Here is a 40,984-nt window from a genome sequence, read left to right as displayed (position 1 = left end):
AGAAGCTGCGCTTCGCCATCCGCGAAGGCGGCCGCACCGTCGGTGCAGGCGTCGTCGCCTCCATCATCGAGTGATCGAAGCCATCCCGAGGGGCGCTCGGCTTGCCGGCGCGCCCCTTTTTCGTGGACCTCTTGATTGAGTTCCATTGGCGAGCCCAAACGTGGCCACCCTCTGGGAGCCTGAAGAAAAATGAACGGCCAGAACATCCGGATCCGCCTCAAGGCGTTCGACCATCGCATCCTGGACGCCTCGACGCGCGAAATCGTCAATACGGCGAAGCGCACGGGCGCCCAGGTCCGCGGCCCGATTCCGCTGCCGACGCGGATCGAGAGGTTCACGGTCAACCGCTCGCCTCACGTGGATAAGAAGTCTCGTGAACAGTTCGAGATGCGCACGCATAAGCGCCTTCTCGATATCGTCGACCCGACGCCCCAGACGGTGGACGCGCTGATGAAGCTCGACCTCGCCGCCGGCGTCGACGTCGAGATCAAGCTCTGATTTGGGAAGGCGAGGGGACACGGCCATGCGGTCAGGCGTCATCGCCCAGAAGGTCGGAATGACCCGCATCTTTACCGATGCTGGTGAGCACATTCCGGTCACTGTGCTGAAAGTCGATAATTGCCAGGTGGTTGCCCACCGTACGCTGGACAAGAACGGCTATGTCGCCGTTCAGCTCGGCGTCGGTTCGGCGAAGCCGCAGAACACCACCCGCGCGATGCGGGGCCACTTCGCGGTCGCGAAGGTGGAGCCCAAGCGCAAGCTCGCGGAATTCCGCGTTGAGGAAGAAGGTCTGATCCCGGTCGGCGCCGAGCTGACGGTCGATCACTTCGTCGTCGGCCAGTTCGTCGACGTGACCGGCACCTCGACCGGTAAGGGCTTCGCCGGTGGTATGAAGCGTCACAACTTCGGCGGTCTGCGTGCCACCCACGGCGTGTCGATCTCCCACCGTTCGATCGGTTCTACCGGTGGTCGTCAGGACCCCGGCAAGACCTTCAAGAACAAGAAGATGCCCGGTCACATGGGCGTCGAGACCGTCACCACCCAGAATCTCAAGGTCGTGCTCACCGATGTCGAGCGTGGCCTGATCGCGGTCGAGGGTGCGGTGCCGGGCCACAAGGGCGGCTGGATCCTGGTCGCCGATGCCGTGAAGAAGAAGCTGCCGGCCGACGCGCCGAAGCCGGGCAAGTTCCGGATTCCGGGCGAGGCTGCCGCCGAGGCTCCGGTGGAAGCCACTGCCGAGGAGGGCGTGTGATGGAACTCGCCGTCAAGACTCTTGAAGGGACCGACGCCGGTTCCGTGACCCTGTCGGACGAGATCTTCGGTCTCGAGCCGCGCCAGGATATTCTGCACCGCTGCGTGGTGTGGCAGCTGTCGCGCCGCCAGGCCGGCACGCACCAGACACTGTCGCGCGCGGACGTCAACCGCACCAAGCGGAAGATGTACAAGCAGAAGGGCACCGGCGGCGCGCGTCACGGCGCGGCTTCCGCTCCGCAGTTCCGCGGCGGCGCCAAGGCGTTCGGCCCGGTCCAGCGCAGCCACGCCTCGGAGCTTCCCAAGAAGGTCCGCGCGCTCGCGCTGAAGCATGCGCTGTCGAGCAAGGCGAAGGATCAGAGCATCATCGTCCTCGACGATGCGACGCTGGCCGAGCCGAAGACCAAGCTGTTGAAGGACCGGCTCGCTGGCCTCGGCATCTCGAACGCGCTGGTCATCTCCGGTGCCGAGGTCGACCTCAATTTCGGTCTCGCCTCGCGCAACATCGGCCATTTCGACGTGCTGCCCGTCCAGGGCATCAATGTCTACGACATCCTTCGCCGTCAGACCCTGGTGCTGACCAAGGCGGCTGTCGATGCGCTGGAGGCGCGCTTCAAATGAGTCTCGAACCGCGCCACTACGACGTGATCGTGTCTCCGGTCATCACCGAGAAGGCCACGAATGCGTCCGAGCAGAACAAGGTCGTCTTCAAGGTTGCTCTGACGGCTACCAAGCCGCAGATCAAGGAGGCGGTCGAGAAGCTCTTCGACGTCAAGGTGAAGAGCGTCAACACGCTGGTCCGCAAGGGGAAGACGAAGGTCTTCAAGGGCCGCAAGGGCGTGCAGAACGACGTGAAGAAGGCGGTCGTGACCCTCGTCGAGGGCCACACCATCGACATCACGTCCGGTCTGTGAGCCGTAGCTTAAAGGGAACAGAGACATGGCGCTCAAGACCTTCAAGCCGGTGACGCCGGGCCTTCGCCAGCTCGTGATCGTCGACCGGTCCGGCCTGTACAAGGGCAAGCCGGTTAAGTCCCTCACCGAGGGCAAGAGCTCGGCCGGCGGCCGCAATAACCTCGGCCGCATCACGGTGCGGTTCCGTGGCGGCGGCCACAAGCAGACCTATCGCGTGGTGGACTTCAAGCGCACCAAGCGCGACGTCCCCGCCGTCGTGGAGCGGATCGAGTACGATCCGAACCGCACCGCCTTCATCGCCCTCCTGAAGTACGAGGACGGTGAACTTGCCTATATCCTGGCTCCGCAGCGCCTCGCGGTCGGCGACTCCGTTGTCGCCGGCAAGAACGTGGACGTGAAGCCGGGCAATGCGGCGCCGCTGGGCAACCTGCCCGTCGGCACGATCGTGCACAATGTGGAGCTGAAGATCGGCAAGGGCGGTCAGATCGCCCGTTCGGCCGGCTCCTATGCGCAGATCGTGGGTCGCGACCAGGGCTACGTCATCGTTCGCCTGAACTCGGGCGAGCAGCGTCTGGTCCATGGCGAGTGCTTCGGTACGGTGGGCGCGGTCTCGAACCCCGACCACATGAACACGAACCTCGGCAAGGCCGGCCGCAAGCGCTGGCTGGGCCGTCGCCCGCATAACCGCGGCGTCACCATGAACCCGGTCGACCATCCCCATGGCGGCGGCGAAGGCCGTACCTCGGGCGGTCGTCATCCGGTCACCCCGTGGGGCTTCCCCACGAAGGGCAAGAAGACCCGGAAGAACAAGCAGACCGGCAAGTTCATCGTGTCCAGCCGGCACGCACGCAAGAAGTGAGCGAGGGAAGCTAGAGAATGGCTCGTTCGATCTGGAAAGGTCCGTTCGTCGACGGCTACCTCCTCAAGAAGGCGGAAGCTGCTCGCGGCTCCGGGCGTCACGACGTGGTCAAGATCTGGAGCCGTCGCTCCACGATCCTGCCCCAGTTCGTGGGCATCACGTTCGGTGTCTATAACGGCAACAAGCATGTCCCGGTCTCGGTGAACGAGGACATGGTCGGCCACAAGTTCGGCGAGTTCGCCCCGACCCGTACCTATTACGGGCACGCGGCGGACAAGAAGGCCAAGCGGAAGTAAGGGCAAGAATCATGGGTAAGGCAGCTCGTCCGCGCACGCTCGCGGATACGGAGGCCAAGGCGGTTGCGCGGAATCTCCGCATCAGCCCCCAGAAGCTCAACCTCGTCGCCGGCCTCATCCGGGGCAAGAAGGTGGCGACGGCACTTGCGGATCTGGAGTTCTCGCGCAAGCGGATCGCCGGAGACGTGAAGAAGTGTCTTGAGTCGGCCATCGCCAATGCCGAGAACAATCATGACCTCGATGTCGACGATCTCGTCGTCGCCGAGGCCCATGTCGGCAAGGGCATCGTCATGAAGCGCTTCGCAGCGCGCGCCCGTGGTCGGGCGAGCCGCATCGAGAAGCCGTTCTCGCACATCACCATCGTGGTGCGTGAAGTCGGGGAGAAGGCCTGATGGGTCAGAAGGTCAATCCGGTCGGGCTGCGTCTCGGCATCAATCGCACCTGGGATTCGCGCTGGTTCGCGAGCAAGGGCGAGTACGGCCAGCTGCTGCACGAAGACATCAAGATCCGCGAGAAGCTGCAGAAGCTGCTGAAGCAGGCTGCTGTCTCGAAGATCGTCATCGAGCGTCCGCACAAGAAGTGCCGCGTCACCATCTACTCGGCCCGCCCGGGCGTGGTGATCGGCAAGAAGGGCGCGGACATCGAGAAGCTGCGAAAGGTCGTCGCCGAGATGACCAACTCGGAGGTGTTCATCAACATCGTCGAGATCCGCAAGCCCGAGATCGACGCCCGCCTGGTCGCCGAATCGATTGCGCAGCAGCTCGAGCGTCGCGTCGCTTTCCGCCGCGCGATGAAGCGTGCGGTGCAGTCCGCGATGCGTCTCGGCGCCGAAGGGATCCGCATCAACTGCGCTGGCCGCCTTGGCGGAGCAGAAATTGCGCGTCTCGAGTGGTATCGTGAGGGCCGTGTGCCACTTCACACCTTGCGCGCGGACGTAGATTACGGTACTGCGACCGCCTTCACGACCTACGGCACCTGCGGTGTGAAGGTCTGGATCTTCAAGGGCGAAATCCTCGAGCACGACCCGATGGCGCAGGACAAGCGTCATTCGGACAGCGAGCCGTCGGGTGGTCGTTCCTCGCGCCGCGACGCGGCGTGAGTCCACGCATAAAGGAATAAGAGGCGCGACATGCTGCAACCGAAGCGCACGAAGTTCCGCAAGCAGTTCAAGGGCCGGATCCACGGCACCGCGAAAGGCGGGACTGACCTCAATTTCGGCCAGTTCGGGCTCAAGGCACTTGAGCCCGAGCGGGTGACCGCTCGTCAGATCGAGGCTGCGCGTCGCGCCCTCACCCGTCACATGAAGCGTGCGGGCCGGGTGTGGATCCGCGTGTTCCCGGACGTGCCGGTGTCGAAGAAGCCGACCGAAGTCCGCATGGGCAAGGGCAAGGGCGCTCCCGAATTCTGGGCCGCCAAGGTCAAGCCTGGTCGTATCATGTTCGAGATCGACGGTGTCAATCAGGAGCTGGCCAAGGAGGCGCTTACCCTCGCCGCCGCCAAGCTGCCGATCAAGACCCGTTTCGTCGAACGCATCGCCGAGTGAGGAGGCAGACATGACGAAGGCTTCCGATATTCGGACGAAGACGGCCGACGAGCTCTCGGACGAGCTTCTGGCGCTGAAGAAGGAGCAGTTCAACCTGCGCTTCCAGCGTGCCACCGGCCAGCTCGAGAACACCGCCCGTGTCCGCCAGGTCCGTCGCGACATCGCGCGGCTGAAGACGGTCCAGGCGCAGAAGGTCGCTTCCGCGGCCAAGACGAAGTGAGGAGATAACGATGCCGAAGCGTTTGCTGCAGGGCGTCGTGGTGAGCGACAAGCAGGACAAGACCGTCGTGGTTCGTGTCGAGCGTCGTTTCACGCATCCGCTGCTCAAGAAGACCGTTCGCCGTTCCAAGAAGTACCACGCCCACGACGAGGCGAACTCCTGGAAGGAAGGCGACACGGTGTGGATCGAGGAAAGCCGTCCTCTGTCCAAGCTTAAGCACTGGATCGTGGTCCAGGGCGAGAAGCGGGTCGAGGTCTGAGGCTCTTCGGAGCCTCCGGTCTTATTGGGCTCCCGGAAACGGGGTTGAGGGTGCGCCGGTTCGCCGGTTGCGCGCAAGTTAAAGAGAAAAAGGTGCATCATGATCCAGATGCAGACCAATCTCGACGTCGCGGACAATTCCGGCGCGCGTCGCGTCATGTGCATCAAGGTGCTTGGCGGGTCGAAGCGTAAATACGCCCATGTCGGCGACATCATCGTGGTGTCGGTGAAAGAGGCTATTCCGCGCGGCCGCGTGAAGAAGGGCGATGTGATGAAGGCCGTGGTCGTTCGTACGGCCAAGGACATCCGTCGCGTGGACGGCACGGTGATCCGCTTCGACCGCAATGCGGCCGTGCTGATCAACAACAACAAGGAGCCGGTCGGCACCCGTATCTTCGGGCCCGTGCCGCGCGAGTTGCGTGCCAAGAACCACATGAAGATCATTTCGCTGGCGCCGGAGGTGCTGTGATGGCCGCGAAGATTAAGAAGGGCGACAAGGTCGTCGTTCTCGCTGGCCGCGACAAGGGTCGCACCGGCGAGGTGTTCGAAGTGCTTCCGAAGGACAACACCGCGCGCGTGCGTGGCGTGAACATCGTGAAGCGCCACCAGCGGCAGAGCGCGAACCAGGAAGGCGGGATCATCTCCAAGGAGGCCCCGATCAACCTGTCGAACATCGCGATCGCCGATCCGAAGGACGGCAAGCCGACCCGCGTCGGTTTCCAGGTGCAGGCTGACGGCACGAAGGTGCGCGTCGCCAAGCGCTCGGGGGAGAAGATCGATGGCTGAGGCGACTTACATTCCGCGCCTGCGTTCGCATTACGAGGACGTGGTGCGCAAGGCGATGATCGAGCAGTTCGGGTACAAGAACCCGATGGAAGTGCCGGTCATCGAGAAGATCGTGATCAACATGGGTGTCGGCGAAGCCACTGCCGATACCAAGAAGGTCCAGACCGCCGCCGGGGACCTCGCGCAGATCGCCGGCCAGAAGCCGGTCGTGACCCGCGCCCGCAAGGCGATCTCGAACTTCAAGCTGCGCGAGAACCAGCCGGTCGGCGCGAAGGTTACCCTTCGCAAGACCCGCATGTACGAGTTCGTGGACCGGCTCGTGAATATCGCTCTCCCGCGTGTTCGCGACTTCCGCGGCCTGAACCCGAAGAGCTTCGACGGCCGCGGCAATTATGCCCTCGGCATCAAGGAGCACATCGTGTTCCCCGAGATCAACTACGACAAGGTTGATCAGATGTGGGGCATGGACATCATCGTCTGCACGACGGCGAAGACGGACGAAGAGGCGCGCGCGCTTCTGAAGGCCTTCAACTTCCCGTTCCGTCAGTAAGCATCCCCTTCCGGCCGTGGGGCGGGAGCCCCAAACGCGGAGACTAGGAGCAAAACCTATGGCGAAGAAGAGCTCGGTCGAAAAGAACGAGCACCGCCGGCAGCTCGCGAAGAGCTATTCCGGTAAGCGTGCCCGTCTCAAGGCCCTCGTGATGAACAAGGAAGTGCCGATTGAGGAGCGTTTCGCCGCTACCCTCAAGCTGGCGGAGCTTCCGCGCAACTCGGCGAAGGATCGCGTTCGCAACCGTTGCGAAGTGACCGGCCGTCCGCGTGCGTTCTATCGCAAGCTGAAGATGTCGCGTATCGCGCTGCGTGAGCTGGGTTCCCAGGGCCTCGTCCCGGGCCTGGTGAAGTCGAGCTGGTGAGGGAGGGATAGTCATGTCCACGACCGATCCGATCGGCGATCTCATCACCCGCATCCGCAATGCGCAGATGCGTCGCAAGGAAAAGATCTCGACCCCCGGCTCGCGCCTGCGCGCCTCGGTCCTCGAGGTGCTCGCTGCCGAAGGCTTCATCCGGGGCTATTCCGCCTCGGAGCCGGTCAATGGCCGCACCGAGTTCGAGATCGAACTGAAGTACTATGACGGCGAGCCGGTGATCCGCGAGATCTCCCGCGTCTCCAAGCCGGGCCGCCGCGTTTACTCGTCGGTCAAGACCCTTCCCCGCGTCGCCAACGGTCTCGGCGTCGCTGTCGTCTCCACGCCCCAGGGCGTGATGGCGGACCACGAAGCCCGCGAGAAGAACGTGGGCGGCGAGGTCCTCTTCACGGTCTTCTGATCGGGAGGGAGAGAGAGCACATGTCCAAGATCGGCAAAGCCACCATCACCGTACCGGCCGGCGTTACAGCCGCCATTGACGGCCAGACCGTGAAGGTCAAGGGCCCGAAGGGCGCGCTGGAGGTCAATCTCGTCGAGGAAGTCGGCGCGAAGCTGGAAAACAACGTGATCTCGTTCGCCCCGCGCGGCGAGACCAACCGTCACAACGCGATGTGGGGCCTGTCCCGCACGCTGGTGGCGAACCTTGTCGAAGGCGTGACCAAGGGCTTCGAGAAGAAGCTCGAGATCAGCGGCGTCGGCTACAAGGCGGCGGTGCAGGGCAAGAACCTGAACCTCTCGCTCGGTTACAGCCACGACGTGATCTATGCGATCCCGGAAGGGATCCAGATCGTCACGCCGAAGCCGACCGAGATCGTCGTCTCTGGCATCGACCGCCAGAAGGTTGGCCAGGTCGCCGCCGAGATCCGCGAGTTCCGCGGTCCCGAGCCCTATAAGGGCAAGGGCGTGAAGTACGCCGGCGAATTCATCTTCCGCAAGGAAGGCAAGAAGAAGTAACGGAACCGAACCATGGCAAACCATCAGGACGCTACCGAGCGCCGTAAGGCGCGTGTCCGTCGTGCTCTCCGCGCGGCGGCGAACGGGCGGCCGCGCCTTTCGGTGCATCGCTCGTCCAAGCACATCTACGCGCAGGTCATCGACGACGAGCGCGGCGTCACTCTCGCCGCTGCCTCGACGCTCGAGAAGGACGTGCGCTCCAGCCTGAAGACCGGCGCGGATGTCGCGGCGGCTCAGGCCGTCGGCAAGCTCGTGGCTGAGCGTGCCGTCGCTGCCGGCGTGAAGGAAGTCGTGTTCGATCGCGGCGCCTTCATTTATCACGGCCGCGTCAAGGCGCTCGCCGATGCCGCTCGCGAGAGCGGCCTCAACTTCTGATCACGAGCGGGTCGACCGCGTAAAGACGAGGATATGATCATGGCTCGTGAACGTGAGCGTGACCGCGAGGATCGCGACAATACGTTCGTGGACAAGCTGGTCCACATCAACCGCGTCGCCAAGGTTGTGAAGGGTGGCCGTCGCTTCGGCTTCGCTGCGCTTGTGGTCGTCGGCGACCAGAAGGGCCGCGTGGGCTTCGGCCACGGCAAGGCCCGCGAGGTGCCGGAGGCGATCCGCAAGGCGACCGATGCCGCCAAGCGCGCGCTGATTCGCGTGCCGCTGCGCGAAGGCCGCACCCTGCACCATGACGTGCACGGTCATCACGGCGCCGGCAAGGTGGTGCTCCGCGCCGCCCCGGCGGGTACCGGCATCATCGCCGGCGGCCCGATGCGCGCCGTCTTCGAGACGCTCGGCATGCAGGACGTTGTGGCGAAGTCGTTCGGCTCGTCCAACCCCTACAACATGGTCCGCGCGACCTTCGACGCCCTCAAGAACCAGGACAGCCCGCGCCTCGTCGCGGCGCGCCGCAGCCTGAAGGTGTCGCAGCTTCAGTCCCGTCGTCGTGTCGACGACGCCGAAGCGACCGACTGATAGGAGCTGACCCATGGCAGACAAGACCATCACGGTCGAGCAGGTCGGTTCGCCGATCCGCCGTCCGCAGGACCAGCGGGCCACCCTTATCGGTCTCGGCCTGAACAAGCTCGGGCGCAAGTCCACCCTCGAAGACACCCCGGCGGTCCGCGGCATGATTGCCAAGGTTCGCCATCTCGTCCGCGTCGTCGAAGCGTGACGGCAGGACAGGGAGACAGGCGATGACCAGCCTCAACGACATTCGTGACAACGCCGGCGCGCGCAAGAAGCGCATGCGCGTCGGCCGCGGCATCGGTTCGGGCAAGGGCAAGACCGGCGGCCGTGGCGTGAAGGGTCAGACCTCGCGCACCGGCGTCGCGATCAAGGGCTTCGAGGGTGGCCAGATGCCGCTGCATCGTCGCCTGCCGAAGCGCGGCTTCAACAACATCTTCGCTCGCGACTGGAACGAGGTCACCCTCGGCCGCATCCAGACCGCGATCGATGCCGGCCGGCTCGATGCCTCCAAGACCGTGACCCAGGAAGCCCTCGTTGCCGCCGGTGCCCTGCGCCGCGCCAAGGATGGCGTGCGTGTTCTCGGCTCCGGCGAGCTGACCTCCAAGATTACCCTCGAAGTGGCGCATGCCACCAAGTCGGTCGTCGCGGCGGTCGAGAAGGTGGGCGGTTCGGTGACGGTTCTCGTCCCGGCGACCACTGGCGAATCGGCGGCCTGAGGATTACCTCGGCCGCAGCGCCCGTTCCCGGCTGGACCGTCACGGTCCGCCAGCCGGGGAGGGGCCTCGGTTTCAAACAGACTTGAGCAAGTTCCGCCAGGCTGAAGCAGCCTCGGTGGAGCTTGCTCGGGCGTTTCAGGGCACAGGCGAGGAGCGAAGCCACAATGGCGTCGGCAGCAGAACAGCTCGCGGCAAACCTCAATTTCGGTGCTCTGGCAAAGGCCGAAGAACTGAAGAAGCGCATCTGGTTCACGCTGGCTGCGCTTCTCGTCTATCGGCTCGGCACCTATATCCCGATGCCCGGGATCAATCCCGACGCGCTGCAGGACGTCTTCAAGACGGCGCAGCAGGGCATCATCGGCCTGTTCAACATGTTCTCGGGCGGCGCGGTCTCGCGCATGGCGATCTTCGCCCTGAACATCATGCCGTACATCTCCGCCTCCATCATCGTTCAGCTCCTCACCACGGTCTCGCCGACCCTGGAGGCGCTGAAGAAGGAAGGCGAGTCAGGCCGCAAGCAGATCAACCAGTACACGCGCTACTTGACCGTGGTGCTCGCGGTCTTCCAGGCCTATGGCATCGCCGTCGGGCTCGAAGGCACCGGCACGGTGGTGAGCAATCCCGGCATCTTCTTCCGGATCGAGACGGTGATCACCCTTACGGGCGGCACCATGTTCCTGATGTGGCTTGGCGAGCAGATCACGTCGCGCGGCATCGGCAACGGCATCTCGCTGATCATCTTCGCCGGCATCGTGGCGGAGCTGCCGTCAGCTATCGTGAACACGCTGGAACTCGGCCGTCAGGGCGCGATCTCGACGGGCATCATCCTGGCGGTGATCCTGATGGTGTTCGCCGTGATCATGTTCATCGTGTTCATGGAGCGCGCCCAGCGCCGGCTGCTGATCCAGTATCCGAAGCGCCAGGTCGGCAACAAGGTGTATGAGGGCCAGTCCTCGCATCTGCCGCTGAAGCTCAACTCGTCGGGCGTCATCCCGCCGATCTTCGCGTCCTCGCTGCTGCTGATCCCGACCACGGTCGCCAGCTTCATGCAGGGTACGGGCCCGGCGTGGCTCACCACGGTGACCTCGCTGGTCGGCCACGGGCGGCCGCTTTTCATGCTGCTCTACGTGCTGCTGATCGTGTTCTTCAGCTTCTTCTATACGGCGATCGTGTTCAATCCGACCGAGACGGCCGACAATCTGAAGAAGCATGGCGGCTTCATTCCGGGCATCCGCCCGGGCGAGCGCACAGCCGAGTACATCGACTATGTGCTGACTCGCATCACGGTCATCGGTGCCGCTTACCTTGCCATCGTGTGCCTGTTCCCGGAGATCCTGATCTCCTATGCCGCCGTGCCGTTTTATTTCGGCGGCACATCACTGCTCATCGTCGTCAGCGTGACGATGGACACGGTGGCGCAGGTTCAGGGCCATCTGCTGGCGCACCAGTATGAAGGTCTGGTGAAGAAGGCGAGGCTGAGGGGGAAGCGTCGATGAGGCTGATTCTGCTGGGACCGCCCGGGGCCGGGAAGGGCACTCAGGCACAGCGCCTCGTGGAGCGGCACGGCATCGTGCAGCTCTCCACCGGTGACATGCTGCGCGAGGCGGTGCGGAACCAGACGCCGGTCGGCCTTCGGGCCAAGGCGGTGATGGATGCGGGCCAGCTCGTCTCGGACGAGATCGTGATCGGGATCATCTCCGACCGAATCGACGCGGCGGATTGCCAGAACGGATTCATCCTCGACGGCTTTCCGCGCACTGTTGCGCAGGCCGAGGCGCTGGATCGGATTCTCGCGGAGAAAGGCCTGAAGCTCGATGCCGTCATCGAGCTGAGGGTCGATCAGACCCGCCTGCTGGACCGGATCATGGGCCGCGCGGCCGATGCCCGTTCCCGGGGCGAACCCGTCCGCAAGGACGACGACCCCGAGGTCTTCAAGACCCGGCTGGAAGCCTATAACCGCGATACCGCCGTGGTCTCGCCGTTCTATGCGCAGACGGGCCGGCTGGTAACGCTGGACGGCATGGCGCCCGTCGACGAGGTCACCAAGGCCATCGCCGGCGTGTTGGAGACGGTCTGAACGACCGCTGCCCCTTGACATGAAGCGGAATCGCAGCTAAGTGCGCCGCTTCACTATCAACAGATCGGGCGTTACGACCTCTGTTGCAGATGTCGCGACGCCCCTTCGTGCGTTCCCCGCAAGGGCCGGCCTCCACCGGACGCGGGTTCATCTCACGCCGCGACGCAGGTCGCGGCCATATGGAGAAGCCGAAATGGCTCGTATTGCAGGCGTCAATATCCCGACCAACAAGCGCGTCGTCATCGCGCTCCAGTACATCCACGGCATCGGCGCCAAGAAGGCGGAAGAGATCGTGGAGAAGGTCGGCATCCCGGCCGAGCGCCGCGTCAACCAGCTGACCGACCAGGAAGTGCTGCAGATCCGCGAGACGATCGACCGCGACTATCTGGTCGAGGGTGATCTGCGCCGCGAAGTCGCGATCAACATCAAGCGCCTGATGGACCTCGGCTGCTATCGCGGCCTGCGTCACCGTCGTGGCCTGCCGGTCCGCGGCCAGCGCACGCACACCAACGCCCGCACCCGCAAGGGTCCGGCGAAGCCGATCGCCGGCAAGAAGAAGTGAGGCGCCGGGCCTGAGGCCCGCCGCATCATCCGAAGGCCGGTTGCCACGAAGCGCCGGCCGTATTCATCCGATCATCTCGTCCCGAGCGCCTGGCATTACGGGCGCGTTCGAAGGATCAAGGAACTATGGCCAAAGAAGCAGCCCGCGTTAAGCGCCGTGAGCGCAAGAACATCGCCTCCGGCGTCGCCCATGTGAACGCCTCGTTCAACAACACGATGATCACCATCACCGACGCGCAGGGCAACACGATTGCCTGGTCGTCGGCCGGTGCCATGGGCTTCAAGGGCTCGCGGAAGTCGACCCCCTATGCGGCCCAGGTGGCTGCCGAGGATTGCGCCCGCAAGGCGGCCGATCACGGCATGCGCACCCTGGAAGTCGAGGTGTCGGGTCCCGGTTCGGGTCGTGAGTCGGCCCTGCGCGCCTTCCAGGCGGCAGGCTTCACGGTGACCTCGATCCGCGACGTCACCCCCATCCCGCACAATGGCTGCCGGCCGCGCAAGCGCCGTCGCGTGTGATCGGTCCCTCCCGCGGGTGCCTTCGGCCTCGCGGGAGTCGCTGCGTTTGGCAATCCCCTCCCGCGGGGCGGGAAGCGGTCGTTTCGGTGACGTTGCCGGGCGATCGTCGAAAGCAAGGGTGACGTCGTGATTCAGAAGAACTGGCAAGAGCTGATCAAGCCGGAAAAGCTGGAGGTTGCTGCCGGCAGCGACCCGAAGCGGCTTGCCACGGTTGTCGCCGAGCCGCTGGAGCGCGGCTTCGGCCAGACGCTGGGCAATGCACTGCGCCGTATCCTGCTGTCGTCCCTGCAGGGCGCGGCGGTGACGTCGGTGCACATCGACGGGGTTCTGCACGAGTTCTCGTCCATCCCCGGCGTGCGTGAGGACGTCACCGACATCGTCCTCAACATCAAGGACATCGCCATCAAGATGCAGGGCGAAGGCCCGAAGCGCATGGTGGTGAAGAAGCAGGGCCCGGGCATCGTGACCGCCGGCGACATCCAGACCGTGGGTGACGTGCAGGTGCTCAATCCCGAGCTCGTGCTCTGCACGCTGGACGACGGTGCGGAGATCCGCATGGAGTTCACCGTGGATACCGGCAAGGGCTATGTCGCGGCCGACCGCAACCGCCCGGAAGACGCGCCGATCGGCCTCATCCCGGTCGACAGCCTCTATTCGCCGGTGAAGAAGGTCTCCTACAAGGTCGAGAACACCCGCGAGGGCCAGATTCTCGACTATGACAAGCTGACCCTGACCATCGAGACCAACGGCTCGGTTGGTCCTGAAGATGCGCTGGCTTATGCCGCGCGAATCCTGCAGGACCAGCTCGAAATCTTCGTGAACTTCGAGGAGCCGAAGCGCGAGGTCGAAAGCCCGGCGATGCAGGAGCTGCCCTTCAACCCGGCGCTCCTCAAGAAGGTGGACGAACTCGAGCTTTCGGTCCGTTCGGCCAACTGCCTGAAGAACGACAACATCGTCTATATCGGCGACCTGATCCAGAAGACCGAGGCGGAAATGCTCCGTACCCCGAACTTCGGCCGCAAGTCGCTGAACGAGATCAAGGAAGTTCTGGCCAGCATGGGTCTGCACCTCGGCATGGAAGTGCCGGGCTGGCCGCCGGAGAACATCGAAGATCTCGCCAAGCGCTTCGAAGATCACTACTGAGCATCACGCGCGGCATTCGAGCCGCAGAACACAACGTCCGGCTCGAAAGCCGTCGCATCTGAGGATTAAGCCATGAACCACGGTAAGGCCCATCGCCGGTTCAACCGGACTGCCGAACACCGCAAGGCCATGTTCGCCAATATGGCGCAGGCGCTCATCACCCATGAGCAGATCATCACCACCTTGCCGAAGGCGAAGGACCTTCGTCCGGTGGTCGAGAAGCTCATCACCCTCGGCAAGCGCGGCGGCCTCCATGCCCGCCGTCAGGCGATCGCCGAGATCCGCGACGTCGCCGTCGTGCGCAAGCTCTTCGACGTCGTCGGCCCGCGCTACAAGGAGCGCAATGGCGGCTATACCCGCATCATCAAGGCGGGCTTCCGCCACGGCGATGCGGCCGCGATCGCGGTGATCGAGCTGGTCGACCGCGACGAGAGCGCCAAGGGCGCCGCGGACCTCGCCCGCCACGAGGCGGCGAAGGCCGAGGAAGCCGCTGCGGCCTGACCGGCCCGCACGGAACCGGATATCGAAAGGGCGGCCCTCGGGTCGCCCTTTTGCTTTTTCGGGCGCTCGCCCGCCCCCTTCCTCCACCACGCTGGGCGCTCTATATCTGCCGCCATGAAGCACGCGCTCCGTTACCTTCCCGCCCTTCTCATCGCCCTATCGAGCCTGCCCGCGGCCGCACAGCAGCCGGCGGGGCTGCCGCAGGTTCCGCGCTCGCGCGCCGAGATCGGCCTCACCTTCGCGCCGGTCGTCTCGCGCGTGGCGCCGGCCATCGTGAATGTCTACGCGCTGAAGGTGGAGCCACGCAGCAATCCCATGCTGGACGACCCGTTCTTTCGCCGCTTCTTCGGCGATCGCGGGGGGCCGGACGTTCCGGACGCGGAGGGGCCGAGCGAACGGATCCAGCGTTCGCTGGGCTCCGGCGTGCTGGTGGATCCCACCGGCGTGGTGGTGACCAACAACCACGTCATCGACGGTGCTGATGAAATCCGCATCGCGCTCGCCGACAAACGGGAATACGACGCGAAGGTCGTGCTGCGCGATCCGCGTACCGACATCGCCATCCTGCGGCTGGAGAATGCAAAGGGCAGTTTCCCGTCGGCCGTGCTCGGCTCGTCGGACGACCTGGAGGTCGGCGACATCGTGCTCGCCATCGGCAATCCGTTCGGCGTCGGGCAGACCGTGACGCAAGGCATCGTCTCGGCGCTGGCCCGTACCCAGCGCGGCATCACCGATTACGGCTTCTTCATCCAGACCGACGCGGCGATCAATCCCGGCAATTCCGGCGGCGCGCTGGTGGATGGCGCCGGCCGCGTGGTGGGCATCAATACGGCGATCTTCTCGCGCTCCGGCGGGTCGCAGGGGATCGGCTTCGCCATCCCCGCGGACATGGTGCGCGTTGTGCTGCAATCCGCGCTCAATGGCAGCAAGGTGGTGCGCCGGCCCTGGCTCGGCGCCGACCTGCAGGCGGTGACGGCCGATATCGCCGACGGGCTCGACCTCGCGCGCCCCACCGGCGCTTTGGTGCAGAACGTCGTGCCGGACAGTCCGGCGGAGAAGGCGGGGCTGCGCAGCGGCGACCTCATCGTCGCGGTCGCTGGCCAGGAGGTGGACGATCCCGACGCCTTCGGCTTTCGCTTCGCCACGCGGCCGCTCGGCGGTCAGGTCGAGCTCGGGATCGTGCGGCAGGGCAAGGAGATGAAGCTCGCGGTGGCGCTGCAGGCCGCCCCCGAGAGCGTGCCGCGCGAGGAGATCACGCTGGAGGGCCGCTCCCCGCTGGCCGGCGCCACCGTGGTGAACCTGTCTCCGGCGGTGATCGACGAGATGCGCACGGTCGATGCCACCAAGGGTGTCGTCATCACCGCGGTCGCCGAGGATTCCCCCGCCCAGCGTACCAGCTTCAAGCCGGGCGACGTGATCGTGGAGATCAACGGAATCCCCATCGCGAAGACCGCCGACCTGCAGAATCTGATGCGCACACCCCAGCGTGCCTGGCGCGTCACCTTGCAGCGGGGCGGCCGCGTCGTCACCGCGCTGCTGCCGGGCTGACCCATGGCCGCCGATCTTTTTTCCAGCGCCGGGCTCGATAAGGAAGCGCCGCGTCCGCTCGCCGATCGCCTGCGGCCGCAGAAGCTCGACGAGGTGGTGGGGCAGGAGCACCTCACCGGCCCGCAGGGCATGCTGACTCGCGTGCTGGAGAGCCGCGTGCTGAGCTCGCTGATCTTCTGGGGCCCGCCCGGCACCGGCAAGACGACGGTGGCGCGGCTGCTGGCCGACCAGACCGACCTGCATTTCGAGCAGGTCTCGGCCATCTTCAGCGGCGTTGCCGACCTCAAGAAGGTGTTCGAGGCGGCGCGTGCCCGACGCAGCACAGGCAAGGGCACGCTGCTCTTCGTCGACGAAATCCACCGCTTCAACCGCGCCCAGCAGGACAGCTTCCTGCCGGTGATGGAGGATGGCACCGTCACCCTGATCGGCGCGACAACCGAGAATCCGTCCTTCGAGCTGAATGCGGCGCTGCTGTCGCGGGCGCGGGTGCTGGTGTTCAAGTCGCTGGATCCGGAGGCGATCGAGCGGCTGTTGAAGCGCGCCGAGGCGCTGGAGGGCAAGCGGCTGCCGCTGGACGCGGAAGCGCGCGCCGCGCTCGCGGGCATGGCGGATGGCGACGGGCGCTATCTGCTCGGGCTGGTCGGAGACCTGCTGGCGCTGCCCATTGATCACGACCTCACCGTCGCCGAGCTGGCCGAGACGGTGCAGAAGCGTGCCCCGATCTATGACAAGGGACAGGACGAGCATTACAACCTGCTCTCCTGCTTCCATAAGAGCCTGCGCGGCTCGGATGTGAATGCGGCGATGTACTGGGCGGCGCGGATGATCAGCGGCGGGGAGGATCCCGGCACGATCTTTCGCCGCCTGTGCTGCGCGGCGTCCGAGGATGTCGGCATGGCGGACCCGCAGGCGATGCCGCAGGTCGTTGCGGCATGGACCGCGTTCGACCGAGTCGGCTGGCCGGAGGGACGGCTTTTTCTCGCGCAGGCCATCGCCTATGTCGCGACGGCGCCGAAATCCAACGCCGCCTATTCGGCCTTCAACGCCGCGCTGGCGCTCGCCAAGCAGACTGGCTCGCTGGCGCCGCCCAAGCACATCCTCAACGCGCCGACCCGGCTGATGAAGGATCTGGGCTATCACGCCGGCTATCGCTATGATCATGACTTTCCCGACGCCTATGCCGGGCAGGAATTCTTCCCCGATGAGCTGGCGGGGGATGGCCGGGCATCCTTCTACGAGCCGAACGAGCGCGGCTTCGAGCGCGAGGTGAAGAAGCGGCTGGATTATTGGGGGCGCATCAAGGCCGAGCGCCAGCGCGAATAGCCTCCTGCGCCTCACGCGACCCTCTCGCTCCTGTTTTTCGGCCTTGCCCTCCCGGCAGGATGGAGTAGCTGATGTCCTTCGCATGCGAGGACGCGGCTGCGGTGCCGCTCATCATCATTTCATGGCGCGGTCGGTTGGGCGCGCCCATCGTGCATCGGTTCGGCTGAGAGGAAACATGGCTGTCCAGACTTTGATCGTCCGGGAGGACGAAGACGGCATGCGGCTGGACCGCTGGTTCATGGCGCGCTTTCCGTTCATGGCCTTCGGCCGCCTGCAGAAGCTGGTGCGCACCGGTCAGGTGCGGGTCGAGGGCGCGCGGGTGAAGACCAGCACGCGGCTGGCAGCCGGGCAGGGCGTGCGCGTTCCTCCGCTGGCGGAGACCTTCGACGAGACGGCGGCGCAGGTCGAGGCAGGGGCGGCCGATGCGGAAGGTGTCGAGGCAGAGGACACGGCCAGCATCGTCGAGGCGAGCACCCCCAAAGCCGTCCCCGCGCGCGGCAGGAGCGCCGGCGCGGACGAGGCGGTGCACGCGGCGAAGGTCGCGGCCCATGGCGAGGCCGCGGTGCGCCGCGCCTCCGGCGTCGCGGCTCCCGCGGTTCGGCGCGCCGTGGACGACGACAAGGACGCCGCCGCGCTGCGCGCCATGACGCTTTATGAGGACCGCGACGTGCTCGTCCTGAACAAGCCGTTCGGCCTTGCGGTGCAGGGCGGCTCGGGCACCTATCGCCATGTCGACGGCATGCTCGAATCGCTGCGGGCCGAGGACGGCCAGAAGCCGCGGCTCGTGCACCGCATCGACAAGGACACCTCCGGCATCCTGCTGATCGCGCGTTCGCGGCTGGCGGCTGCGAACCTCGCCAAGACCTTTCGCTCGCGTGCCGCGCGCAAGGTCTACTGGGCGCTGGTCCCGGGCGTGCCGAAGCCGCGGCAGGGGCGCATTTCCACCTATCTCGCCAAGGACGAGGCCGCCGAGCGCATGCGCGTCGCCCGCCACGGCGAGGACGAAGCCAGCCACGCGGTGTCCTATTACGCCGTCGTCGACCAGGCTGCGCAGAAGCTCGCCTGGCTGTCGCTCAAGCCGGTGACCGGTCGCACCCATCAGCTGCGCGCGCATGCCGCCCATATCGGTCACCCGATTGTCGGCGATCCCAAATATTTCGACATCGAGAACTGGCCGTTGCCCGGCGGTCTGCAGAATCGGCTGCACCTTCTCGCTCGCCGTCTCGTCATTCCCCATCCACGCGCGGAGCGGCTGATCGATGTTTCGGCACCGCTGCCTCCGCATATGCAGCAAAGCTGGGCGGTTCTTGGCTTCGACGCGTCGCAATATGACCCGATCGAGCAGGCTCCCGAGGAGAGTTGAGGCCTGAAACGGAGTCTGATCGCTCTGTGATCACAGCTTCGTCACATCGCTGCGCAATATGATGCGCAGCGGCAACAGGTCGGGAACCTCCGATCGTTGGTCTGCAATATGCTAGGGGCATTTGCTCACGACATGATAGGTTGCGCAGTCAGCCGTTGGGGCAGGGTGGGGGCACCCGATCGCATGTGAGGCTGCCGTATGGTCTGCAGGGGCGTGGCCCTTCGGTCTTGGACCGAGGCGCAAGGTAAACTTGGCCTAATTCTTGTTTAGTATCGAGGTCAGTTTGTGCGACGCATCAACGGGTTCGTGCAGGGCGCCGCTTGGCGCTATCTGCATGGCGGGCAGGGGGCTTGGGCATGAGTGAGGTCGGCAGCGTATACGTAGCCGAGGCTGACAGCGCAGACACGCGAAGGGAATTCGCCCTAAGGCACCGCAACCTTATCCGTTTCCTCATCGTCATCGGCAGCGTGATGGCCGATCTCGGGGCGATCGCAGTAGGCACGGCGCTCGGCGCTCTGATGCGTCAGGGCGATGTCCAGTCAAGCAACTGGCTGCAGGTCTTCGGGGTCATCGCCCCCACCTACCTTCTTGCTTCCGTCGCCCTGGGTGGCTATCGCGTCCGTACCCTGCGCTCGCTGTCGCGCTCGCTCAGCAAGCCGTTTCCGGCGCTGGCCATCGCGGTCGCCTTCGGCTTCACCGCCGCCTTCGCCTTGAGGGTCGGGGCCACGTTCTCCCGCCTCGAGACCCTCTACGCGATCCTCTTCGCGACCCTGCTGCTCATGCTCGTTCGGGCGTTCGGTGTCGTGATGCTGCGAAACAGCCTGCGCGCCATCGTCCAGCAGAGCGCGATGTTGCTGACCGACGGTGGCCTGACCGGCCGCCGCAGCGGCGACCGGGCGACCCGCATCGTGGATGTACGGGCCGCCAACCTCGTGCCGGACATGTCCGATCCCGCCTTCCTCGACCGTGTCGGCCGGCTGGTGCGCGATGCCGACCGCGTCATTCTTTCCTTCGAAAGCCCTGCCGAACGCCAGAAATGGGCGGAAACGATGCAGGTCAGCGGCCACAATGCGGAGCTGGTCGCGGATCTGGGCGATGTGAAGCCGCTGGCGCTCTCCCATTGGCAGGCGCATTCCACGCTCGTCATTTCCCGCGGTCCGCTCAATCTTGGCGAGCGCGTGGTCAAGCGCGCCTTCGATCTTGGCGTCACGCTGATGCTGCTGCCGATCTTCGGCCCGATCATCGCGATCTTCGCCATTCTGGTGAAGCTGGACTCGAAGGGCCCGGCCTTCTTCATCCAGGAGCGCGTCGGCCAGAACAACCGGACCTATCGTTGCTTCAAGATGCGCACCATGCGCACCGATCTGACCGACACCAGCGGATTTGTTTCGGCCTCGCGCACCGATCCGCGCATCACCCGGATCGGCAGCTTCCTGCGCAAGACCAGCATCGACGAGCTGCCCCAGCTCTTCAACGTGCTGAATGGCGACATGAGCCTCGTGGGCCCGCGTCCCCATGCGCTGGGCTCGCGGGCGGAAGGCGCATTGTTCTGGGAGCTGGTGCCGGATTATTGGCGCCGCCATTCGATGAAGCCGGGCGTCACCGGCCTTGCCCAGGTGCGCGGTCTGCGCGGAGCCACCCACCGGCGTGCGGATATCGAGCGCCGTGTGGCGGCGGACCTCGAATATATCAATGGCTGGTCGCTCTGGGCGGATGTGAAGATCCTCATCATGACCTTCACGGTGATGGTCCATCGCAACGCCTACTGATCGGCATTCCATTGCGGCGCTTTCCGACCGGGCCCTGCAGGCCCGGTTTTCTTTTGTGTGGGTTCACCCGCCGTGCGTACGTCGCCTCGAAAGAACCCCCTGCACGCCCTCCGAGATCCCCATACCGCATTGCGGTATCGCCGTCCGGCGGCCGGTTTGCGCCTGCTGCAGAATCCGGCCGATGCGCAGGACTGAGAGCCATGGCCGAGCGGGTGTGGACGGAGCAGCGAGATGTGAGTTCCGCCCTACATCATATTGATCCGTAAAGGATTTTTCTGCCGGCGGCCATCGCGTCCCGATGTGGATGGCCGCGGCTGGCGGCCGCTTTGCAGACACTCACAGCCACTTCGCCGCATCCGGTAACGCGCCGGTAACCGCCCGCGCGCACACTCCCTTAACGATCATCGTCAGAGCCGTTGGTGCTGGAGGCGCAGGTGAGTGAGCAGATGCGCGGGCATATCGTCCGTGGGTCCGTCGGCGCGATCGCCGCTGCGGATGTTGCGTATCTCAGCCGGTCCATGGTCATTGACGGAGCGCTGAGCGTTCGCGATGCCGAGGATCTCGTGGCGTTCAACCAGTGGGTCGTGCCGCAGGCTCCCGAATGGTCGGCCTTCTTCATCACGGCGATTGCCGGCCATGTGCTCGGTGATCTCGCACCGGCCGGCGAGGTCGACGGCGAGAAGTGCGACTGGCTGATGGAAACCTTCGCCCCGCTCGGCCGAGTCGAGAGCCCGCGCGCCATGCCGCTGCTGATCCGCATCATGGAAGGCGCGCGCACCGTTTCGCGGCGCCTGCCTGCCTTCGCGCTCATGCAACTGCGTGCCGCCATCATCACCGGGGAAGGCTCGGCGCTCGGCGGGCGGGCCCATTTCAGCCGTGTCGTCGACGAAGCTGACGTCGCCCTTATCCGCCGCATCCTCATCGCCGGGGGCGGCGGGGAGGGACGATCGATCTCCCGCGAGGAGGCCGAGGCGCTGTTCGGCATCCATGATGCGACCATCGACGCGGAGAATGATCCCGGCTTCGCGCCGCTGTTCCTGCGCGCCATCGCCCAGCATGCCTGCGCCGCATCGGGGCTGGTGGCCACGCCGCGTGGCACCGCGTTGCAGCCACCTGTCCGCAGGATCGGCCCGCGCTCGGTGGCGGAACTCGATGCCGGGGAAGGCGGGGAACTCGCCGGTCTCATCGCGCCGGTCCGTCTCGCGGCGCCGGTCGCCGGCTGGCTTGAGGATCGCATCCTCAAGAATGGCCGGCTGTCTTCCGCCGGCCGGGTGCTGGCCGAGACCCTCATCGGCCGCGACGCGACCATGGGTGACACCCTGCGCGCCATGCTCGACCGCGCCGCCTGAGGATCGTGGCATCGCCGCAACCTTCCGCGAATGAAGAGCAGCCCCGCTTCGCCGCCTCTGGCTGCTGTGGGGTGCTTCCTTTATGAGTGGCGCGGCTGCCCGTGAGGCGGCTCCTTGCGCCGGTTTGCCCATGCTGTCCCAGTTCGTCCGTCTCGTCGCCCTGTCGCTCGCTTTCTCGCTTGCCGTCGCATCCGCCGCAGCGGCTGACGACCGTTGCGCCGGCAAGCTCGGCACGGCCCGCATCCTGAGCGTCGACCCGGCGGGACTGCATGTCGGCACCAAGCATTTTCCCCAGACGCTTGCGCTGGCCGACCACGAGGTGGTGCTCACCTTCGACGACGGCCCGAACCCCGGCACCACGCCGAAGATGCTGAAGATCCTGGCCGACCAATGCGTGCACGCCACCTTTTTCGTGGTGGGACGCAACGCGCAGGCCCATCCCGATCTTGTGAAGCGCATCATCGCCGAGGGTCACACCCTGGGTCACCACAGCATGACCCACCCGATGACGCTGGCCGACATTTCCTATGACAAGGCGGTCGCGGACATCGAGCAGGGTTTCCGCGCCGATGAAAAGGCGGCGTATGGCCATGCGGGCACGCGACTGCGCGTGCCGTTCTTCCGTTTTCCGGGCTTCGGTTCTTCGCCGGAATTGCTGGCCTATCTCGACACGCGCGGCATCGCGACCTTTGGCGCGGACCTATGGGCCAGCGATTGGGAGAAGCAGACCCCCGAACACCAGCTCAATCTGGTGATGGAGCGGCTTCAGCACGCCGGCAAGGGCATCATCCTGTTCCACGACACCCGCGCGCAGACGGTGGCCATGATGCCGGCCTTCCTCGCCGCGCTGCAGGCGCAAGGCTACCGCGTGGTGCAGCCGGTTCCCGTGGCCAATGTCGCCAGTGCGCCTCAATAAGCCGGCGGCTGCTTGATGAAGGGTGCGCCGCCGCCCTATAGCAGTCCCGCCGGCACACAAGATGCCAATAACGGGAGGACGGCTTGAACGGCGACGAACTCAGAATCATCCTCTGCCGTCTTGAAGCGGGCATGATCCTCAGCGTTCCCGACGAGTGGATCGACAAGGTCTTCACCGGTCCGCGCGCGCAACAGGCCCGCGCGGTCGAGGAGATGGCGCGACAATATCAGTGCGTGTGCCATCAGGATCCCGGCGTACACCGGTTCGAGCGGCTCGGCTTTCCGGCGACGGGCTGAAACCATTCCGGGATCACGGATCGTCGCGATGCTCCGGCATGTGCTTGAGCTGGTCCTTCGTGAAGGCGGTCACGGCATGCACGCTGCCATCGGCGTCGCGCATGAAATCGAGATCACCGATCGGTACCGCGACCGGCTTGACGCCGAGCCCGAGAAAGCCGCCGACATCAATGACAACCTGCGTCGCGGGTCCGACGCCGTGCAGATGCGAGACGTGACCGATCTTCTCGTCGCCGGGCCCGTAGATGGTTGCGCCCTCCAGGTGGGCGGGTGTCAGTTCGGCCGAGCTGAGCCGGATATGGTTGGCGTGGTCCATGGTGTGTCCTCCCGGTTTGCGCACGGACCAACCGTCGGCACTGTCCGCCGGTTCCAGCGCAGCCGGAATGTGGGGAAGCATGGTGCTATTTTGCCGGCCATGCTTCCGGGTCGACCGGTTCTGCGGCTTTGTCCCGCCCCTGCTTCTCCCCTCGCGTCTTCGCGGCTAACATGGCGGGACTGGTGTGAAGGAGGAAGGCATGGATCGTCGTGGATTTCTGTTCGGCCTGCTGGGTCTTGCCGGAGCCGGGGGCACGCTTGCCCTTTCGGGCGCGAAGGCGGAGGCCACGGTTCTCGGTCAGCTGAAGAACATCGCGCCGCTCGAACCGGAAACCGATGTGGATGTGGTCGCCGCCGGCTCGACGCCGGACGGAACGCCGATCGAAACCGTACGGAGCGGATGGCACCGGCCGCCGCCGCCTCGCCGTCGCCGCCGCCGGGTTCGCGTCTGCCGTCGCGTGCGCGACCGGTGGGGCCGCGTGCGGAACCGTTGCTGGTATGAGTGGCGCTGACGCTTTGCCGCTCCCAAAGAGGGGGCGACAGGACGACATGCCGGCACCCGCACGTCGCGGGTGCCGGGCGGGCAGCCGGCTAAAGGCCGTCCGGCCTTGGTGCTAGCGTCCAGACTCCGGCGCGAGGCCTCGCGCATTTCGGCATGTGCCGTGGTTTAATGCGGCATCGACCGCCTCCAGCGCCCCCCTTTTCGCCCATGCACGATTCCGCCGTTCTCGGCTGGCTGTTCCTTGCGATCCACGCCGCTCTGCAGTTCATCTTCATCGTGCGTGCGCTGCTGCGGCCGCATCGCGAGCCGGCCTCGCGTTTCGCCTGGGTGCTGGTGATCGCCCTGGCGCCGGTGGTGGGCGTCATTGCCTATGTGCTGTTCGGTGAAGCGAATCTCGGCCGGCGGCGCATGGCCCGGCTGAGCGCGGCGCGCGCCGCGCTTCCGCCGGCGGGCGAGGTTGCCGGCCCCTCCTCCGAGGAAACGGTCCATGAGCGCTTCGTGCAGGTGTTCCGCGGCGGCCGGTCGGTCAACGGCTATCTGCCGGTGGGCGGCAACCGGGCGACGCTGCTGCCGGATTCCGCCGCCGCCATCGCGGCCATCGTCGCCGACATCGACGCCGCGCGCGAGAGCGTGCATGTGCTGTTCTATATCTGGCTGGCGGACGGGAGCGGGCTGAAGGTCGTCGAGGCCCTGAAGCGCGCGGCCTCGCGAGGCTTGGTCTGCCGCGCCATGGCGGACGATCTTGGTTCGCGGGCGCTCATCCGCTCCGTCCATTGGCAGGAGATGGCGGCGCGCGGCGTGAAGCTGAGCGCGGCGCTCAAAATCGGCAATCCGCTGCTGCGTCTGCTCGATGGCCGCATCGACATGCGCAACCACCGCAAGATCGTGGTGATCGACAACGCCGTCACCTATTGCGGCAGCCAGAACTGTGCCGATGCGGCTTTCGCGGTGAAAGCGCGCTTTGCGCCGTGGGTGGACGTCATGGCCCGGTTCGAGGGCCCGGTGGTGCGCCAGAACCAGCATCTCTTCGCCGGCAACTGGATGGCGCAGACCGGAGAGGATCTCACCGCGCTGTTTCGCGCGCCGCTCCCGCCGCCGCAGTCGGGATTCACCGCGCAGGTCATCGGCTCGGGCGGCGGGGTGCGCTATTCGGCGATGCCGGAGACCTTCTGCTCGCTGATGAACGTGGCGCAGCGCGAACTCGTCATCACCACACCCTATTACGTGCCGGACGAGCCGATCCAGGCCGCGCTCTGCGCCAGCGCGCGGCGCGGCGTGGCGACGACGATCGTGTTTCCCCGGCGCAACGATTCCTGGATCGTCGCCGCGGCCAGCCGCAGCGAATATGCCGAACTGCTGGCGGCGGGCGTCACCATCCGCGAATATGTCGGCGGCCTGCTCCACGCCAAGACGCTGACGGTGGATGGCGAGATGACGTTGATCGGCTCCGCCAACATGGATCGCCGCAGCTTCGAGCTGAACGCCGAGAACAACATCCTGCTCTACGATCCCGCCTTCACGCAGGCGGTGCGGGCGCGTCAGCAGGTGTTCATGGACGCCGCCCCCATCGTCACGTCCGAGGATGTGAAGGCGTGGAGCCTGCCGCGCCAACTCCTGAACAACATCATCGCCATGCTCGGACCGGTGCTCTGAGCCGTCAGGTCGGCGCGCCGGTAGCTGATGGCAGGCGTCTTTTTGTTCCGTCGCTTTCCTCTGGAAATCGTCTTCCGGCCGCAGGAACCATCGCGCGCACCTCGCGTTCATTCTGCACAATCTGCAAGCAGAAAGGTGAATGCGATGAAATATATCCTGCCTATTGCCATGGCAATTGCTCTGTCAGGCCCTGCATTCGCCCAAACCCCGGCGGCGAATCCGGACCCGAATACTCCTGCGGTGACGACGCAGGACAGTGCAATGCCAATGGAGCCGGCAAAGGGCGCCAACAGCTTCACCGAACATCAGGCGATGAAGCGCATCGAAGCCAAGGGCTTCACCCACGTCACCGGCCTGGCCAAGGACAAGGACGGCGTCTGGCGCGGCAAGGCCCAGAAGGGCGGTGCCTCCCACGATGTCGCTCTGGATTACCAGGGCAACGTGTTTCCGCACTGATCCGGCCGGATCGCACCGAACAGCATCGGGAGAACGCACATGGCAACTGTTTCTGGCCTCTTCGACACCTATGACGACGCTCAGTCCGCCGTGAACAAGCTGCAGGCGCTCGGCATCGACCGCGCGGACATCAGCCTGGTCGCCAACAACACCGACGACTGGTACGGCCGCCGCGTCGAGGCGGACGCGCGCGAAAGCGAAGCCGGCGAAGGTGCTGCGGCCGGTGCCGGTGTCGGCGCGGCGATCGGCGGCGCGGGCGGTCTGCTGACCGGCCTCGGCCTGCTGGCTATCCCCGGCGTCGGCCCCGTGGTGGCGGCCGGCTGGCTGGCGGCAACCGGTGTCGGCGTCCTCGCGGGGGCTGCGGCCGGTGGCGCCGTCGGCGGCATCGTCGGCGGTCTGACGGCGGAGGGCGTCTCCGAGGACCGCGCCAATGTCTATGCCGAGGGCGTGCGCCGCGGCGGCACCGTGGTGTCGGCCCGCGTGCCGGACGGTCTGGCCGCGGAGGCGCAGGCCATTCTCGACGACGAGACCGGCGTCGATATCACCGCGCGCGAGCAGGTCTATCGCGGCGAAGGCTGGTCGCGTTTCGACCCGGATGCGCCGGCCTTCACGTCCGAACAGGTGGAACGCGAGCGGGCGCGCTATCGCGTCTGACGCAGAAGCGTTCCTTTGAAAGCACCTCGCCGCGCGATGGATCATCGCGCGGCGGTGTCGTTTCCGGCCGAAAACCGGGCCGGGGGTGAAGATTTCCAGCCTCAGGAGGCGGCGACGGGGGCGGGGTGCGGCGTGCGCTCATCCTCCGAGGCCATATCGGAGACATCCTCCGGGAGCTTGCCGGCGAGGGCGGCCTTGAGCCGATCGGCGTCGAGTTCGCCTTCCCAGCGGGCGACCACGATCGTGGCGACCGCATTGCCGATGAAGTTCGTCACGGCCCGGCACTCGGACATGAAGCGGTCGATGCCAAGGATGAGGGCGAGGCCCGCAACGGGCACGGTCGGTACCACCGAGAGGGTGGCGGCCAACGTGATGAAGCCTGCCCCGGTGATGCCCGCCGCGCCCTTCGAAGACAGCATAGCGACCAGCAGCAGCAGCACCTGCTCCTGCAGCGAGAGGTGGATGTCCATGGCCTGCGCGATGAACAGCGCCGCGAGCGTCATGTAGATGTTGGTGCCGTCGAGGTTGAAGGAGTAACCGGTCGGCACCACGAGGCCGACCACCGAGCGCTTGCAGCCCGCGGCCTCCATCTTCTCCATCAGGCTCGGCAGGGCGGCTTCCGAGGAAGAGGTGCCGACGACGAGGAGGATTTCCTCCTTGATGTAGCGGATCAGCGCGAAGATGGAGAAGCCGTTGTAACGGCACACCGCGCCCAGCACGATGAAGATGAACACCGCTGCGGTGATGTAGAAGGTGGCGATCAGCATGGCGAGGTTGGCAACCGAGCCGATGCCGTATTTGCCGATGGTGAAGGCCATCGCGCCAAAGGCGCCGAGCGGAGCCGCCTTCATCAGGATGGCGACCAGCTTGAACACCGGAACCGAGAGGTTCTGCAGGAAGTCGGTAACCGGCCTGCCGCGCTCGCCCACCATGGCGAGGGCCGTGCCGAACAGCACCGAGAAGAACAGCACCTGAAGGATGTCGCCCGAGGCGAACGCGCTGACCACGGTGTCGGGAATGATGTTCTGCAGGAAGCCGACGACGCTCGCGTCATGCGCCTTCTCCGCATAGACCTGGATCGCCTTGGCGTCGATCGTGTGCGGGTCGATGTGCAGGCCGGCGCCCGGCTGGATGAGATTACCGATGATGAGGCCGACGATCAGCGCCAGCGTCGAGAAGCACAGGAAATAGAGCATCGCCTTGCCGGCGACCCGCCCGACCTTCTGCATGTCGGTCATTCCGGCGATGCCGGTGGAAACGGTGAGGAAGATCACCGGTGCGATGATCATCTTCACCAGCTTGATGAAGGCGTCGCCGAGCGGCTTCAGCGCCGCGCCGGTCTCCGGCCAGAAATGGCCGATGGCGATGCCGAGCGCGATGGCGACGAGCACCTGCACATAGAGATGCTGGTAGAATTTCCTGGGGTGGGCAGGCGTGGCCGGTTTCGTCGTCGCCGGCTGGATGAGGGGCGCCATCGTTTCCTCCGAGGGGCTTGGTTTTTCTCGTTCTTGGCAGAATGCGTCCTGCCAACAGCAACCCTCGTGCCAGCCGGATGGAATCCGTAAAACTGAGCAATGTCAGTTATTTACTCGTGCTCTCGGGTCATCGCACCATCCGGTTCGTGCGGAAATCCGCACAGGTCGGGCTTGATGTGTGCGAAACGTCGCGCAACATGGCCGTATGGTTTCGCCCGCCACATCCCCGCCCGTCTCCGCCGCACCGGCCGCACGCTGGCCGTGGGCGGTCTTTACCGTGGTGGCGCTGGCGCTCCTGGCGGGCGCCTTTCTTGCCGCAGCCAATATCGGACGCAACCGCGCGGTGGCCGTCGCGCGTGCCGGCGCCGAGAACGCGGCGACGCTCGCCATCGCAGTGCTGCGCGGCGAGCTGGAGAAGCAACGCGCCGTGCCGCTGATCCTCGCGCGCGACCCGGACGTCCACCGGGCGCTGGAGGGCGGCGATCCGCAGGAGCTCGACCGTAAATTCGACGGCATCGCCCGCGAGACCCATTCCTCGGTGATCTATCTGCTGGATCGCATGGGCGTCGCAATCGCCGCCAGCAACTGGGCCGAGCCGGTGAGCTTCGTCGGCAGCGACTATTCCTTCCGCGACTATTACCTGCGCGCGATGGCGGACGGGACGGCCGAGCAATTCGCCCTCGGCACGGTGAGCAACCGGCCGGGCTTCTATATCTCCCGCCGCATCGACGGGAAGCAGGGCCCGCTCGGCGTTATCGTCGTCAAGGTCGAGTTCGACCGCGTGGAGGCCGACTGGACCGCGCTCGGCGGGCAGGCCTATGTGGTGGATGCGCGGGGTGTCGTGCTGCTCACGACGGTGGAGGCCTGGCGCTTTCATACCGAACATCCATTCGACCCGAAGGACGCCGCCGCGATCCGCCGCTCTCTGCAATTCGGCGCCGCACCGCTCGATCCCTTGCCGCTCATCCGCGCCGACACCGGCAGCGGGCTGCTGCGCGCCGCGAATTTGCGCGGGCGCTTCGTCGATGCCCGCACGCCGGTGCCGACCACGGCCTGGCAGCTCGAGGTGCTGCTGCCGGTCGATCACGCCATCCGCACCGAGCAGACCAGCCTGCAGGTGCTGGCAGCTCTGCTGCTGATGCCGGGCCTCGGCATCGGAGCGGTGCTCCTGCGCCGCCGCCGGCAGGCCCGTGCGCGGCTGCAGGCCGATGCGCGGATCAAGGCGGAGCTGGAGCAGCGCGTCGCCGCGCGCACCGCCGAGCTTGCCGGGGCCAATGCCCGGCTGGTGGAGGAGATCGCCGAGCGCGGCCGCGCGCAGGAGCGCCTTTCCGATGCACGCGAAGAACTGGCCAAGGCCAACCGTCTCGCCACGCTTGGCCAGGTGACGGCGGGCGTCGCTCACGAGATCAACCAGCCGCTCGCCGCCATCCGTACCTATGCGGAGAACGCCCGTGCCTTTCTGGCGCGCGGGGATGCCGCCCCGGCTGCGGGTGCGCTCGGCAAGGTGGTGGGGCTCACCGAGCGCATCGGTGCGATCACCGACACGTTGCGCGGTTTCGCCCGGCGCGGCACCGGCGCGGTGGAGCCGGTGGTGCTGGCCGATGCGGTCGTGGGGGCGCTCATGATCCTCGACGCGCCGCTGCGCCAGTCCGGTATCCGCCCCGTGGTCACCGCCGTGCCGTCGGGGCTTCGGGTGATGGGCCGGCGGGTCGAACTGGAGCAGGTGCTGGTCAACCTGATGCGCAACGCCATCGAGGCGTTGGCGGCCGACGGTATCCGGACCGCACCGGAGGCGCCGTTGGCGCTAGGCTTCCGGGTCGAGGGCGAGCATGTGGTCGTCACCGTCGCCGATCGCGGACCCGGAATGAGCGAGGACGAGGTGGCCGCGCTCTTCACGCCCTTCCGCTCCTCCAAGCCGAGGGGGCTCGGGCTCGGTCTCGTCATCTGCCACGACATCGTCAGCCGCTTCGGCGGCACGCTCCACGCAGCGTGCCGGCCGGGGGAGGGCTGCGTCTTCACCATCACCCTGCGGAGGGCCACCTGATCATGGAGGAGCGCGAGCTGACCGATGTGGACATCGCCTTCGTCGACGACGACGAGGATCTGCGCGGCGCAAATGTGCAGGCGCTGCAGCTTGCCGGCCTGCGCGCGCGCGCCTTCGCCTCGGCCGGAGAGGTGCTGGAGAGGCTGGGCCCGGATTTCGCCGGGGTGGTGGTCACCGACGTGCGCATGCCGGGCATCAGCGGCATCGAGCTGTTCCGCCGCCTCCGGGCGCTCGATCCCGACATTCCCGTGGTGCTGATCTCCGGCCATGCCGACATCGCCATGGCGGTGGAGGCGATGAGCGAGGGCGCCTACGACTTCATCGCCAAGCCGTATGCCGGCGAGCGCCTGACCGGGACGCTGCGAAGGGCGTTGGAGAAGCGCACGCTGGTGATGGAGAATCGCCGCCTGCGCGCCATGGCCGCGGATGAGGGCGCGGACGCCCTCATCGGCGAGACGCCCGCCATGGTGCGGCTGCGCCAGATGATCCGGGACCTCGCCGATGTCGATGTCGACGTGCTGGTGCTGGGCGAGACCGGAACGGGCAAGGAGGTGGCGGCGAACCTGCTGCACCGGCTCGGCCGCCGGCGGGTCCGGCCCTTCGTCGCGCTCAATTGCGGAGCGCTGCCGGAGACGGTGATCGAGAGCGAGCTGTTCGGCTACGAGGCCGGCGCCTTCACCGGCGCGCAAAAGCCACGCATCGGCCGCATCGAGCATTCGAGCGGGGGGACACTGTTTCTCGACGAGCTGGAGAGCATGCCGGTCAGCGCGCAGGTGAAGCTGCTGCGGGTGCTGGAGGCCCGCGAGATCGCCCCGCTCGGCTCCAACGAGCTGCGCCCGGTCGATCTGCGGGTGGTGGCGGCGACGAAGGTGGACCTCGCCGGTCCGACCGCGCGCGGCGACTTCCGCGCCGACCTCTTCTACCGGCTCAACGTGGTGACGCTGCGCATTCCCCCGCTGCGCGAACGCCGGCGCGACGTACCGCTGCTGTTCGTGCATTTCCTCGATCGTGCCGCACGCAAATATGGCCGCGAGGTACCGCGCCTCGACCGTGCCATCGAGCGCCGGCTGGGGGAGAGCGACTGGGCGGGCAATGTGCGCGAGCTGGCGCATTTCGCCGAGCGCATCGCCCTCGGCCTGCCCGAGGGCTCGCCCCTCGCGAACCCGGCCGCGGGAGAGCGCGCGCCATCCCTGCCCGAGCGGCTCGGCACTATCGAGGCCGACCTCATCCGTGCGGCGCTGGAAGCCCATGGCGGCGACGTGCGCGCCACGATCGAGGCGCTCGGCATCCCCCGCAAGACCTTCTACGACAAGCTCGCCCGCTACGGCATCGAGCGGGCGGCGTATGAGGTGGGGAGGTGAGGGCACGCGGCAGGCACATGCGGACGGCGGAGAAGGCGAGGTCGGCAATTCGGTGGGAGCAGTGCTACCCAAGGAGGTGCTGACGCGCCTCAATGTCACGCAGGGGGATACCCGCTATCTGACGGAGGCGCCTGACGGCTATCGCCTGACCCCCTACGAGCCGGAGTTCGCGGCGCAGATGGAGGAGGCCTGGCGCATCCTGACGAAGCGCCGCAACGGGCTGCGGGAGCTGGCGAAGGAGTGGAGCCGCGTTGGGTTCTGAAAACGGTGTTGCTCGCTGCGCATGACGCGCAGCTTTCCGAACATGGCGGCGGGCAGGGCGTCAGGAATAAGAGGCTGCTCGAAGCGGCGCTGGGCCCTCCGCAAGATCTCCTCCATTCCGGCTCGCCCGATCTGGCTGACCTTTCTGGGGGAGGAGATGTCATGTGCATTCCGGACCGCCTCACTGGACCAGGAGGCGACCGGATCATCTTGAAAATCGGCAGCTTATTGAAAATGCACCAAAAAGAATGGTGCGGTCGAGAGTTGTGGCAAAGTAACTCCCGATCAATCACTTAGCGAAAGGTGCGGGCGTAAACGCCCCCTTGGATCGCAAGGAGATTTTTCCGCGCCTCCCTCACCTTCCAAGGCTCGAAAATGCATGAGCGCGCGCCGCGCCATCATGACGCTGGACGGGATCGTCCAAGCCTTGCGCGATCGCGGGATCGTCGTGTCCCGCGACACCGTGCGGCGCTTCATCAACCGCGATCTGGACCCGCTTCCCGCCGGCAAGCTCGCCTTCGGACGGACATCGACCTTCGTGATCCGCGAAGAGCTTTTGGACGAATGGCTTGATCGCCAGCTCGCACGCCGCCCCGGCGATCGGGAGGCAGCTCATGCGGAAGCGCTCTGAAAGCAAAACCCCGTCCGCGTGTGGTTCCACGGACGGGGCTCATGGGGCGGCGATGGAGAAATCAGCCACGAAGAAATCTAAACGAAATCTGAGTGTGCGTAAAGATTTTCTGAACGTGAACTGGGCGATTTACGACGGCCGCCGGTGCCTCGGCTATGTCCGAGGCGAATACCCCGACGTCCGCGCGTTCGATGCCGCTGACCGCTTCATCGGCTCTTACGATTCACGCTGGCTGGCGCTTGATGCGGTGTCGCGTGCGGATGATGGAGCGCTGTCATGAGAACGGACAGTGCTAGCATACCGGGTGGGGCGCTTGATGTGCAGGCTTCCGCCCTTCCTGCTCTGGTCGAGCGAGCCGCGTCTGCACTTCTGACGGCCAAGTCATCCGCCGAAGTGCTTGAAGCCCGCGACCTCGCCGGCCTCGCCTATGACGCCGCGAAGCGGGCTGCCCGGCTCTCCAAGGCCAAGGACGCGCATGACAGCCTGATCGCAGCCGCGCACCGTGCGCAGGCCGATGCCCTCGACATCGAGGCGCAGGCCAAGCGCCGGTTGGCAGACGAGTACGACGCGGCGCAGGAACGCGGAGAGGTTGCGGGGCGAGGGGGCGAACGTTCCGGTCGGGAACATTCGCCTACTGCGCCAACCGCCTCCGACATCGGCCTGACCCGCAAGGCCATCCACGAAGCCCGACAGGTTCGCGACGCGGAAGCCGCCGATCCCGGCATTGTCCGCCGGGCTCTGGATGAACGGCTTGAGCGCGGGGAAGAACCAACACGGGCCTATATGCGCGGCGTTGTCACCGACGCCATGGGGCGCTTGCGGCCTTCCAGCCCGTCCCGTGCCAATCCCGTCTATGTCGCACCATCCGCCGCTCCATTTCCGGCTCAGACATCGCGCCAGCCCACGGAGCGCGAGAAGCAGATCGCGCGGGACAACGCCAACGGGTTCATCTCGTCCGCGCTGTGGGAGATCGAACGGCAACTGGCCGAACTGCCGACGCCGGCCGAGTGCATCGAGCGCTTTCCTACCCACCATCATCACACCCTTTCTTCCGCGACGCTTCGCGCCTGGTCCGCATGGTTTGCGGAAGCTGCGGATGCTTGGAACCTCACCGTTGAGGGCGGAAGTAGCGCCGTCCGCATCGTTGCATCCGATGACATTTCAAACGTCCTTTTCCCTGACTTCGGCGAGCCTGATGACGAGAACGTCAGTAGCGGCATGTGGAGTGAGGTTGACGCGGTCAACGCCTTCGCCGGGCACATCGACGCTATGGCTATGCTCCCGCGCTTCAGCACCGGGAAGTATTGGGAGATTGAGGGCCGAACCGGATCAAACGGGACCGACGCCATTCGTGATCTGTCGAAGATCATCAAGGTAATGAGGGCGCTTCTCGCGGCATACGAGAAGGAAGCCGCGCAATGAACATGCTCGCCTTCCTTTCCGCGGTGATCGACCCGCGCTGACGACCTCGGGCCGGCTTCGGCCGGCCGGGGACATAGCCAGCCCGCTATAGGGCCGATCGCCGGGAACATGACCGGCGTTGCAATCACCGGAGGGCACCGGAAAATCAAAGCTTTCTCGCGTCTAGGTCGGGTTGGAATGGCCCGATCACGCGAGCGGCAGGACGCTGGGGTACGCCACCAGCACGTGACGCGCGGCTGGTGGTTCAGCTTCGATGTCTCCGCCGCCAGGATGAAGCAGCGAGCACGGGCCGACCGCCTGACCCCGGCCTCCGAAAGGAACTCGTTGAACCACTGTGTGACGCATTTTGCGCACGCCTTTTCCCGCGGATGGGCGAAGTGTGCTCTGCATCCTGCTATGCCATCTTGGCTGAACTGCACGCAAACGGTGTGAATTGCAGGATTCATCCTGGAGCCCGGAGCGGTCATCCTCCGGTTCATGCTTCAGCGTCTTCGAAATCTCTTCCTCAGCACCAAGAGTCTGGCGGCTCCTGACGCTGATCTGCTCACAATCTTCGGCGCGGCCCCCTCCGGGGCCGCCTCGCCGGCGGTGGCTTTGACGGTCCCAGCCGTTCAATCTTGCGTTCGGCTGATCTCCGAAGCTGCGGCCTGCCTTGATCTGAAAGTCTTGCGCACGGTCGATGGTGTTCCGGTCGAGGCCGGCGAGCACCCGGTTGCGAAGCTGCTGGCCGATCGGCCGAACGACTGGACCGATACCCCAGCTCTCATCCGCGATCTCGTTGCCGGCGCCCTGATCACTGACAAGGGTTCGCTGGCACTGGCGAACAAGGTGGATGGCCGGGTGGTGGAGATCGTGCGCTATGAGGCGGCGCACGTCACGGTCGACTATTCTGGCGATGGGCGGCTTGAGCCGTCCTTCCGGATCAACAATGTTCCGGTCTGCCCAGCCGACAACCTGCGGGTTCGCGGCGATCGGGACGGCGTGCCGTATCCGCAATGGGCGGAAGAGGGCCACCTGATCGCGACGCCGGGCAACGTCGTCGATTACCGTGCGGTCGAGATGCACATTCGCGACCTGTGCGCACGCTTCGACGTGCGGGAGATCGGCTTCGATCCAGCCTATGCGCAGGCGATCATGGCGCCGCTGCTTGAGGACGGCCTGCCCGTCGTCACGATCCGGCAGGGATGGGTGACGCAATCCCCGGCGCTGAACACGCTGGAGCGCGCCATCGTCGGACGGAATCTGCGCTGGTGTTCTCCGGTCCTCCGCTGGTGCCTCGGCAACGTCGCGATCCACACCGATTCCGCCGGCAATCGGACGATGCACAAGGGCAAGAGCCGGGACCGGATCGACCTCGCCGTTGCGCTGTGGATAGCCGTGTCCCGCTGTCAGGCCCCGGTGGCCGGCAGCATCTACGACGATCCCGAATGGGCTCCTGAGCTGATGGTGCTGTGATGCTCTCGATCACGCCTGCCACCCGCGTCCTGCTGCGATCCGCCCAGGAGGCGGCGAACAGCAAGGTGCGCCGGAAGCAACAGCGTGCAAAGTCGGCGCGTCAGCTCAATGCGGATCGTGCGAGCCATCTCGCCGACCTCACCGCCAAAATTCTCAGGACGGGACAGCCCACGAACTTCGCCTTCGAAGGAGCCTGCCTCACCGGCATTCGGGCCTCTCTCTGCCTCGACGGGTGGACGTGGCCTGACGCTCATGATGCTGCCAGAACGGTTGTAGGCGTCGCTCTTAAACAGATCGGCGCCATCCGGCCGACATGGAATCAAGGTCAGCCGGAATATCTCGACCTGACCGAGCTTGAGGGCGAGGTTCATTGTCGTCGGTGCAGACGAAAGATCGACGAAGAACGTGGTTCCCATGGTGGACGGCGGGTCAGGTTTTGCAGCAAAATGTGTTCCAACGCCGCCCGAAAGGATAAGGAACGATTTTCGGGCGAAGCGGTATCCCGCTCTGAATACCTCGCGGCATGCGCAGAGCGCTCCGCAAAGCTGAAAGAGGAGCGTGTGATCGACTGCGAGAATTGCGGAACAATCTTCGCAATGGACTACAGGAGCCAGAAATATTGCACAAAAAAGTGCTTCTCTGAGTCAAAAACCAAGCACCAAGAGAAGCCTTGCGACCATTGCGGAAGCATCTTCAAGCCGAAGAAGAACCCGTATGGTGTGGCGAAGTACTGTTCGCGCGAGTGCGCTGCCGCCAACCGGCCCAAGAAGGTTCGGCAGGCTCTTCAATGCCTGACCTGTAGCACGGTCTTCTATCCGCCTTATCCGAGCCAGAAGCGACGCTATTGCTCTCCGGGATGCAACCCTTACGCACCGACATTTGGGCGTCGGCCGCCGGTCTGCGAGCCGATCCGGGATGGCTCCGCTGAGGACACCCCATGACGCCGCTTCAAGCCCTTGCCGCCTTGGATCTCTGGCTTGCGGAGTTCGGTTCGCCGGTGATCCTGCGTCGCGTCACATGGCTTGATGGCGTCGCGGTTCCCGCGGACGTGGAGATGCCGGCGATGGTGCGGGGGTATCAGCCGCACGAGCTAACGGGGAGCACCGTGCAGGGAGATTCGAGCGTTCTCCTGTCTCCGACGCCGATCATCAAGGCTGGCTGGCCCGGCGTGCCCTCCGCGGACGGCACCGACGTGCGGGTGCCGGTCCGCGGGGATAAGCTCGTCATCGCCGGCCGGGTGCGGAACATCGAGGCTGCTGCACCGATCTACGTCGCCGGCGAGCTGGTGCGCATAGAGCTTCAAGTGAGCGGTTAAGAGGAAGGAGCCACATTGGTCGGCACTGATCGGTGTGTTGCATCGAGGCGCCAAATCTATGTTGCCACAACTGCAAGCTGGTGAGCGTCGAATGCCTTTCGAATGCCAGGAGAAATTGGATGAAGATCACCTTTATCGTCGTTACCATGATTTCCGTAATGTCTATGACCACCGCCGTACAGGCTGATCCCGTAATAGCGGCGGCACTCATTGCGGCAGGCCCGACCTTTGGCACTGCTGCGGGCGGGTTGACTGTAATCGGAACTATCGTTTCCACCGGCATTCAAATCGGGCTTGCTGTTGGCGCGCCCTTCATCCCCGGCTCAATGAGGGCACGATGACCTCAATTGTCGTCTTCAGGCGATCTGATCCCGAACCCGTTGTTCACCTCGCGACGGATTCCCGCGCGATCGACGAGAGGGGAGAGGCTTCGAGTACCGTCAAGACGGTGACGCTCCCGACAATCGCCGCTGGCCTTGCGGTGATGGGATCGACTGATGTTCTGACTTTTCTCGCAACTGCGCTCATGCAAATGTCCGCCAGCGGAACGTTTGAGGAAGCTGTCCGTGCATTGCCGGAAGCGCTTTGGAGGGTGCAGGGGATCAGATCGAAAGCCGGTGCGCAGGGACATCAAGTGGCAATCCTCGCCGGCATCGGGCGAGACGGCCCGCGCATCTTCGCATGCGCGACCGATCCGGCTTCAGGTATCGAGCCGGGAATTTCCGTCGATGTCGGAACATTCTTTGCCGTGCCGGCCACCGCGCAAACCTATGAGATGTTCAGGCTCCCGTCAGACACGAGCGCGATCAATGTCAAAGCGGACATACCTCGCCTCATGGAGATCCAGCGAGAGATGGATACCGAAGGCCATGGCGGGTTGCCTGCCAAGGATCTGATTGGCGGTGCGGTCGTGCTGACCTCGATCTATGCCCGGCGGATTGAGCAACGGATTATTGGGCATCTGACAAGTCCATAGATCCTGCGTCGCCTTGGCTTCGGCTTTCAGGCGCTTGATTTTGGCGGCGGTCACGCTTTCGCCGGCAGCCGCGCGGGCTTCAACATCGTCGCGCACGGTGTCGGGGGTGGAGGGGGCAGCAAATTCGGCTAGCGCCTTCATGCCCAAATCCCCAACCGTTGGGGATTTCCCCGACTGGTTCCCGGAACTGATGATGCTGGGATGAATGCCTGTTTGGAAATCGTCCGTGCCCAGATAGCGACGGCGAACGGGGCGGCGATCAGAACTTCCAGCGAACCTTCCGGATCAAGTCGAGCAGGTTGATGCATTCGACGCCATAGGCATCACAGACATCCGGGATTTTCGGTTTGCCAGGACTGCCGCGACCTTCTTCGGTGACGATGACGGCACCCGAAATTCGGGCTGTCGCGATCACGAAAGGATCCGCGGCGAAGGCACGCTTGCGCTCCATTACGAGCTTGGGGTGCTTGGCGAGGATTGCCGCAACGTCTGCCAGCACCGGACCATCGGTCGGTGTGAAGAAGTCGTCGCACGGTCTAAGGAAATCGAGGAGGTCGGTGGATCGCTTCCCCAACTCAACCTTGACCTCTTCAGGGGCGATCATCTCGCCGGCTTGGATCGAAACGATCAGGCGATCCCAGAGCGCGGGAAGGACGTCGATCGGATAGCGTTCGACCCAAGCCGCGACCAGCGCTGAGGTATCCCAGACAAAGTGTGGCCGGGACGATGCGCTCATGCTGCCTTGAACGCCTGCCGCTCGATGTAGGGAATATGCTTCGCCTGCACGCCGAGAAAGGCGGCGGCATCGTTAAGGTTGATCCGCCGATCCCGGTAGCCGGAGAGGACAAGGCGAGCGTAGCTCTTGCCATAGCGACCGATCATCTGCATGTGATGCGGTGCGCCGCCGGAGGCGCCGCTCGGCTCGTCAAGCGCTTGGTATTCTTGTTCGAATACTGGTCGTTTGCGCGCATAGGATCGCCAACTCGCCCGGCCGAGCGTTACGAAGCGGATCAACGCCGCTTCCCTGCTTGCGCCGAGCTGTTTGGCAGCGTGTGCAAGCTCGGCGGAGCTCCAATCGGAACTGATGCCCTTACCTGCCGCTACTGTTTCGACTGCTGCCGCCGGCATCATGACGGCGGCAGCGACAGCGTTGCACCACCGCTCGATCCGCCGGACTGCAACCGGCATTGTGAGTTGGGGCGCCACGACGTTCTCCACGACACCTTCGCCGAGCACGAGATGGGCGAATTCATGCAGGAGAGTAAAGGTTCGACCGTTGGTCTTGTCCCTGCCGTTGACGGCGACAACCGGCAGCGTCGTCGCCGGGATGGCGAAGCCGCGTACCTCACGCACCGCGGGAGCGTGAGCTCCTCCCATGACAAAGACGAGAATGTCCTTCGCTTCAATTGCAGCGCGCCATCCCTCAAATACCGTCTCCCTGCGGGCCCATCGCGCGATCTCGGCTGGGTCAACGCCGAGCGCATGACGGATGCTGTCGGCGACCGCCTCCGGATCATCGTTGAGCCCGGCGGATAGTTTGAAGGGTTGCACTTCGCCGCTGGTCTCTTCGATCAGCTCAAGTGCGATATCCCGCCTGTCCTGTGCAAGGCGGATTTCATAGGCGACGCGAGCCGGCATCGGAAACGGCTTTCCGGTCTCGGGATCGATTCGGCGGAAATCCTTCAGCGGAAGGAAGCCGCGCGGAGGTTCGGGGAGCAGCATGACAGCAAACGGCCTATGATACTTCTCGGCCAGTTTGCGGAGCTGAGGCAGGGAAGGCCCGCCATTGCCCTGTTCCCATTCTCCGATCCGGTCAGCCGGCACATTCACCGCCTTTGCCGCTGCCTCGATCGTGATGGACGCACTTCGGCGTGCCCAGGCGAGCACCTCAGGTTGAACGGGGACAGAAACCTTGGTCGGCATTTGAGGCACCAAGAAAGGACTGTTGTCATGATAACGCACAAAAATGGCCCGACGTTAAGCGCAGATCAGCGCGCCACTGGTGGCGGCGTGGAGTGAGGGCTGCGGAGGGTGCGGCGGCCGGGGCGGGATTGGGCTTCCGTCCGATCCCGGAGGTGTTCTGCTCGTAGACCGTGCCGTTGCGTTCGACGAGACGAGGGCGGGCAGGCTCGTCTATCTGCGGACTATCCGCAGATGCTGGCGCAGGTTCAGGACGAAGCTTCCGAACAAGTCCTTCATCGACTGCACAATGTCGGGCGATCCAGCGGTTGCCGCGCGCGGCCCACTCCGCATCGTCCAGCAGCCGCAGCACCGCGCGGCGCTTGGCGCGGCATGGCACCGCGCCAAAGGGCCACGGCATGTCGGTAGGCCAAACCTTCCGACTGCCGATCGGGCGGACGTTTCGACCAGCCGAGATGCCGGGGCCGTTCAATCTGAGGACTTAGGCGCCAGTGAAATCAGGCGATGTCATCCAGCGTGACGCCTAGGGCCTTGGCGATCTTTTTCAGGGTCTCCACGCTGCCTTCGCGTTTCCCATTCTCGATCTGAGACAGGAACGAGGGAGCAATCCCGATCTTCTCGGCAACCGCCCTGGCGGACAGGCCGCGATGTTCGCGCCATACCAGAATCGGGTTCTCGCCCGATAGAATGCGGTCCACCATTGCGGACGGGAGCAACTCCTCCTCGCCGCTGGCAATCCGTTCTTTGAAGCTGCGAACCGCAGCGGCATCCGCCGCCTCGGACGCGGCCTCAACAAGAGCCTCGTAGTCCGCCTGAGAGAGAACGACCATGGTTTCGCCTGACGGCGTCTTGAACGTTTGGGCAGTCATGTCAGCGACCCTCCTAGGTCAATCATAAACGCTGCCTCGCGGCGCGATCCGAATGACGGAGATCACGAAGCCGTCCTCGGAAAAAACGACCCGCCAATCAAGAACGCGAAGCCGGAAATAGCCGGGCTCGCTCTTGATGGCGGTGACATTGTTCGCGAGGGACGAAGGATCGCTCGCATACTGGTCCAGCTTGGCGCGGATCAGAAGGGCGATGTTGCGGGGCATTTTCCGCAAGGTGCGCGCCGCGTCTTTGCTGAACGTGATCTCTTTCATGCAAAAAGATTAGCTCGTAGCAACTAGGTGAGCAATAGCTATGAGCGAATTTCCAGCGGATAGCGGCGCGCTTCCGGGGCTATTTTGGCAGGTAACCATGGTCTTGAGGCCACGCGCGGCCGGCGTCGTGGCGATGGACGGCATGACAGCCGGCGAGGTCTGCCATTTCTCAGGCGTCGCGACGAAATACTCGCGCGGCGCTATGTTGGGGTATCTGGACAACAAGGTGCATCAATCACCTAATGCGGCGATTGGTTCTAGATGGTGCTCCGATGTCAGAAGAGAGCTGGCTCGGGAAATTTGGACAGGTCGGATAAGTGGAGTTTCTGCCTGAAGGCGGCATGATGGCCGCGACAG

The 40,984-nt window shown here is 65.2% G+C and carries 56 protein-coding genes; 50 read left to right on the top strand and 6 right to left on the bottom strand.

Annotation, left to right across the window (positions count from 1 at the left end; genetic code table 11):
- From MWN34_RS19185 to MWN34_RS19015, 35 genes are all read left to right on the top strand, one after another.
- On the top strand, nt 1–74 hold a 74-nt coding region (locus tag MWN34_RS19185; protein WP_139285976.1), incomplete at its 5' end, for an EF-Tu C-terminal domain-related protein.
- Between the two features lie 115 nt (nt 75–189).
- Nucleotides 190–498, top strand: a complete 309-nt coding sequence (rpsJ, locus tag MWN34_RS19180; RefSeq protein WP_170010341.1) for a 30S ribosomal protein S10 — start codon at nt 190–192, stop codon at nt 496–498.
- A gap of 25 nt (nt 499–523) precedes the next feature.
- Complete coding sequence (gene rplC, locus MWN34_RS19175; protein ID WP_247030926.1) at nt 524–1,252, top strand: 50S ribosomal protein L3; 729 nt, start codon at nt 524–526, stop codon at nt 1,250–1,252.
- Complete coding sequence (gene rplD, locus MWN34_RS19170; RefSeq protein ID WP_247030925.1) at nt 1,252–1,872, top strand: 50S ribosomal protein L4; 621 nt, start codon at nt 1,252–1,254, stop codon at nt 1,870–1,872. Before rplC ends, rplD begins: the two co-directional genes overlap by 1 nt.
- The gene (locus MWN34_RS19165) at nt 1,869–2,165 is read left to right on the top strand and encodes a 50S ribosomal protein L23 (protein WP_247030924.1); all 297 of its coding nucleotides are present in this window, start codon (nt 1,869–1,871) and stop codon (nt 2,163–2,165) included. The genes rplD and MWN34_RS19165 overlap by 4 nt, the downstream gene beginning before the upstream one ends.
- 25 nt (nt 2,166–2,190) lie before the next feature.
- Nucleotides 2,191–3,024, top strand: a complete 834-nt coding sequence (gene rplB, locus MWN34_RS19160) for a 50S ribosomal protein L2 (protein WP_247030923.1) — start codon at nt 2,191–2,193, stop codon at nt 3,022–3,024.
- Between the two features lie 17 nt (nt 3,025–3,041).
- On the top strand, nt 3,042–3,320 hold the full coding sequence (gene rpsS, locus MWN34_RS19155; protein WP_247030922.1) for a 30S ribosomal protein S19: 279 nt from the start codon (nt 3,042–3,044) through the stop codon (nt 3,318–3,320).
- Nucleotides 3,321–3,331: 11 nt separating this feature from the next.
- Entirely contained in the window at nt 3,332–3,712 is a 381-nt protein-coding gene (rplV, locus tag MWN34_RS19150) for a 50S ribosomal protein L22 (protein ID WP_247030921.1), read from the top strand.
- Nucleotides 3,712–4,419 (top strand): 30S ribosomal protein S3, encoded by a 708-nt coding sequence (gene rpsC / locus MWN34_RS19145; RefSeq protein WP_247030920.1) that lies wholly within the window; start codon nt 3,712–3,714, stop codon nt 4,417–4,419. The genes rplV and rpsC overlap by 1 nt, the downstream gene beginning before the upstream one ends.
- A 30-nt stretch (nt 4,420–4,449) precedes the next feature.
- The gene (gene rplP / locus MWN34_RS19140; RefSeq protein WP_247030919.1) at nt 4,450–4,863 is read left to right on the top strand and encodes a 50S ribosomal protein L16; all 414 of its coding nucleotides are present in this window, start codon (nt 4,450–4,452) and stop codon (nt 4,861–4,863) included.
- A 10-nt stretch (nt 4,864–4,873) separates the two neighbouring features.
- A complete protein-coding gene (gene rpmC / locus MWN34_RS19135) occupies nt 4,874–5,083 on the top strand; it encodes a 50S ribosomal protein L29 (RefSeq protein ID WP_247030918.1) in 210 nt (69 codons plus the stop codon).
- 10 nt (nt 5,084–5,093) lie between these two features.
- The gene (gene rpsQ / locus MWN34_RS19130; protein WP_247030917.1) at nt 5,094–5,342 is read left to right on the top strand and encodes a 30S ribosomal protein S17; all 249 of its coding nucleotides are present in this window, start codon (nt 5,094–5,096) and stop codon (nt 5,340–5,342) included.
- A gap of 99 nt (nt 5,343–5,441) precedes the next feature.
- A complete protein-coding gene (gene rplN, locus MWN34_RS19125) occupies nt 5,442–5,810 on the top strand; it encodes a 50S ribosomal protein L14 (protein WP_163073307.1) in 369 nt (122 codons plus the stop codon).
- Nucleotides 5,810–6,127 (top strand): 50S ribosomal protein L24, encoded by a 318-nt coding sequence (gene rplX, locus MWN34_RS19120; protein WP_247030916.1) that lies wholly within the window; start codon nt 5,810–5,812, stop codon nt 6,125–6,127. Before rplN ends, rplX begins: the two co-directional genes overlap by 1 nt.
- Nucleotides 6,120–6,677 carry a 50S ribosomal protein L5 gene (rplE, locus tag MWN34_RS19115; RefSeq protein ID WP_247030915.1) on the top strand — a complete coding sequence of 186 codons (558 nt, stop codon included), beginning with the start codon at nt 6,120–6,122 and terminating at the stop codon, nt 6,675–6,677. The genes rplX and rplE overlap by 8 nt, the downstream gene beginning before the upstream one ends.
- 58 nt (nt 6,678–6,735) lie before the next feature.
- Nucleotides 6,736–7,041 carry a 30S ribosomal protein S14 gene (rpsN, locus tag MWN34_RS19110; protein WP_247030914.1) on the top strand — a complete coding sequence of 102 codons (306 nt, stop codon included), beginning with the start codon at nt 6,736–6,738 and terminating at the stop codon, nt 7,039–7,041.
- A gap of 13 nt (nt 7,042–7,054) precedes the next feature.
- The gene (gene rpsH / locus MWN34_RS19105; RefSeq protein WP_247030913.1) at nt 7,055–7,453 is read left to right on the top strand and encodes a 30S ribosomal protein S8; all 399 of its coding nucleotides are present in this window, start codon (nt 7,055–7,057) and stop codon (nt 7,451–7,453) included.
- A 20-nt stretch (nt 7,454–7,473) separates the two neighbouring features.
- Nucleotides 7,474–8,007 (top strand): 50S ribosomal protein L6, encoded by a 534-nt coding sequence (rplF, locus tag MWN34_RS19100; RefSeq protein WP_247030912.1) that lies wholly within the window; start codon nt 7,474–7,476, stop codon nt 8,005–8,007.
- 12 nt (nt 8,008–8,019) lie between these two features.
- Complete coding sequence (rplR, locus tag MWN34_RS19095; RefSeq protein WP_247030911.1) at nt 8,020–8,382, top strand: 50S ribosomal protein L18; 363 nt, start codon at nt 8,020–8,022, stop codon at nt 8,380–8,382.
- Between the two features lie 39 nt (nt 8,383–8,421).
- Entirely contained in the window at nt 8,422–8,973 is a 552-nt protein-coding gene (gene rpsE, locus MWN34_RS19090) for a 30S ribosomal protein S5 (protein ID WP_247030910.1), read from the top strand.
- A gap of 13 nt (nt 8,974–8,986) precedes the next feature.
- The gene (gene rpmD, locus MWN34_RS19085; protein WP_247030909.1) at nt 8,987–9,172 is read left to right on the top strand and encodes a 50S ribosomal protein L30; all 186 of its coding nucleotides are present in this window, start codon (nt 8,987–8,989) and stop codon (nt 9,170–9,172) included.
- Between the two features lie 22 nt (nt 9,173–9,194).
- Nucleotides 9,195–9,683, top strand: a complete 489-nt coding sequence (gene rplO, locus MWN34_RS19080; RefSeq protein ID WP_247030908.1) for a 50S ribosomal protein L15 — start codon at nt 9,195–9,197, stop codon at nt 9,681–9,683.
- 164 nt (nt 9,684–9,847) lie between these two features.
- Entirely contained in the window at nt 9,848–11,179 is a 1,332-nt protein-coding gene (gene secY / locus MWN34_RS19075; protein ID WP_247030907.1) for a preprotein translocase subunit SecY, read from the top strand.
- Nucleotides 11,176–11,760, top strand: a complete 585-nt coding sequence (locus MWN34_RS19070; RefSeq protein WP_247030906.1) for an adenylate kinase — start codon at nt 11,176–11,178, stop codon at nt 11,758–11,760. The genes secY and MWN34_RS19070 overlap by 4 nt, the downstream gene beginning before the upstream one ends.
- Before the next feature lie 193 nt (nt 11,761–11,953).
- Nucleotides 11,954–12,322 carry a 30S ribosomal protein S13 gene (gene rpsM / locus MWN34_RS19065; protein ID WP_247030905.1) on the top strand — a complete coding sequence of 123 codons (369 nt, stop codon included), beginning with the start codon at nt 11,954–11,956 and terminating at the stop codon, nt 12,320–12,322.
- A gap of 125 nt (nt 12,323–12,447) precedes the next feature.
- Nucleotides 12,448–12,837: a 30S ribosomal protein S11 gene (gene rpsK / locus MWN34_RS19060; protein ID WP_029355735.1), complete on the top strand. Its 390-nt coding sequence runs from the start codon at nt 12,448–12,450 to the stop codon at nt 12,835–12,837.
- 102 nt (nt 12,838–12,939) lie between these two features.
- Nucleotides 12,940–13,980, top strand: a complete 1,041-nt coding sequence (locus MWN34_RS19055; RefSeq protein WP_247030927.1) for a DNA-directed RNA polymerase subunit alpha — start codon at nt 12,940–12,942, stop codon at nt 13,978–13,980.
- A gap of 72 nt (nt 13,981–14,052) precedes the next feature.
- Nucleotides 14,053–14,481, top strand: a complete 429-nt coding sequence (gene rplQ, locus MWN34_RS19050) for a 50S ribosomal protein L17 (RefSeq protein WP_247030904.1) — start codon at nt 14,053–14,055, stop codon at nt 14,479–14,481.
- A gap of 114 nt (nt 14,482–14,595) precedes the next feature.
- Complete coding sequence (locus tag MWN34_RS19045) at nt 14,596–16,029, top strand: DegQ family serine endoprotease (RefSeq protein ID WP_247030903.1); 1,434 nt, start codon at nt 14,596–14,598, stop codon at nt 16,027–16,029.
- Between the two features lie 3 nt (nt 16,030–16,032).
- Nucleotides 16,033–17,352: a replication-associated recombination protein A gene (locus tag MWN34_RS19040; protein ID WP_247030902.1), complete on the top strand. Its 1,320-nt coding sequence runs from the start codon at nt 16,033–16,035 to the stop codon at nt 17,350–17,352.
- A gap of 175 nt (nt 17,353–17,527) precedes the next feature.
- A complete protein-coding gene (locus tag MWN34_RS19035; protein ID WP_247030901.1) occupies nt 17,528–18,715 on the top strand; it encodes an RluA family pseudouridine synthase in 1,188 nt (395 codons plus the stop codon).
- A 356-nt stretch (nt 18,716–19,071) separates the two neighbouring features.
- The gene (locus MWN34_RS19030; RefSeq protein ID WP_247030900.1) at nt 19,072–20,484 is read left to right on the top strand and encodes an exopolysaccharide biosynthesis polyprenyl glycosylphosphotransferase; all 1,413 of its coding nucleotides are present in this window, start codon (nt 19,072–19,074) and stop codon (nt 20,482–20,484) included.
- A 434-nt stretch (nt 20,485–20,918) separates the two neighbouring features.
- A complete protein-coding gene (locus MWN34_RS19025) occupies nt 20,919–21,833 on the top strand; it encodes a hypothetical protein (RefSeq protein WP_247030899.1) in 915 nt (304 codons plus the stop codon).
- Between the two features lie 130 nt (nt 21,834–21,963).
- Nucleotides 21,964–22,749, top strand: a complete 786-nt coding sequence (locus MWN34_RS19020) for a polysaccharide deacetylase family protein (protein WP_247030898.1) — start codon at nt 21,964–21,966, stop codon at nt 22,747–22,749.
- Between the two features lie 83 nt (nt 22,750–22,832).
- Nucleotides 22,833–23,045, top strand: coding sequence for a hypothetical protein (locus tag MWN34_RS19015; RefSeq protein ID WP_247030897.1), 213 nt, complete (start codon nt 22,833–22,835; stop codon nt 23,043–23,045).
- Between the two features lie 13 nt (nt 23,046–23,058).
- Here the strand turns inward: MWN34_RS19015 and MWN34_RS19010 are convergent, their stop codons facing one another.
- On the bottom strand, nt 23,059–23,361 hold the full coding sequence (locus tag MWN34_RS19010; RefSeq protein ID WP_247030896.1) for a PRC-barrel domain-containing protein: 303 nt from the start codon (nt 23,359–23,361) through the stop codon (nt 23,059–23,061).
- A gap of 199 nt (nt 23,362–23,560) precedes the next feature.
- Between MWN34_RS19010 and MWN34_RS19005 the strand changes: the two genes are divergently transcribed.
- The 4 genes from MWN34_RS19005 to MWN34_RS18990 all read left to right on the top strand — a co-directional run bounded on the left by MWN34_RS19005 (nt 23,561) and on the right by MWN34_RS18990 (nt 26,625).
- Nucleotides 23,561–23,872, top strand: a complete 312-nt coding sequence (locus MWN34_RS19005) for a hypothetical protein (protein ID WP_247030895.1) — start codon at nt 23,561–23,563, stop codon at nt 23,870–23,872.
- Between the two features lie 197 nt (nt 23,873–24,069).
- A complete protein-coding gene (gene cls / locus MWN34_RS19000) occupies nt 24,070–25,515 on the top strand; it encodes a cardiolipin synthase (protein ID WP_247030894.1) in 1,446 nt (481 codons plus the stop codon).
- Nucleotides 25,516–25,659: 144 nt separating this feature from the next.
- Nucleotides 25,660–25,971: a PepSY domain-containing protein gene (locus MWN34_RS18995; RefSeq protein ID WP_247030893.1), complete on the top strand. Its 312-nt coding sequence runs from the start codon at nt 25,660–25,662 to the stop codon at nt 25,969–25,971.
- 39 nt (nt 25,972–26,010) lie between these two features.
- Nucleotides 26,011–26,625, top strand: coding sequence for a general stress protein (locus MWN34_RS18990; RefSeq protein WP_247030892.1), 615 nt, complete (start codon nt 26,011–26,013; stop codon nt 26,623–26,625).
- Between the two features lie 101 nt (nt 26,626–26,726).
- Here the strand turns inward: MWN34_RS18990 and MWN34_RS18985 are convergent, their stop codons facing one another.
- The gene (locus MWN34_RS18985; RefSeq protein ID WP_247030891.1) at nt 26,727–28,100 is read right to left on the bottom strand and encodes a dicarboxylate/amino acid:cation symporter; all 1,374 of its coding nucleotides are present in this window, start codon (nt 28,098–28,100) and stop codon (nt 26,727–26,729) included.
- A 205-nt stretch (nt 28,101–28,305) separates the two neighbouring features.
- Here MWN34_RS18985 and MWN34_RS18980 point away from each other — a divergent pair, with 205 nt between their 5' ends.
- From MWN34_RS18980 to MWN34_RS18930, 11 genes are all read left to right on the top strand, one after another.
- Nucleotides 28,306–30,144 carry a sensor histidine kinase gene (locus tag MWN34_RS18980; protein ID WP_247030890.1) on the top strand — a complete coding sequence of 613 codons (1,839 nt, stop codon included), beginning with the start codon at nt 28,306–28,308 and terminating at the stop codon, nt 30,142–30,144.
- Between the two features lie 2 nt (nt 30,145–30,146).
- On the top strand, nt 30,147–31,505 hold the full coding sequence (locus MWN34_RS18975; RefSeq protein ID WP_247030889.1) for a sigma-54-dependent transcriptional regulator: 1,359 nt from the start codon (nt 30,147–30,149) through the stop codon (nt 31,503–31,505).
- Nucleotides 31,489–31,767, top strand: a complete 279-nt coding sequence (locus MWN34_RS18970) for an AbrB/MazE/SpoVT family DNA-binding domain-containing protein (protein ID WP_247030888.1) — start codon at nt 31,489–31,491, stop codon at nt 31,765–31,767. Before MWN34_RS18975 ends, MWN34_RS18970 begins: the two co-directional genes overlap by 17 nt.
- Before the next feature lie 378 nt (nt 31,768–32,145).
- On the top strand, nt 32,146–32,397 hold the full coding sequence (locus tag MWN34_RS18965) for a hypothetical protein (protein WP_247030887.1): 252 nt from the start codon (nt 32,146–32,148) through the stop codon (nt 32,395–32,397).
- Nucleotides 32,398–32,449: 52 nt separating this feature from the next.
- On the top strand, nt 32,450–32,677 hold the full coding sequence (locus MWN34_RS18960; protein ID WP_247030886.1) for a hypothetical protein: 228 nt from the start codon (nt 32,450–32,452) through the stop codon (nt 32,675–32,677).
- Nucleotides 32,674–33,819: a hypothetical protein gene (locus tag MWN34_RS18955; RefSeq protein ID WP_247030885.1), complete on the top strand. Its 1,146-nt coding sequence runs from the start codon at nt 32,674–32,676 to the stop codon at nt 33,817–33,819. The genes MWN34_RS18960 and MWN34_RS18955 overlap by 4 nt, the downstream gene beginning before the upstream one ends.
- Before the next feature lie 477 nt (nt 33,820–34,296).
- A complete protein-coding gene (locus MWN34_RS18950; RefSeq protein ID WP_247030884.1) occupies nt 34,297–35,274 on the top strand; it encodes a terminase TerL endonuclease subunit in 978 nt (325 codons plus the stop codon).
- Complete coding sequence (locus MWN34_RS18945) at nt 35,274–36,215, top strand: hypothetical protein (protein ID WP_247030883.1); 942 nt, start codon at nt 35,274–35,276, stop codon at nt 36,213–36,215. Before MWN34_RS18950 ends, MWN34_RS18945 begins: the two co-directional genes overlap by 1 nt.
- Entirely contained in the window at nt 36,212–36,589 is a 378-nt protein-coding gene (locus MWN34_RS18940) for a hypothetical protein (RefSeq protein ID WP_247030882.1), read from the top strand. Before MWN34_RS18945 ends, MWN34_RS18940 begins: the two co-directional genes overlap by 4 nt.
- Before the next feature lie 119 nt (nt 36,590–36,708).
- On the top strand, nt 36,709–36,930 hold the full coding sequence (locus MWN34_RS18935; RefSeq protein ID WP_247030881.1) for a hypothetical protein: 222 nt from the start codon (nt 36,709–36,711) through the stop codon (nt 36,928–36,930).
- Nucleotides 36,927–37,565: a hypothetical protein gene (locus tag MWN34_RS18930; RefSeq protein ID WP_247030880.1), complete on the top strand. Its 639-nt coding sequence runs from the start codon at nt 36,927–36,929 to the stop codon at nt 37,563–37,565. The genes MWN34_RS18935 and MWN34_RS18930 overlap by 4 nt, the downstream gene beginning before the upstream one ends.
- Before the next feature lie 259 nt (nt 37,566–37,824).
- Here the strand turns inward: MWN34_RS18930 and MWN34_RS18925 are convergent, their stop codons facing one another.
- The 4 genes from MWN34_RS18925 to MWN34_RS18910 form a co-directional block, all read right to left on the bottom strand.
- Nucleotides 37,825–38,301, bottom strand: a complete 477-nt coding sequence (locus MWN34_RS18925) for a DUF4411 family protein (protein WP_247030879.1) — start codon at nt 38,299–38,301, stop codon at nt 37,825–37,827.
- Complete coding sequence (locus MWN34_RS18920; RefSeq protein ID WP_247030878.1) at nt 38,298–39,488, bottom strand: ImmA/IrrE family metallo-endopeptidase; 1,191 nt, start codon at nt 39,486–39,488, stop codon at nt 38,298–38,300. The genes MWN34_RS18925 and MWN34_RS18920 overlap by 4 nt, the downstream gene beginning before the upstream one ends.
- Nucleotides 39,489–39,982: 494 nt before the next feature.
- A complete protein-coding gene (locus MWN34_RS18915) occupies nt 39,983–40,354 on the bottom strand; it encodes a helix-turn-helix domain-containing protein (protein ID WP_247030877.1) in 372 nt (123 codons plus the stop codon).
- 18 nt (nt 40,355–40,372) lie between these two features.
- Complete coding sequence (locus MWN34_RS18910; protein WP_247030876.1) at nt 40,373–40,627, bottom strand: type II toxin-antitoxin system RelE family toxin; 255 nt, start codon at nt 40,625–40,627, stop codon at nt 40,373–40,375.
- Between the last annotated feature and the right edge of the window lie 357 nt (nt 40,628–40,984).

This window comes from Ancylobacter crimeensis (assembly GCF_023016805.1).
Lineage (GTDB): Bacteria > Pseudomonadota > Alphaproteobacteria > Rhizobiales > Xanthobacteraceae > Ancylobacter > Ancylobacter crimeensis.
Note: the sequence above shows the minus strand (reverse complement) of the source record. Positions and strands in the feature narration are given on the sequence as shown.

Excerpts from the sequence above, each read along its gene's own strand:
- rplQ (WP_247030904.1), top strand. The coding sequence starts at position 14,053 with ATGAACCACGGTAAGGCCCATCGCCGGTTCAACCGGACTGCCGAACAC.
- MWN34_RS18940 (WP_247030882.1), top strand. The coding sequence starts at position 36,212 with ATGACGCCGCTTCAAGCCCTTGCCGCCTTGGATCTCTGGCTTGCGGAG.
- rplR (WP_247030911.1), top strand. The coding sequence starts at position 8,020 with ATGGCAAACCATCAGGACGCTACCGAGCGCCGTAAGGCGCGTGTCCGT.
- rplP (WP_247030919.1), top strand. The coding sequence starts at position 4,450 with ATGCTGCAACCGAAGCGCACGAAGTTCCGCAAGCAGTTCAAGGGCCGG.
- MWN34_RS18950 (WP_247030884.1), top strand. The coding sequence starts at position 34,297 with ATGCTTCAGCGTCTTCGAAATCTCTTCCTCAGCACCAAGAGTCTGGCG.
- MWN34_RS19020 (WP_247030898.1), top strand. The coding sequence starts at position 21,964 with ATGCTGTCCCAGTTCGTCCGTCTCGTCGCCCTGTCGCTCGCTTTCTCG.
- MWN34_RS19045 (WP_247030903.1), top strand. The coding sequence starts at position 14,596 with ATGAAGCACGCGCTCCGTTACCTTCCCGCCCTTCTCATCGCCCTATCG.
- rpsN (WP_247030914.1), top strand. The coding sequence starts at position 6,736 with ATGGCGAAGAAGAGCTCGGTCGAAAAGAACGAGCACCGCCGGCAGCTC.
- rplD (WP_247030925.1), top strand. The coding sequence starts at position 1,252 with ATGGAACTCGCCGTCAAGACTCTTGAAGGGACCGACGCCGGTTCCGTG.
- rplX (WP_247030916.1), top strand. The coding sequence starts at position 5,810 with ATGGCCGCGAAGATTAAGAAGGGCGACAAGGTCGTCGTTCTCGCTGGC.
- rpsM (WP_247030905.1), top strand. The coding sequence starts at position 11,954 with ATGGCTCGTATTGCAGGCGTCAATATCCCGACCAACAAGCGCGTCGTC.
- rpsJ (WP_170010341.1), top strand. The coding sequence starts at position 190 with ATGAACGGCCAGAACATCCGGATCCGCCTCAAGGCGTTCGACCATCGC.
- MWN34_RS18935 (WP_247030881.1), top strand. The coding sequence starts at position 36,709 with ATGAAGATCACCTTTATCGTCGTTACCATGATTTCCGTAATGTCTATG.
- MWN34_RS19005 (WP_247030895.1), top strand. The coding sequence starts at position 23,561 with ATGGATCGTCGTGGATTTCTGTTCGGCCTGCTGGGTCTTGCCGGAGCC.
- MWN34_RS18995 (WP_247030893.1), top strand. The coding sequence starts at position 25,660 with ATGAAATATATCCTGCCTATTGCCATGGCAATTGCTCTGTCAGGCCCT.
- rplF (WP_247030912.1), top strand. The coding sequence starts at position 7,474 with ATGTCCAAGATCGGCAAAGCCACCATCACCGTACCGGCCGGCGTTACA.
- MWN34_RS18970 (WP_247030888.1), top strand. The coding sequence starts at position 31,489 with ATGAGGTGGGGAGGTGAGGGCACGCGGCAGGCACATGCGGACGGCGGA.
- rpsC (WP_247030920.1), top strand. The coding sequence starts at position 3,712 with ATGGGTCAGAAGGTCAATCCGGTCGGGCTGCGTCTCGGCATCAATCGC.
- MWN34_RS18985 (WP_247030891.1), bottom strand. The coding sequence starts at position 28,100 with ATGGCGCCCCTCATCCAGCCGGCGACGACGAAACCGGCCACGCCTGCC.
- rplB (WP_247030923.1), top strand. The coding sequence starts at position 2,191 with ATGGCGCTCAAGACCTTCAAGCCGGTGACGCCGGGCCTTCGCCAGCTC.
- rpsH (WP_247030913.1), top strand. The coding sequence starts at position 7,055 with ATGTCCACGACCGATCCGATCGGCGATCTCATCACCCGCATCCGCAAT.
- secY (WP_247030907.1), top strand. The coding sequence starts at position 9,848 with ATGGCGTCGGCAGCAGAACAGCTCGCGGCAAACCTCAATTTCGGTGCT.
- rpsS (WP_247030922.1), top strand. The coding sequence starts at position 3,042 with ATGGCTCGTTCGATCTGGAAAGGTCCGTTCGTCGACGGCTACCTCCTC.
- MWN34_RS18960 (WP_247030886.1), top strand. The coding sequence starts at position 32,450 with ATGGAGAAATCAGCCACGAAGAAATCTAAACGAAATCTGAGTGTGCGT.
- MWN34_RS18930 (WP_247030880.1), top strand. The coding sequence starts at position 36,927 with ATGACCTCAATTGTCGTCTTCAGGCGATCTGATCCCGAACCCGTTGTT.
- MWN34_RS18945 (WP_247030883.1), top strand. The coding sequence starts at position 35,274 with ATGCTCTCGATCACGCCTGCCACCCGCGTCCTGCTGCGATCCGCCCAG.
- MWN34_RS19165 (WP_247030924.1), top strand. The coding sequence starts at position 1,869 with ATGAGTCTCGAACCGCGCCACTACGACGTGATCGTGTCTCCGGTCATC.
- rplO (WP_247030908.1), top strand. The coding sequence starts at position 9,195 with ATGACCAGCCTCAACGACATTCGTGACAACGCCGGCGCGCGCAAGAAG.
- MWN34_RS19035 (WP_247030901.1), top strand. The coding sequence starts at position 17,528 with ATGGCTGTCCAGACTTTGATCGTCCGGGAGGACGAAGACGGCATGCGG.
- rplV (WP_247030921.1), top strand. The coding sequence starts at position 3,332 with ATGGGTAAGGCAGCTCGTCCGCGCACGCTCGCGGATACGGAGGCCAAG.
- rpsK (WP_029355735.1), top strand. The coding sequence starts at position 12,448 with ATGGCCAAAGAAGCAGCCCGCGTTAAGCGCCGTGAGCGCAAGAACATC.
- rpsQ (WP_247030917.1), top strand. The coding sequence starts at position 5,094 with ATGCCGAAGCGTTTGCTGCAGGGCGTCGTGGTGAGCGACAAGCAGGAC.
- rplC (WP_247030926.1), top strand. The coding sequence starts at position 524 with ATGCGGTCAGGCGTCATCGCCCAGAAGGTCGGAATGACCCGCATCTTT.
- rpmD (WP_247030909.1), top strand. The coding sequence starts at position 8,987 with ATGGCAGACAAGACCATCACGGTCGAGCAGGTCGGTTCGCCGATCCGC.
- MWN34_RS18920 (WP_247030878.1), bottom strand. The coding sequence starts at position 39,488 with ATGCCGACCAAGGTTTCTGTCCCCGTTCAACCTGAGGTGCTCGCCTGG.
- MWN34_RS18990 (WP_247030892.1), top strand. The coding sequence starts at position 26,011 with ATGGCAACTGTTTCTGGCCTCTTCGACACCTATGACGACGCTCAGTCC.
- MWN34_RS18965 (WP_247030887.1), top strand. The coding sequence starts at position 32,146 with ATGAGCGCGCGCCGCGCCATCATGACGCTGGACGGGATCGTCCAAGCC.
- rplE (WP_247030915.1), top strand. The coding sequence starts at position 6,120 with ATGGCTGAGGCGACTTACATTCCGCGCCTGCGTTCGCATTACGAGGAC.
- MWN34_RS19030 (WP_247030900.1), top strand. The coding sequence starts at position 19,072 with ATGAGTGAGGTCGGCAGCGTATACGTAGCCGAGGCTGACAGCGCAGAC.
- rplN (WP_163073307.1), top strand. The coding sequence starts at position 5,442 with ATGATCCAGATGCAGACCAATCTCGACGTCGCGGACAATTCCGGCGCG.
- MWN34_RS19040 (WP_247030902.1), top strand. The coding sequence starts at position 16,033 with ATGGCCGCCGATCTTTTTTCCAGCGCCGGGCTCGATAAGGAAGCGCCG.
- MWN34_RS18910 (WP_247030876.1), bottom strand. The coding sequence starts at position 40,627 with ATGAAAGAGATCACGTTCAGCAAAGACGCGGCGCGCACCTTGCGGAAA.
- rpmC (WP_247030918.1), top strand. The coding sequence starts at position 4,874 with ATGACGAAGGCTTCCGATATTCGGACGAAGACGGCCGACGAGCTCTCG.
- rpsE (WP_247030910.1), top strand. The coding sequence starts at position 8,422 with ATGGCTCGTGAACGTGAGCGTGACCGCGAGGATCGCGACAATACGTTC.
- MWN34_RS18955 (WP_247030885.1), top strand. The coding sequence starts at position 32,674 with ATGAGAACGGACAGTGCTAGCATACCGGGTGGGGCGCTTGATGTGCAG.
- MWN34_RS19010 (WP_247030896.1), bottom strand. The coding sequence starts at position 23,361 with ATGGACCACGCCAACCATATCCGGCTCAGCTCGGCCGAACTGACACCC.
- MWN34_RS19070 (WP_247030906.1), top strand. The coding sequence starts at position 11,176 with ATGAGGCTGATTCTGCTGGGACCGCCCGGGGCCGGGAAGGGCACTCAG.
- MWN34_RS18975 (WP_247030889.1), top strand. The coding sequence starts at position 30,147 with ATGGAGGAGCGCGAGCTGACCGATGTGGACATCGCCTTCGTCGACGAC.
- MWN34_RS18915 (WP_247030877.1), bottom strand. The coding sequence starts at position 40,354 with ATGACTGCCCAAACGTTCAAGACGCCGTCAGGCGAAACCATGGTCGTT.
- MWN34_RS18980 (WP_247030890.1), top strand. The coding sequence starts at position 28,306 with ATGGTTTCGCCCGCCACATCCCCGCCCGTCTCCGCCGCACCGGCCGCA.
- MWN34_RS18925 (WP_247030879.1), bottom strand. The coding sequence starts at position 38,301 with ATGAGCGCATCGTCCCGGCCACACTTTGTCTGGGATACCTCAGCGCTG.
- cls (WP_247030894.1), top strand. The coding sequence starts at position 24,070 with ATGCACGATTCCGCCGTTCTCGGCTGGCTGTTCCTTGCGATCCACGCC.